General features: G+C 70.4%; 54 protein-coding genes and 1 tRNA gene (1 of these 55 only partly in view). 21 read left to right on the top strand and 34 right to left on the bottom strand.

Features of this window, described 5'->3' with window-relative positions:
* Positions 1 to 513 carry the 3' end of a septation protein SepH gene (sepH, locus tag MA875_RS10150; protein WP_248242179.1) on the top strand. The gene continues 531 nt to the left of window position 1, outside the view, so 513 of the gene's 1,044 nt are visible here — the last part of the coding sequence; its start codon lies beyond the left edge, outside the window; it ends in the stop codon at positions 511 to 513.
* Positions 514 to 527: 14 nt separating this feature from the next.
* Here sepH and MA875_RS10145 read toward each other — a convergent pair whose 3' ends face one another.
* Complete coding sequence (locus MA875_RS10145) at positions 528 to 1,652, bottom strand: alkaline phosphatase family protein (protein WP_248242178.1); 1,125 nt, start codon at positions 1,650 to 1,652, stop codon at positions 528 to 530.
* Positions 1,653 to 1,713: 61 nt separating this feature from the next.
* Between MA875_RS10145 and MA875_RS10140 the strand changes: the two genes are divergently transcribed.
* Positions 1,714 to 4,170, top strand: a complete 2,457-nt coding sequence (locus tag MA875_RS10140) for a DNA gyrase/topoisomerase IV subunit A (RefSeq protein WP_248242177.1) — start codon at positions 1,714 to 1,716, stop codon at positions 4,168 to 4,170.
* A gap of 65 nt (positions 4,171 to 4,235) precedes the next feature.
* On the opposite strand, the gene MA875_RS10135 is transcribed toward MA875_RS10140, so the two are convergent.
* The gene (locus tag MA875_RS10135) at positions 4,236 to 6,308 is read right to left on the bottom strand and encodes a DNA gyrase/topoisomerase IV subunit B (RefSeq protein WP_248242176.1); all 2,073 of its coding nucleotides are present in this window, start codon (positions 6,306 to 6,308) and stop codon (positions 4,236 to 4,238) included.
* Between the two features lie 168 nt (positions 6,309 to 6,476).
* Between MA875_RS10135 and MA875_RS10130 the strand changes: the two genes are divergently transcribed.
* On the top strand, positions 6,477 to 6,695 hold the full coding sequence (locus MA875_RS10130; RefSeq protein WP_141938350.1) for a DUF7455 domain-containing protein: 219 nt from the start codon (positions 6,477 to 6,479) through the stop codon (positions 6,693 to 6,695).
* A 2-nt stretch (positions 6,696 to 6,697) separates the two neighbouring features.
* Here MA875_RS10130 and MA875_RS10125 read toward each other — a convergent pair whose 3' ends face one another.
* Together MA875_RS10125 and MA875_RS10120 are read right to left on the bottom strand one after the other, a co-directional pair.
* Positions 6,698 to 7,750 (bottom strand): alanine racemase, encoded by a 1,053-nt coding sequence (locus MA875_RS10125; RefSeq protein ID WP_248242175.1) that lies wholly within the window; start codon positions 7,748 to 7,750, stop codon positions 6,698 to 6,700.
* Positions 7,747 to 8,469, bottom strand: coding sequence for an alanine racemase C-terminal domain-containing protein (locus MA875_RS10120; protein ID WP_248242174.1), 723 nt, complete (start codon positions 8,467 to 8,469; stop codon positions 7,747 to 7,749). Before MA875_RS10120 ends, MA875_RS10125 begins: the two co-directional genes overlap by 4 nt.
* 48 nt (positions 8,470 to 8,517) lie before the next feature.
* On the opposite strand from MA875_RS10120, the gene MA875_RS10115 reads away from it, so the two are divergent.
* Positions 8,518 to 9,543, top strand: a complete 1,026-nt coding sequence (locus MA875_RS10115; RefSeq protein ID WP_248242173.1) for a sugar-transfer associated ATP-grasp domain-containing protein — start codon at positions 8,518 to 8,520, stop codon at positions 9,541 to 9,543.
* A 91-nt stretch (positions 9,544 to 9,634) separates the two neighbouring features.
* Positions 9,635 to 10,186 carry an HdeD family acid-resistance protein gene (locus MA875_RS10110; protein WP_248242172.1) on the top strand — a complete coding sequence of 184 codons (552 nt, stop codon included), beginning with the start codon at positions 9,635 to 9,637 and terminating at the stop codon, positions 10,184 to 10,186.
* Positions 10,187 to 10,214: 28 nt separating this feature from the next.
* On the opposite strand, the gene MA875_RS10105 is transcribed toward MA875_RS10110, so the two are convergent.
* Both MA875_RS10105 and MA875_RS10100 read right to left on the bottom strand, forming a co-directional pair.
* On the bottom strand, positions 10,215 to 12,194 hold the full coding sequence (locus MA875_RS10105) for a S9 family peptidase (protein ID WP_248242171.1): 1,980 nt from the start codon (positions 12,192 to 12,194) through the stop codon (positions 10,215 to 10,217).
* A gap of 3 nt (positions 12,195 to 12,197) precedes the next feature.
* Entirely contained in the window at positions 12,198 to 12,962 is a 765-nt protein-coding gene (locus MA875_RS10100) for an SDR family oxidoreductase (protein WP_248242170.1), read from the bottom strand.
* Between the two features lie 128 nt (positions 12,963 to 13,090).
* Here MA875_RS10100 and MA875_RS10095 point away from each other — a divergent pair, with 128 nt between their 5' ends.
* The 4 genes from MA875_RS10095 (at position 13,091) to MA875_RS10080 (ending at position 15,984) form a co-directional block, all read left to right on the top strand.
* Positions 13,091 to 13,585 (top strand): NfeD family protein, encoded by a 495-nt coding sequence (locus MA875_RS10095; protein ID WP_248242169.1) that lies wholly within the window; start codon positions 13,091 to 13,093, stop codon positions 13,583 to 13,585.
* Complete coding sequence (locus MA875_RS10090; RefSeq protein WP_372492564.1) at positions 13,582 to 14,691, top strand: SPFH domain-containing protein; 1,110 nt, start codon at positions 13,582 to 13,584, stop codon at positions 14,689 to 14,691. Before MA875_RS10095 ends, MA875_RS10090 begins: the two co-directional genes overlap by 4 nt.
* Positions 14,684 to 15,475 (top strand): glycerophosphodiester phosphodiesterase family protein, encoded by a 792-nt coding sequence (locus tag MA875_RS10085; RefSeq protein WP_248242360.1) that lies wholly within the window; start codon positions 14,684 to 14,686, stop codon positions 15,473 to 15,475. Before MA875_RS10090 ends, MA875_RS10085 begins: the two co-directional genes overlap by 8 nt.
* A 125-nt stretch (positions 15,476 to 15,600) precedes the next feature.
* Positions 15,601 to 15,984 carry an RNA polymerase-binding protein RbpA gene (locus MA875_RS10080; RefSeq protein WP_248242168.1) on the top strand — a complete coding sequence of 128 codons (384 nt, stop codon included), beginning with the start codon at positions 15,601 to 15,603 and terminating at the stop codon, positions 15,982 to 15,984.
* Here MA875_RS10080 and lnt read toward each other — a convergent pair whose 3' ends face one another.
* The 9 genes from lnt to MA875_RS10035 form a co-directional block, all read right to left on the bottom strand.
* Entirely contained in the window at positions 15,985 to 17,586 is a 1,602-nt protein-coding gene (gene lnt, locus MA875_RS10075) for an apolipoprotein N-acyltransferase (RefSeq protein ID WP_248242167.1), read from the bottom strand.
* Positions 17,583 to 20,057 (bottom strand): DEAD/DEAH box helicase, encoded by a 2,475-nt coding sequence (locus MA875_RS10070; RefSeq protein WP_248242166.1) that lies wholly within the window; start codon positions 20,055 to 20,057, stop codon positions 17,583 to 17,585. The genes lnt and MA875_RS10070 overlap by 4 nt, the downstream gene beginning before the upstream one ends.
* A gap of 22 nt (positions 20,058 to 20,079) precedes the next feature.
* Positions 20,080 to 20,838: a twin-arginine translocase subunit TatC gene (gene tatC, locus MA875_RS10065; RefSeq protein WP_248242359.1), complete on the bottom strand. Its 759-nt coding sequence runs from the start codon at positions 20,836 to 20,838 to the stop codon at positions 20,080 to 20,082.
* A 63-nt stretch (positions 20,839 to 20,901) separates the two neighbouring features.
* Entirely contained in the window at positions 20,902 to 21,153 is a 252-nt protein-coding gene (gene tatA, locus MA875_RS10060) for a twin-arginine translocase TatA/TatE family subunit (protein ID WP_248242165.1), read from the bottom strand.
* 49 nt (positions 21,154 to 21,202) lie between these two features.
* Positions 21,203 to 22,201 carry a helix-turn-helix transcriptional regulator gene (locus MA875_RS10055; protein ID WP_248242164.1) on the bottom strand — a complete coding sequence of 333 codons (999 nt, stop codon included), beginning with the start codon at positions 22,199 to 22,201 and terminating at the stop codon, positions 21,203 to 21,205.
* Positions 22,198 to 23,205: a helix-turn-helix transcriptional regulator gene (locus tag MA875_RS10050; RefSeq protein ID WP_248242163.1), complete on the bottom strand. Its 1,008-nt coding sequence runs from the start codon at positions 23,203 to 23,205 to the stop codon at positions 22,198 to 22,200. The genes MA875_RS10055 and MA875_RS10050 overlap by 4 nt, the downstream gene beginning before the upstream one ends.
* Before the next feature lie 47 nt (positions 23,206 to 23,252).
* Entirely contained in the window at positions 23,253 to 24,209 is a 957-nt protein-coding gene (locus tag MA875_RS10045) for an FKBP-type peptidyl-prolyl cis-trans isomerase (protein WP_248242162.1), read from the bottom strand.
* A gap of 9 nt (positions 24,210 to 24,218) precedes the next feature.
* Complete coding sequence (locus tag MA875_RS10040; RefSeq protein WP_248242161.1) at positions 24,219 to 25,208, bottom strand: tRNA (adenine-N1)-methyltransferase; 990 nt, start codon at positions 25,206 to 25,208, stop codon at positions 24,219 to 24,221.
* The gene (locus MA875_RS10035; RefSeq protein ID WP_248242160.1) at positions 25,205 to 25,891 is read right to left on the bottom strand and encodes an HAD family hydrolase; all 687 of its coding nucleotides are present in this window, start codon (positions 25,889 to 25,891) and stop codon (positions 25,205 to 25,207) included. The genes MA875_RS10040 and MA875_RS10035 overlap by 4 nt, the downstream gene beginning before the upstream one ends.
* Before the next feature lie 86 nt (positions 25,892 to 25,977).
* Here MA875_RS10035 and MA875_RS10030 point away from each other — a divergent pair, with 86 nt between their 5' ends.
* Positions 25,978 to 26,844, top strand: coding sequence for a PAC2 family protein (locus MA875_RS10030; RefSeq protein ID WP_248242159.1), 867 nt, complete (start codon positions 25,978 to 25,980; stop codon positions 26,842 to 26,844).
* Between the two features lie 18 nt (positions 26,845 to 26,862).
* Here MA875_RS10030 and MA875_RS10025 read toward each other — a convergent pair whose 3' ends face one another.
* On the bottom strand, positions 26,863 to 27,693 hold the full coding sequence (locus tag MA875_RS10025) for an undecaprenyl-diphosphate phosphatase (RefSeq protein WP_248242158.1): 831 nt from the start codon (positions 27,691 to 27,693) through the stop codon (positions 26,863 to 26,865).
* A gap of 36 nt (positions 27,694 to 27,729) precedes the next feature.
* Entirely contained in the window at positions 27,730 to 29,031 is a 1,302-nt protein-coding gene (locus MA875_RS10020) for a M20/M25/M40 family metallo-hydrolase (protein WP_248242157.1), read from the bottom strand.
* A gap of 128 nt (positions 29,032 to 29,159) precedes the next feature.
* On the opposite strand from MA875_RS10020, the gene MA875_RS10015 reads away from it, so the two are divergent.
* Positions 29,160 to 29,244: transfer RNA gene (locus MA875_RS10015), tRNA-Leu, on the top strand.
* A gap of 47 nt (positions 29,245 to 29,291) precedes the next feature.
* On the opposite strand, the gene MA875_RS10010 is transcribed toward MA875_RS10015, so the two are convergent.
* Together MA875_RS10010 and MA875_RS10005 are read right to left on the bottom strand one after the other, a co-directional pair.
* Positions 29,292 to 30,392 (bottom strand): VIT1/CCC1 transporter family protein, encoded by a 1,101-nt coding sequence (locus MA875_RS10010; protein WP_248242156.1) that lies wholly within the window; start codon positions 30,390 to 30,392, stop codon positions 29,292 to 29,294.
* A gap of 118 nt (positions 30,393 to 30,510) precedes the next feature.
* Complete coding sequence (locus MA875_RS10005) at positions 30,511 to 32,319, bottom strand: DEAD/DEAH box helicase (RefSeq protein WP_248242358.1); 1,809 nt, start codon at positions 32,317 to 32,319, stop codon at positions 30,511 to 30,513.
* A 131-nt stretch (positions 32,320 to 32,450) separates the two neighbouring features.
* Between MA875_RS10005 and MA875_RS10000 the strand changes: the two genes are divergently transcribed.
* On the top strand, positions 32,451 to 33,278 hold the full coding sequence (locus tag MA875_RS10000; protein WP_248242155.1) for an SGNH/GDSL hydrolase family protein: 828 nt from the start codon (positions 32,451 to 32,453) through the stop codon (positions 33,276 to 33,278).
* A 6-nt stretch (positions 33,279 to 33,284) separates the two neighbouring features.
* On the opposite strand, the gene MA875_RS09995 is transcribed toward MA875_RS10000, so the two are convergent.
* Positions 33,285 to 34,097 carry a TrmH family RNA methyltransferase gene (locus MA875_RS09995; RefSeq protein WP_248242154.1) on the bottom strand — a complete coding sequence of 271 codons (813 nt, stop codon included), beginning with the start codon at positions 34,095 to 34,097 and terminating at the stop codon, positions 33,285 to 33,287.
* 122 nt (positions 34,098 to 34,219) lie between these two features.
* Between MA875_RS09995 and MA875_RS09990 the strand changes: the two genes are divergently transcribed.
* Both MA875_RS09990 and MA875_RS09985 read left to right on the top strand, forming a co-directional pair.
* Complete coding sequence (locus tag MA875_RS09990) at positions 34,220 to 35,074, top strand: Sir2 family NAD-dependent protein deacetylase (RefSeq protein WP_248242153.1); 855 nt, start codon at positions 34,220 to 34,222, stop codon at positions 35,072 to 35,074.
* Positions 35,075 to 35,111: 37 nt separating this feature from the next.
* Positions 35,112 to 35,726 (top strand): histidine phosphatase family protein, encoded by a 615-nt coding sequence (locus MA875_RS09985; protein ID WP_248242152.1) that lies wholly within the window; start codon positions 35,112 to 35,114, stop codon positions 35,724 to 35,726.
* On the opposite strand, the gene MA875_RS09980 is transcribed toward MA875_RS09985, so the two are convergent.
* From MA875_RS09980 to MA875_RS09960, 5 genes are all read right to left on the bottom strand, one after another.
* The gene (locus tag MA875_RS09980; protein ID WP_248242151.1) at positions 35,716 to 36,525 is read right to left on the bottom strand and encodes an HpcH/HpaI aldolase/citrate lyase family protein; all 810 of its coding nucleotides are present in this window, start codon (positions 36,523 to 36,525) and stop codon (positions 35,716 to 35,718) included. The two genes, MA875_RS09985 and MA875_RS09980, sit on opposite strands and share 11 nt — an antisense overlap.
* Positions 36,526 to 36,527: 2 nt before the next feature.
* A complete protein-coding gene (locus tag MA875_RS09975) occupies positions 36,528 to 37,001 on the bottom strand; it encodes a MaoC family dehydratase (protein WP_248242357.1) in 474 nt (157 codons plus the stop codon).
* A 103-nt stretch (positions 37,002 to 37,104) separates the two neighbouring features.
* Positions 37,105 to 38,271, bottom strand: a complete 1,167-nt coding sequence (locus tag MA875_RS09970; protein ID WP_248242150.1) for an acyl-CoA dehydrogenase family protein — start codon at positions 38,269 to 38,271, stop codon at positions 37,105 to 37,107.
* Positions 38,252 to 40,213 (bottom strand): acetyl/propionyl/methylcrotonyl-CoA carboxylase subunit alpha, encoded by a 1,962-nt coding sequence (locus MA875_RS09965; RefSeq protein WP_248242149.1) that lies wholly within the window; start codon positions 40,211 to 40,213, stop codon positions 38,252 to 38,254. The genes MA875_RS09970 and MA875_RS09965 overlap by 20 nt, the downstream gene beginning before the upstream one ends.
* A 5-nt stretch (positions 40,214 to 40,218) precedes the next feature.
* On the bottom strand, positions 40,219 to 41,823 hold the full coding sequence (locus MA875_RS09960; RefSeq protein WP_248242148.1) for a carboxyl transferase domain-containing protein: 1,605 nt from the start codon (positions 41,821 to 41,823) through the stop codon (positions 40,219 to 40,221).
* A gap of 105 nt (positions 41,824 to 41,928) precedes the next feature.
* On the opposite strand from MA875_RS09960, the gene MA875_RS09955 reads away from it, so the two are divergent.
* Together MA875_RS09955 and MA875_RS09950 are read left to right on the top strand one after the other, a co-directional pair.
* Positions 41,929 to 42,522 carry an SACE_7040 family transcriptional regulator gene (locus tag MA875_RS09955; RefSeq protein WP_248242147.1) on the top strand — a complete coding sequence of 198 codons (594 nt, stop codon included), beginning with the start codon at positions 41,929 to 41,931 and terminating at the stop codon, positions 42,520 to 42,522.
* A 19-nt stretch (positions 42,523 to 42,541) separates the two neighbouring features.
* Positions 42,542 to 44,287 carry an alkaline phosphatase family protein gene (locus MA875_RS09950; RefSeq protein WP_248242146.1) on the top strand — a complete coding sequence of 582 codons (1,746 nt, stop codon included), beginning with the start codon at positions 42,542 to 42,544 and terminating at the stop codon, positions 44,285 to 44,287.
* A 32-nt stretch (positions 44,288 to 44,319) separates the two neighbouring features.
* On the opposite strand, the gene MA875_RS09945 is transcribed toward MA875_RS09950, so the two are convergent.
* From MA875_RS09945 to pdhA, 3 genes are read right to left on the bottom strand one after another with little or no spacing between them, the layout of a single operon-like run.
* A complete protein-coding gene (locus tag MA875_RS09945; RefSeq protein ID WP_248242145.1) occupies positions 44,320 to 45,717 on the bottom strand; it encodes a dihydrolipoamide acetyltransferase family protein in 1,398 nt (465 codons plus the stop codon).
* Positions 45,714 to 46,724 (bottom strand): alpha-ketoacid dehydrogenase subunit beta, encoded by a 1,011-nt coding sequence (locus tag MA875_RS09940; RefSeq protein ID WP_248242144.1) that lies wholly within the window; start codon positions 46,722 to 46,724, stop codon positions 45,714 to 45,716. The genes MA875_RS09945 and MA875_RS09940 overlap by 4 nt, the downstream gene beginning before the upstream one ends.
* Positions 46,725 to 46,726: 2 nt before the next feature.
* Complete coding sequence (gene pdhA, locus MA875_RS09935; protein ID WP_248242143.1) at positions 46,727 to 47,854, bottom strand: pyruvate dehydrogenase (acetyl-transferring) E1 component subunit alpha; 1,128 nt, start codon at positions 47,852 to 47,854, stop codon at positions 46,727 to 46,729.
* 162 nt (positions 47,855 to 48,016) lie between these two features.
* On the opposite strand from pdhA, the gene MA875_RS09930 reads away from it, so the two are divergent.
* On the top strand, positions 48,017 to 48,490 hold the full coding sequence (locus tag MA875_RS09930) for an Lrp/AsnC family transcriptional regulator (protein WP_248242142.1): 474 nt from the start codon (positions 48,017 to 48,019) through the stop codon (positions 48,488 to 48,490).
* On the opposite strand, the gene MA875_RS09925 is transcribed toward MA875_RS09930, so the two are convergent.
* The gene (locus tag MA875_RS09925) at positions 48,462 to 49,466 is read right to left on the bottom strand and encodes an EamA family transporter (protein WP_248242141.1); all 1,005 of its coding nucleotides are present in this window, start codon (positions 49,464 to 49,466) and stop codon (positions 48,462 to 48,464) included. The two genes, MA875_RS09930 and MA875_RS09925, sit on opposite strands and share 29 nt — an antisense overlap.
* Before the next feature lie 74 nt (positions 49,467 to 49,540).
* Between MA875_RS09925 and MA875_RS09920 the strand changes: the two genes are divergently transcribed.
* Entirely contained in the window at positions 49,541 to 50,104 is a 564-nt protein-coding gene (locus MA875_RS09920) for a CGNR zinc finger domain-containing protein (protein ID WP_248242140.1), read from the top strand.
* Here the strand turns inward: MA875_RS09920 and MA875_RS09915 are convergent.
* Entirely contained in the window at positions 50,064 to 50,963 is a 900-nt protein-coding gene (locus MA875_RS09915) for an alpha/beta fold hydrolase (RefSeq protein ID WP_372492563.1), read from the bottom strand. The two genes, MA875_RS09920 and MA875_RS09915, sit on opposite strands and share 41 nt — an antisense overlap.
* A gap of 53 nt (positions 50,964 to 51,016) precedes the next feature.
* On the opposite strand from MA875_RS09915, the gene MA875_RS09910 reads away from it, so the two are divergent.
* Positions 51,017 to 51,772 (top strand): exonuclease domain-containing protein, encoded by a 756-nt coding sequence (locus MA875_RS09910; protein WP_248242139.1) that lies wholly within the window; start codon positions 51,017 to 51,019, stop codon positions 51,770 to 51,772.
* 45 nt (positions 51,773 to 51,817) lie between these two features.
* Here MA875_RS09910 and MA875_RS09905 read toward each other — a convergent pair whose 3' ends face one another.
* The 3 genes from MA875_RS09905 to glgA all read right to left on the bottom strand — a co-directional run bounded on the left by MA875_RS09905 (position 51,818) and on the right by glgA (position 54,201).
* Positions 51,818 to 52,069 carry a type B 50S ribosomal protein L31 gene (locus MA875_RS09905; protein ID WP_124293105.1) on the bottom strand — a complete coding sequence of 84 codons (252 nt, stop codon included), beginning with the start codon at positions 52,067 to 52,069 and terminating at the stop codon, positions 51,818 to 51,820.
* A gap of 110 nt (positions 52,070 to 52,179) precedes the next feature.
* Entirely contained in the window at positions 52,180 to 52,965 is a 786-nt protein-coding gene (locus tag MA875_RS09900; RefSeq protein ID WP_248242138.1) for an ABC transporter ATP-binding protein, read from the bottom strand.
* Positions 52,966 to 52,995: 30 nt separating this feature from the next.
* Positions 52,996 to 54,201 carry a glycogen synthase gene (gene glgA / locus MA875_RS09895; protein WP_248242137.1) on the bottom strand — a complete coding sequence of 402 codons (1,206 nt, stop codon included), beginning with the start codon at positions 54,199 to 54,201 and terminating at the stop codon, positions 52,996 to 52,998.
* Between the two features lie 77 nt (positions 54,202 to 54,278).
* Between glgA and MA875_RS09890 the strand changes: the two genes are divergently transcribed.
* Both MA875_RS09890 and serB read left to right on the top strand, forming a co-directional pair.
* Complete coding sequence (locus tag MA875_RS09890; RefSeq protein WP_248242136.1) at positions 54,279 to 55,523, top strand: glucose-1-phosphate adenylyltransferase; 1,245 nt, start codon at positions 54,279 to 54,281, stop codon at positions 55,521 to 55,523.
* Between the two features lie 28 nt (positions 55,524 to 55,551).
* The gene (serB, locus tag MA875_RS09885; protein ID WP_248242135.1) at positions 55,552 to 56,190 is read left to right on the top strand and encodes a phosphoserine phosphatase SerB; all 639 of its coding nucleotides are present in this window, start codon (positions 55,552 to 55,554) and stop codon (positions 56,188 to 56,190) included.
* Between the two features lie 10 nt (positions 56,191 to 56,200).
* On the opposite strand, the gene MA875_RS09880 is transcribed toward serB, so the two are convergent.
* Positions 56,201 to 56,310, bottom strand: a 110-nt coding sequence (locus tag MA875_RS09880; RefSeq protein WP_248242355.1) for an integrase core domain-containing protein, incomplete at its 5' end; no start/stop codon positions are given.

Here is a 56,310-nt window from a genome sequence, read left to right as displayed (position 1 = left end):
GCGATCCAGCTGTCACGACAGGGCTCTCTGCCCGAGGGACTGATCCCGCGGCTGCGCGCGCTGGACACCGCCCCGGCCAAGGACGACTCCCGCTTCGACAGCGGCGCATTCGGGCCGCGCCGTCCCCCCGAGGCCGATCTCGAGCAGCCGGAGATCCCGGCGCCCGTCGCCCCCGCCGTCCAGCAGGCCGCGATCAAGCGCGCGACCGAACCGGCTGTGACCTCTGCCGAGACCGCCGACCTGCTCGAGGCATTGCGGCGCCGCCGCGGTCAGCGCGAACCGCTCCCCGGCGCCGACGAGGCGCGGGAACGCGTCGCCGCTTCGCAGCCGGTCGCGCTCTTCGATGCTCTCGAGCCGGGGTACGCCGAGACGCCCGAGCCGTCCGACGACGATGCGCCTACCGACAGGGGTGCGTCATCGCCCCATCTGGCCGAGGCGGCGGGCCGCCGAAAGGGGCGGACCTCCATGCCCTCCTGGGACGAGATCGTCTTCGGCGCACGCGGCGAGGACTGAGCTCACCGCACCGCTCACGCGAAGGCGCCCAGTCGGATCAGGGGAACGATCCGCTCGGCGTCGGTGAGAGAGCCGTGCTGTCCGACCATCTGCTGTCCCGTGCGTTCGGGGTCGCGGTCGTCGTAGTAGGCGGTGGCTCCGCGCGCGGCGATGAGGACGTCACCGATCCGCGGCAGCACCGCGCGATCGACCTCGCCGAACAGGCCGCTCGCGACGGCCTCGTCTCTCGTGAGGATCCACGCGTGGGAGGACTCGGCCGCTCGCCACGCCTCGGCGACGACGCCGGCTGCCCCCGGATCGGTGTACAGATGCAGCATCCGCGGCTCACCGCCGATCTGCGCCACGCGCTCGATCAGCGGGCTCCCCTCCCCCAGCAGGCGATGCCGGTGCCGGGGGACGTCGACCATCCCGTGGTCGGCGGTGACGACCGCCCCCACACCGACCGGCAGCGCCCCGCCCAGCCGGGCGAGGGCGGCGTCGACGTCCTCCAGCCCGACCGTCCACTCGTCGGACTCCCAGCCACGACGATGCCCGATCCCGTCGAGTTCGGGCGTGTAGAGGTAGATGAGGGCGCCTGCGTGCCGGGTCGCAAGGTCGACGGCGAGGTCGACCCGGTCGACGAAGTCCTCGGCCGGCACCGCCGCGGCACCGCGCATCGTCGCCTCGGTGAAGCCCGTGCCGGTGTACTCGGGCTTGGAGACGAAGAACGTCGGCCGGCCGGCGTCGGCTTCGCGCCCGAACAGAGGCGCCGCGCGCTGCCAGCTCACCGGCAGTCCGTGGGTGTCCCATCCCCGCAGCTGGTTGAGCACCTCGCCGGTGTCGGGCACCAGCGCCCGGTAGCCGACGATGCCGTGGATGCCGGGCTCGGTCCCGGTCAGGAGGCTCGTCAGCGCCGCGGCGGTGGTGGAGGGGAACACGGTGCGCGCGACATCCCGCTTCGACATCGCCGCCGTGAGGTATCTGGCGTGACCGGCACGGGCTCGTAGGTTGTGCGCACCGAGTCCGTCGACCACGCAAATGATCGCGCTCCGCGCGGGAGCGAACCGGTCGGAGGAACCTGCGAGCGCCGCGATCAACTCGGGCACGACCCCGGTGAGGCGCAGGGCTCCGGGCGGGTCCGGCGGTAGGCTGACGGTCACCCGGGCCAGTCTGGCACACGCCGCCGGCGGCTCCCCCGCTCCGTCTTGGAACCCCATCGCCATGCCCGCATCACCTGCTGACACCACGCCCGCCGAACGCATCGAGGACGTCGACGTCTCCGTCGAGATGCAGGGCTCCTTCCTCGAATACGCCTACTCCGTCATCTACTCGCGCGCGCTCCCCGACGCGCGGGACGGATTGAAGCCGGTGCAGCGACGCATCCTCTATCAGATGGCCGACATGGGGCTGCGCCCCGACCGCGGGCACGTCAAGAGCGCCCGGGTGGTCGGCGAGGTGATGGGGAAGCTCCATCCGCACGGTGACGCTCCCATCTACGACGCGCTCGTGCGTCTGGCCCAGCCGTTCTCCCTGCGCGTTCCCCTCGTCGACGGACACGGCAACTTCGGATCGCTCGACGACGGTCCGGCCGCGCCGCGGTACACCGAGGCGCGCTTGGCTCCCCCGGCGCTGGCGATGACCGCCGACCTCGACGAAGACGTCGTCGATTTCATCCCGAACTACGACGGCCAGTTCCAGCAGCCCGAGGTGCTGCCCGCCGCGTTCCCCAACCTGCTCGTCAACGGCGCGTCGGGCATCGCGGTCGGAATGGCCACGAACATGGCGCCGCACAACCTCATCGAGGTGGTCGCCGCGGCCGTGCACCTGCTCGAGAACCCCGAGGCGACCCTCGAGGAGCTGATGGAGTTCGTACCGGGTCCCGACCTGCCCTCGGGCGGGATCATCGTCGGACTGGACGGCATCCGCGACGCCTACGCCGCGGGGCGGGGTTCGTTCCGCACCCGGGCGAAGGTCTCGATCGAGAGCCTCGGTCCGCGCCGGACGGGCCTGGTCGTCACCGAGCTGCCGTATCTGGTGGGTCCGGAGCGGGTCATCGAGAAGATCAAGGACGCCGTCACCAGCAAGAAGCTCACCGGCATCTCCGACGTCACCGACCTCAGCGACCGCACCAAGGGACTGCGCCTGGTCATCGGTGTGAAGACGGGGTTCGATCCGAACGCCGTCCTCGAGCAGCTCTACCGCCTGACGCCGCTGGAGGACTCCTTCGGGATCAACAACGTCGCCCTCGTCGACGGCCAACCCAAGACCCTCGGGCTCCGGGAGATGCTGCGGGTGTATCTCGACCACCGCATCAGGGTCATCACCCGGCGGAGCGAGTACCGCCTCGCGCGTCGGCGCGAGCGCCTCCACCTCGTCGAGGGCCTCCTCATCGCCATCCTCGACATCGACGAGGTCATCCAGGTGATCCGCACTTCCGATGACGGTGAGCAGGCGCGGGGGCGCCTCATGGACGTCTTCGATCTCACCCAGGTGCAGGCCGAATACATCCTCGAACTGCGCCTGCGCCGCCTGACGAAGTTCTCCCGCATCGAGTTGGAGGCCGAGCGCGACGCGCTGAAGGCCGAGATCGACGCCCTCGTGGAACTGCTCGGCGACCCCGCCCTGCTCCGTGCCCAGGTGGCGGCGGAGCTGGAGGCGACGGCCGAGGCCCTCGGCACTCCTCGGCGGACCCTTCTCCTCAACGGCGGACCGGTCGCACCACGGTCGTCGAAGTCGGCCGGTCCGGTCGACCTCCAGATTGCCGATGCACCCTGCCGCGTGTTCCTCTCCGCGACGGGACGGATGGTCCGGGCCGAGCGGAGCCCGGATGCACCGGGCGGCGGCATCGTCCCCCCGTCGCGACGCGCGAAGCACGACGCGGTGCGTTCCGCCGTCGACACCACCACACGCGGCGACGTGGGCGCGATCACGTCGGCGGGGCGTCTCATCCGGTTCTCCCCTGTCGACCTTCCCTCCGTTCCCGGCAACTCGGTTCAGCTCGCCGCGGGCAGTCGCGCCGATCAGTACCTGGGCCTCACCGGCGGCGAACACGTCGTGGCGCTCGTGCCCCTGGCCGCCGACCCGCCGATCGCCCTCGGCACCGCGCAGGGCGTGGTCAAGCGCGTCGCCGCCTCCGAGCTCGCTGCGGGCAAGCACGACGTCGCGATCATCGCCTTGAAGGAGGGCGACAGGGTGATCGGGGCCGCTCCCGCGCCCGACGGCGCGGAGCTGGTGTTCATTGCGGCAGACGCGCAGCTCCTGCGCTTCGACGCCGCATCGGTCCGGCCTCAGGGTCGCGCCGCCGGCGGGATGGCCGGCATCAGACTGACGCCGGGCGTGGAGGCGATCGGCTTCTTCGTCGTCGGCGGTTCGGCCTTCGACGCGGTCGTGGTGACGGTCGCGGGTGCCTCCACCGCACTTGCCGGCACCGACGCCGGGTCGGCGAAGGTGTCGGCATTCACCGAGTACCCCGCAAAGGGTCGCGGCACCGGAGGGGTGCGCGCGCACCGCTTCCTCAAGGGCGAAGACACCGTGACCCTGGCCTGGGTCGGGTCGGATCCCCGCGCCGTGGGGACCGACGGCGCCGTCCGCCCGCTTCCGGCCTCGGGCGCGCGGCGTGACGCGTCGGGGACGCCGCTGGACGGGGTCGTCGGAGCGCTCGGCACCGTCGTGCGCTGACCCGCGGTTGAGAACGCGGGTGACGGCGGGAACGCAGGTGACGGCGGATGCCGCGCAGCGGCGTATCAGGCGTCGATGCGCTCGCGCGACAGCCGGTCGCTGGAGTCGACGATGAACTCGCGCCGGGGCCCGACGTCAGTGCCCATCAGCAGCTCGAACACGCTCGAGGCCGCCTCGGCGTCCTGCACGCGCACACGGCGGAGGGTGCGTCCGCCGCGGTCCATCGTCGTGGTCGCGAGCTGGTCGGCGTCCATCTCGCCGAGACCCTTGTAGCGCTGCACCGGCTCCTGCCAGCGTTTGCCCGCCTTCGTGAGCTTGGTCAGCAGCGTGTGCAGCTCCTGCTCGCTGAAGGTGTAGATGGTCTCGTTCGGCTTGGTCCCCGGGTTCATCACGATCACGCGATGAAGCGGGGGAACCGCGGCGAACACCCGGCCCGCTTCGACGAGGGGACGCATGTAGCGGAAGAAGAGCGTCAGCAGCAGGGTGCGGATGTGTGCGCCGTCGACATCCGCATCGCTCATGAGGATGACCTTGCCGTAGCGCGCCGCGTCGAGATCGAACGAGCGTCCGGAGCCCGCACCGATGACCTGGATGATCGACGCGCACTCGGCATTGGACAGCATGTCGCTGATGGATGCCTTCTGCACGTTGAGGATCTTCCCCCGGATCGGCAGCAGCGCCTGGTACTCGCTGTTGCGTGCCAGCTTCGCCGTCCCCAGTGCCGAGTCGCCCTCGACGATGAACAGCTCCGATTCAGCGACATCGTTCGTGCGGCAGTCGGCCAGCTTCGCCGGCAGGGACGAGGACTCGAGGGCGTTCTTCCGGCGCTGCGTCTCCTTGTGCGTCCGGGCTGAGATGCGCGCCTTCATCTCCGAGACGACCTTGTCCAGCAGCAGCGAGGTCTGCGCCTTGTCGTCGCGCTTGGGAGAGGCGAATCGCGCCGTCAGCTCGCGCGTCACCACCTGGGCCACGATCTGCCGGACCGCCGGGGTACCGAGGACCTCCTTCGTCTGCCCCTCGAACTGCGGCTCGGGCAGCCGGACGGTCATGACGGTGGTGAGGCCCGCGAGGATGTCATCCTTCTCGAGCTTGTCGTTGCCGACCTTCAGCCGACGGGCGTTCTGCTCCACCTGTGCGCGCAGCACCTTCATCAGGCCCTGTTCGAACCCCTGCTGATGCGTGCCGCCCTTGGGGGTCGCGATGATGTTGACGAAGGAGCGCGCGACGGTGTCGTAGCCGGTTCCCCACCGCAGCGCGATGTCCACCTCGCAGGTGCGTTCGACCTCGGTCGGGATCATGGCGCCGGTGGGCTGCAGCACGGGAACGGTCTCGGTGAACACACCCGTGCCGGTCAGGCGCCACACATCCGTGACTGCCGCGTCGGGGGCCAGGAACTCCACGAACTCCGAGATGCCGCCCTCGAACCGATAGGACGTCTCGACCGGCTCCGCTGTGCGCTCGTCCCGGACGACGATCTGCAGACCGGGCACGAGGAACGCCGTCTGACGCACCCGCTGCTCCAGCTCGTCGAAGGAGAACGCCGCATCGCGGGTGAAGATCTGCCGGTCGGCCCAGTAGCGGATGCGCGTGCCCGTCGCGCCGCGCGGCGCCTTACCGATCACCCTCAGCTCGCTGCTGTCCTCAAAGGGCGTGAACGGCGAGTCTGGCCCGGGACCGGCGAAGACGCCGGGCTCCCCGCGGTGGAAGGACATGGCATAGGTCTTGCCGCCGCGGTCGACCTCGACGTCCAGTCGCTCGGACAGCGCGTTGACGACGGACGCACCGACGCCGTGAAGACCTCCGGATGCCGCGTAGGAGCCGCCGCCGAACTTGCCGCCCGCATGGAGCTTCGTGAAGACGACCTCGACGCCCGTCAGACCGGTGCGGGGCTCGACGTCGACGGGGATACCCCGGGCGCGGTCGCGCACCTCGACGCTGCCGTCGCTGTGGAGGACGACCTCGATGCGATCACCGTGACCGCCCAGCGCCTCGTCGACGGCGTTGTCGATGATCTCCCACAGGCAGTGCATGAGACCGCGCGCATCGGTCGACCCGATGTACATGCCCGGACGTTTGCGGACGGCCTCGAGCCCCTCGAGCACCTGCAGGTGGTGGGCGGAATACTCAGCGGCGGTCACAATCTCCAAGGCTAACCGGGGGCACCGACCCGACCTTGCACAGACACGACCCCCGGGCGCCGCCGTACGCGCTCAGCGAACGGTCACCGGATCGCGGCATGACCGTAACAATGCCGTGGTTGTATGTGTGGACCACGCCGAGAGTCACATCCCCGAGGAGGCACCGCGATGACACTTTCGACACCCTCTGAGACGGCCGTCCTCGAATACCGCTTGACGGCGGTGGACCGCTGCGATTCCTGCGGAGCTCAGGCCTACATCGCCGCCGAGGTGAACGGCAGCGAGCTGCTGTTCTGCGCACACCACGGTCGGAAGTACGAAGAGAAGCTGCGCGCCGTCGCCACGTCCTGGCACGACGAGACCGCGCGCCTCAGCAGCGACGACTGACATCACCGCCCGCCCCGGTACCGCCGGGGCACCAGCGGCGACACCCGGACCGCGACCTCTTCGCCGATCGTCCCGATCGATTCGGCGAGGGAGGTCGCGGTCTCCTCGTCATTCCGGGCATCCCCGAAGATGACGACCCGGTCTCCCGCGGCGGCCCCGGGCCAGGCGCGGATTTCCGACGTCGACCCGTGCACCGCGAGAAGTCCACGGCGCCCTCCCGGTGTGGCCACCTCGACGCGTGAAGCGAGCGTCCGGAAGAGCCCGTCTCGGGCTCCGACCGCGATGCGCGCCACATCGCCCGCCACCGCGACGACGGGGGCCTCCCAGCGAGCGATCGGCCGGATCCCGAGCGCCTCCTCGTCAGGCCCACCGGCCGGTCGGATGCCGTAGCAGAACGCGCCGACCCGAGCGAGGTCGTAGCGGAACTCCGGGCGCGCGAACGAGGCCGCGCTCGCGGCGAGGTGGCGGAGGCGGGGACGAAGCCCCGCGGCCTCGGCGACGCGCACCGCGTCGTCGAACCGGGCCCGGGCGAGGTCGTCCTCCTCGTCGGAGGCCTCGGCGATGTGACTCCAGATGCCCTCGACCACGAGCGCTCCGGCACGTTCGCCGGCGGCCGCGGTCGCGACGAAATCCGGCCACTCCTCGGGGCGGACCCCGTTGCGGCGAAGCCCCGTGTCGATCTTGAGGTGCACCCGCGCGGGATGCCCGGTGCCGCCTCGCGCGACGATGTCCTCCAGGAGGCGGCGGTCGCCCACCCCGATGTCGAGATCCGACGCCAACGCCGCGCTCACCTGCGCGGGGGTGTCGGCGATCCAGACGAAGATGCGCGCCCCGTCGCCCGCGAGCCGGCGCACGCGCGCGCCCGTCAGGACGTCGAACGCTCCGAACCACCGGACGCCCTCGCGCTCGGCACGCTCGACAACCGGGTCCAGTCCGTGCCCGTAGGCGTCGTTCTTGACCACGAGCATGAGCTCGGCGGGCGCGACCGCCGCGCGGACGCGGTCGAGGTTGGCCGCCAGCAGATCGAGGTCGACCTCGAGCACCGACCCGGTCACGTCGTCTCCCGGCGGGCCCGGACACCCACGATCGAGACGATCTCGTCGGCGCCGAGATCCGTCGCCGAGGTCCATGCGGCCAGCGACGGCTCCCCACGATCGGGATCGCCGAAGAACGCCACCGGGGTGCCCGGCGCGACGACGCCGTCCGCTCCGAGGTCGATGACGCAGACATCCATCGCCACACGCCCGATGACGAGCGCGTCGCGCCCCGCGACGCGCACCGTGACGCGACTGCCGAGCTCCCTGATCACCCCCTGCCCGTACCCGCCGGTGACCAGGGCCGCCGTGGTGTCGGTCGCCGCGCGGAACGTGTAGCCGTAGGAGACGCCCTCCCCCGCCCGGAGGGACTTGGTCGCGATCACCCGGCCGACGAGCGACATGACGGGGCGAGCGGATGACCCGGGGAGGCCGAACACACCGCTTCCGCCCAGCACGCCGCGCTCCTCCTTCTCGCCGACCGGTGCCCAGCCGAGCCCCGAGGACGCCACGGCACCGGCGACGAGATCGGTCCCGTGCCCCCACCCGTCGGCGTTCAGAACCTCGCGGTCCACGGCGAGGAAGCCGGCCTCTCGAGCCCTGCGAAGGTTGTGCTCGATCGCCGCGATCGCGATCCGCGCCACGGGGCGATGGTCGACATCGCGCTCTGCGGCGACATCGCGAACCCCGGAAGCCCCCGCCGGCCGGCCGGTGGACGGACGCAGAGGATCCACCGACATCACCCCTCTAGACTATCCGGGTCCGTCGTCCCCGACTCGAAAGTCCCCATGCCCTCGACCGGTCTCGGCTTCTCCACCCGCCTCCGCTACCTCGCCCATCGCGCACGTCGGATCAACGTCGGCTCGGTGTGGGAGCGGGCGAAGGACGCGGCGGCGCAGCACGGCAAGTGGACGCCGGCCGTCGTGGTGGACATGCTCTACTCCGCCGGATTCCGTCAGGTCGGCTTCCAGGACTACGTCGACTACGACTTCGCGATCCTCACTCGCCGGGAACGGGCGACGTTCATGACCCACCCGTTCTCCAATCAGCTGTCGCAGCGCTTCGACCACCCCGACTTCCGTCACCTCTTCCAGGACAAGATCGAGTTCGATCGGGCGTTCTCCGAACATCTGCAGCGCGAGTGGATGGTCGTCGAGTCCGACAACGCCGACGCCGTCCGCGCGTTCGCGGAGCGGCACGGCACGATCGTCACGAAGGAGCCGATCGGGCAGGCAGGCACGGGCGTCCACCGCTACCACGCCGCCGATGTCGATGACTGGGCGGCGTTCCACCGCGGGCTGCGCGACCGCGGCGAACTGCTCATCGAAGAGGTCATCCAGCAGCATCCCGACCTCGCCGCGGTGTGTCCGGGAACGGTGAACACCACGCGTGTGACGGCGTTCTTCGACGGTGAGCGCACCCACATCCTCGCGATCGCCCAGAAGTTCGGTCGCGGAGCGGTGAGCGACCAGATGTCGTTCGGCGGCTTCTACACGATGCTCGACGACGACGGTCGCGCCGTGGGCCCGGGGTACGACTCCCACGGCCATGTGCACGTCACGCACCCCGACTCGGGTTTCCGCATCGCCGACTTCCAGCTGCCGATGATGGCCGAGGTCGTCGCGTTCGTGGACCGCGTCGCGCGCGTCGTTCCCCAGGTGCAGTACGTCGGGTGGGACATCGTGGTGACTCCTGGCGGTCCGGTGCTCGTCGAGGGGAACTGGGGCGCCGGCGTCTACGAGAACAAGCCGAGCGTGACCGGCATCCGCACCGGCCACAAGGCCCGGTATCTGGCCGCGACCGGACTGGCCTGACGCGCGACGGCCTGTCGCCGTTCCCTCGAACCCGGCCCGGGGTTACAGTGAGAGCGCAGTCTCTCAGGAAACGCTCAGAAAGGGTTCGGTCATGTCCACCGGTACCGGGGAGAAGTCCCTCACCAACACCGTCCGGGTCGCCCTCGGCGTCGTCGGCGCGATCGCGCTCATCTTCGGTCTGCTCATCCTCATCTGGCCCGAGAAGACCTTCAGCGTCATCACTTGGATCCTCGCCGTCTACGCGATCATCGCCGGGCTGGTCTACATCGGCCTCGGTGCGTTCTCGCGGGAGCGGGGCGGGTGGTCGCGGATCGGCTACATCGTGCTCGGCGTGCTGTTCGTCATCGCCGGCATCGTCGCCATCGCCAACATCGCCAGCGCCGCGAGCGTCCTGCTTCTCCTCGTCGGACTGATGATCGGCATCACCTGGGTGGTCGAAGGCATCGTCTCGCTGTCCACGCTCTCGGACACGTCGTCGAAGGGCTGGACGATCTTCTTCGCGATCATCAGCATCGTCGCCGGCGTCGTGGTGATGTTCGCCCCGATCTGGGGCGCCCTCATCGTGTGGCTCTTCTTCGGCGTCTCGCTGGTGATCCTGGGGATCATCCAGATCGTCCGAGCCCTGCGGTTCGGACGCATCTGAGACACCCCGCCGGGGCTGTCCGGTCGGTTCAGCCGGCCGGCAGATGGCGCGCCCACCACTGCGTCACCGCATCGAAGCGCTCGATGCGGTGACGAGGCTGCCCGCTTCTGGTCAGCTCGTGGTTCTCACCGGGGAAGATCAGCATCTCGCTCGGAACTCCCGCGCGGGTGAGCGCTGAGTAGTACCGCGTCGCCTGCTCCAGCGGGCACCGATGATCGGCTTCGGCGTGCATCACCAGGGTCGGCGTCCGCACCTGCCCGACGACCTCCATCGGGCTCTGCGAAGCGATCTGCTCGGGGTCCACGCCGACGTACTCGTCACCGAAGAACGATCCGATGTCGCTCGTCCCCTGGAAGGACGTGGGCTCGAGGAACCCGCGCTCGACGATCGCGCCGCGGAACCGGTGGTCGTGCGCGATGATCCACGCGGTGAGGTACCCGCCGTAGGAGCCGCCCATGATGCCCAGTCGTCCCGCATCGAGAGCGGTGTCGGACTCCAGCACGCCGTCGAGGAAATCGATCACGTCGTGGTGGTCGACGGTGCCCATGGCCTGCCGGATCGCCCGACCGTGCGCGCGACCGTAGCCGGCAGATCCCCGCGGGTTGCAGTACACCACGGCGTAGCCCGCATCGACGAGGACCTGGGTCTCGTCGAACAGGTGGATGCCGTAGCTGGCATAGGGCCCGCCGTGGATCTGCAGGATGACGGGAAAAGGACCGTCGCCCGGCGGCCGGGCGACCCAGCCGTGCACCGGATACCCGTCGCGACCGCGGATGGTGATCTCCTCCGGTGCCACGACGCCCGAGGCTGCCGCCGCCGCGCCGAACGCCGTGAGCGCGCGCACCTCGCCGCCTTCGGCGAGCACCAGCTCGCCGAACGATTCCGGCGTCGCCACCGCGGCGACGACGACGGATCCGGATGCCGCGTGACCGAGCACCTCGCGGTCGCCTCCGATGACCGTCTCGGCCGAACCGTCGCGCGCGACCCGCAGGAGACGGACGCGTCCGCGGCGCCGGTCCTGCACGAGGAAGTCGTCGCCGATCGGGGTGATGTGGCTTCCGACCTCGCCGAGGTCGATGGTCTCGGGATCGGTGAGGACGCGGGCCTCCCCCTCGGCGATCACATACAGCGCCGTACCAGGGGCCACGAAGTCGGTTCCCGTACTCCCGACGTCTGCGGCCAGGGCGGCCACCGCGCCGTCGTCTGCGACGGCGAGGCCCGTCACCCACAGGTTCGCACCGGTTCCGAGGACCTCGCGGTGCCCGGAGCCGTCGAGGTGGTGCGCGATGACCGGGGTGCGCAGGTCTCGTCTGTCGTCTTCGATCCGGTCGGGAACGGCCAGTACCTCCTCGCCGGACACGGCGAGGGTCGACCAGCTGAGGTCGCCCTCGGTGAGCGCGCGCGGGGTCGCGCCGATCACGGTCCGGCGCGGTGCCTCATCATCGTCGCGCACGGCGGGTGCGGGCTCGTAGAACGGCTCGCTGTCGACCTCGGGCGCCGCGATCACGAAGATCTGCGCCGGGCGATCGGCGAGGTAGCCGAGACCATTGGCATGCCACCGGATGCCGGTGATCCGGCGGGGCGCCTCGGCCGCGGCATCCAGTCCTTCGACCGTGCCGTAGCGTCCGTGCTCCGGTATCCGGGCGGTGTAGACCAGCGAGCGTCCGTCGGAAGTCCAGACGACCTCTCCCACCCCGAGCGGAGCGTCGGTCGCCTGCACCGGCTCTCCGCCGTCGACGCCGACGACGAAGACCTGCCCGCGGCCCTTCGCATCGGGGCGGAGGAAGGCGAGCCGGGTGTCATCGGGGGAGAGCCTCGGAGCGGTGTCGAGGACTCCGCGGGTGAGGCGGCGCGGAGCGCCACTCGGAAGGTCGATCCGCCAGAGCTGGCCGACCATCCTGTTGGCCGGAAGATCGGGGCGAGTGACCGAGAAGACGGCGAAGCCGCCGTGCGATGCGAGCGAGGGCCGGCCGACCCCGAGGAGCTTCTGGATGTCGGTGGGACCCACGTCTCACTCCCCCGCGAACGATCCGGTGTCGCCGACCAGCCGGGTGTTGTCGCCGGGGATCGGGTCGACCGCGGCCCGGGCCACCTCGGCGGCGAACTCCGAGACGTTGTAGAGGCGCCCCGCCGACTCGCGGCGCGAGGCGATCGCGCCGGGATTGGCACGCTCGAGGAGCGTCGCGGTGATCGTGCCTTCGATCATGTCGCCGGAGACGACGACGAAGCCCACACTGCGCTCGGCGAGCATCGGGATGCGCTCGCGCAGCGCGTCCTCGCCCGCGCGCTTGGACAGCGCGACCGGCTCGTACTCGGGCATCGTCGGCGTCGTGCGGATGAAATGGGCCTGGTGACTGGTGACGAAGACCACACGGGATCCCGGGCCCAGCAGCGGCAGCGCGGTCTCGAGGACCGACACCTGCGCGTCCCGGTTCAGGCGCAGCGCGTAGTCCTCCGCCATTCCGGCCTCCATCCCGCCGGAGGCGTTGAGGACGAGGATGTCGAGCCGGCCGAACTCGCGTTCCACCTCGGCGAACATGGCCTGCACCGACGCCGGATCGGTCAGATCGGCCCCGACGACCAGGACGCGGACGCCCCGCTCACGCAGCTGCCCGGCGAGCTTCTCCGCCCGGGGAGCCTTGTTGCGGTAGTTGATGACGACGTCGGCACCCGCTTCGGCGAGGAAGCGGACGGTGTCGGCACCGATACCGCGGGAGGATCCGGTCACGAGGGCGATCTTGCCGGCGAGCGATCCGGGAGCAAGGGTCTGAGACATGTGTGGCGACTCCTGTGATGACGCGCCGCGGATGCCGCGGCAAGGCCGTCCGGCCCCCTGAACCCTATCAACGCCGACGTGTCCGACTCCGGTGTTAGGGTGGCCGTCAAGGCCGAGGAGGAGCCGCGATGCTGCCGGATCTCACGCAATATCTCTGGATCGTGTGGCTGGTGCTGGCGGGGATCTTCATCATCATCGAGCTGCTCACGCTCGAGTTCACCTTCCTCATGATCGGCGCCGGAAGCCTCATCGGTGGTCTCGGCGTCAACCTCCTCGGCGGCCCGTGGTGGCTGCAGATCGCGGCAGCCGCGGCCATCTCTGCGCTCCTTCTCTTCACGATCCGCCCGCTGCTGCTGAAACTGCTCCATCGCGGGGAACCGGCGCGCACCAACGTGGATGCCCTCTACGGCATGGGTGGGCGCGTGGTGGCGGCGTTCGTCGACGGCGAGGGCGGCTCGGTGCGCCTGGACAACGGCGAGACCTGGACCGCCCGTCTGGCCGACGGCGCCGTGACCGCCGGTGTCGGCGTGCGCGTCACCGTCGACCGCGTTCTGGGTGCCACCGTCGAAGTGTCCCCCACCGCACCCGCTTCCCCCGCCCCAACGGAAGGAAACACCCCGTGATCGATCCCGGTGCCTTCATCGGCCAGATCTTCGTGATCGTCCTCCTCGTCGTCCTGGCGATCTTCGTGGTGGTGGTGCTCTTCCGTTCCATCCGCATCATCCCCCAGGCTTACGCGGGCATCGTCGAGCGACTCGGCCGCTACCAACGGACCCTCTCTCCCGGCCTGAACATCCTCGTCCCGTTCGTCGATCGGCTCCGCCCCCTTGTCGACATGCGCGAACAGGTGGTGTCCTTTCCGCCGCAGCCGGTCATCACCGAGGACAATCTCGTGGTGTCGATAGACACCGTCGTCTATTTCCAGGTGAACGACGCCCGTGCGGCGACCTACGAGATCGCCAACTACCTCAGCGCGGTCGAGCAGCTGACCACCACGACGCTGCGCAACGTCGTCGGTGGGCTCAACCTCGAAGAGGCGCTCACCAGCCGCGACAACATCAACGGTCAGCTTCGCGTGGTGCTCGACGAAGCCACCGGCAAGTGGGGCCTTCGGGTCTCGCGCGTCGAACTGAAGGCGATCGACCCGCCGACCTCGATCCAGGACTCGATGGAGAAGCAGATGCGCGCCGAGCGGGATCGCCGCGCCGCGATCCTGACCGCCGAGGGCACGAAGCAGTCTCAGATCCTCGAGGCGGAGGGCCGGCGTCAAGCCGAGATCCTTCGGGCCGAGGGCGACAAGCAGGCCGCGGTGCTTCGCGCGCAGGGTGAGGCCGAAGCCATCGAGATGGTGTTCGGCGCCATCCACGCCGGCGAACCCGACGACAAACTGTTGGCCTACCAGTACCTGCAGACGCTTCCGAAGATCAGCGAGAGCCCGTCGAACAAACTCTGGATCATCCCGAGTGAGCTGACCGAAGCGCTCAAGGGCATCGGCAACGCGCTCGGCGGGCGCGAGGACGGCGGATCCTCGTCCGCCTCGGGCGCGCGTCGGCCCTCCACCGCAGCGCGCCGCGCCGAGTACTCGGCGGCGTCCGATGCAGCGGTGGCCGCCGCGCGCGAAGCCGCGTCCGACGCAGACGCCATCGCCAACGAGGCCCGGTCCACGACACCCGGCGCGGTCCGCGCCGACAGCCCCGCCCCGACCGAGGCCGGGGGCGACGCTGCCTGAACCGACGCATCCCTGGTTCCAGGCGTCGGATGCGCCGCGCATCCTCGCCCACCGCGGTCTCGTTCCGGAGGGATCCGCAGATCTCGTGGAGAACTCCTTCGCCGCCGTGGCGGCCGCGCACGCCGCGGGCGCGACCTACGTCGAGTCGGACTGCCACCTCACCCGCGACGGAGAGGTGGTGCTGTTCCACGACGACGATCTGCAGCGCGTGGCGGGCGACCCCCGCGCGGTCGCCGACGTGACCCTCGCTGAGCTGGCGGAGCTCGTGGCCGGGCGCGGCGGGCTGCTCACCCTCGCGCAGGCGCTGGAGTCGTTCCCCACCGTGCGCTTCAACCTCGATGTCAAGGCCGCGGCTGCGGCGGAGGCCGTGGGCCGAGGCATCGCCCCCTACGCCGACCGGGTGCTCGTGACGAGCTTCTCCGACGAGCGTCGGCGCATCGCCCTGCAGGCGGCGGCCGACGCGGGAGCGCCCCTCCGGCCGGCGACCTCGGCGGGCACCCGGACCATCACCCGGCTCCTCCTGGCCTCGGGGGTCCGCGCTCACCGAGCGGTCACGCGCCTGCTCTCCGACGTCGATGCCGTCCAGGTGCCCGAGCGGCACGGCCGTGTCCGGGTCCTCACCCCCCGCCTCATCGACAGCGCCCACCGCCACGGAGTCGAGGTGCACGTGTGGACGGTCAACGACCCCGCCGACATGCAGCGACTCCTCGACGCCGGCGTGGACGGACTCGTCACCGATCGCGCCGACATCGCCCTTCCGCTCGCCGCGCGCCACGCGTCCTGAGTCCCCGCGAGAACAACGGGGCCGAGGCCTGAGCATCGGCTGTGAAAGCCCGCTCCGGGCCAGGCCTTCGGATGATCCGCCCAGCCGAGGGCGTTATACCTGATCAGCGACGGAAGGACCACACAATGGCAGACCGCAGTCTTCGCGGCATCCGACTCGGCGCCCAGAGCCTACAGAGCGAAGAGGGCGTCGTGTTCCATGAACGCGTACAGCACATCTATTCCTGCACGTCCTGCGGACGTGACACCACGTTGACCTTCGCGGCCGACGCCGAGACTCCCCAGGCCTGGGAATGCCGCACCTGCGGCGCCGAGGCGCTGCTGCGGATCGGCGAGGGAACCGCGACCGTCGACCACAGCGACGAGAAGGCACCCCGCACGCACTGGGACATGCTCCTGGAGCGTCGCACGATCCCCGAGCTCGAAGAGCTGCTGGAGGAGCGTCTGGCCTTCGTCCGTGCGCGCCGCGGTGCCGCTGAGAACACCTCGAAGGGGAAGCTCAGCGCCTGATCAGGCAGGGACGTCTCTGTCGACGCCGGTCTCCTCGGAGGCCGGCGTCGTCGTCTGTCCGCGGCGCCCGCGCACACAAAGGGCGATCCCCACGGCGACCAGGCCCAGGAGGCTCCCCCATCCCAGGATCACCTGCACGGCAGGCCCGACGATGACCGCGGGCGTGAGACCGGTGCGCAGGGGGACCTCAGCGAGCATGTGGCCCGCCGTCCCCGCCGGGAGGCTCTCCAGCGTCGCACCGTCCGGGCCGATCACCTGGCTGGTCCCCACGGTGGAGAGGTTCACCACGGAGCGACCGGTTTCGATCGCCCTCATCCGTGCGAAAGCCAGCTGCTGCAGGTTCTCGTCGGTGTCGCGGAAGTCGGCATTGTTGGTCTGGAAGACGTAGAGCTCCGCCCCGTCGCGCGCCCCCTCCCAGATGACGGCGTCGTAGATGACGTCGAAGCAGATCGCCAGGCCGACGCCGACACCGTCGACATCGATGAAGGGCCGGTTCTCGCCGGGGGTGTACTCCCGCTGGATGAGCCCCACGAGGTCGGGCACGATGCGCTCGAAGAACCAGCGGTCGGGGACGTACTCCCCCATCGGCACCGGGTTGCGCTTGTCGTGAAACGCCACGGGGTTCTCCGCCCCCTCCTCCCACAGCATCGAGGTGTTGAAGGTCCGTTCCCCCCGGTCGGTGGCGGCGTTGACGAGGAGCGGCGCCCCGAACTCCGCGGCCAACGCGTCGAGGGCGGCAGCGGTGGTGGGATCCTGGAGCGGGTCGTAGTCGATCCCCCCCTCCGGCCAGACAAGGAGATCGAGGTCTTCGCCCGCGAGCGGGGCCGTCGCTTCGAGCTGCGCGTTGAGGATCGCGTACGGGGTGCGTTGGTCGAAGTAGGCCGAGGGCCCGTTGCCCTGCACCGCGCCGACTCGGAGTTCACCGGAAGGGGTGGTGGGGAAGGCGGGGACGGCCACCAGGAGCAGCGCGGCCACGGCAGCGGGCAGCGCGGTGCGGAGATCACGGACGCGACCGGCCCGCAGCCACTCGATGACGGCGGCCACCGCCGTCACCATCAGGAAGGTCAGCCCCGCCACGCCCGTCCACGACGCGATGTCGGCCAGCGGGCTCTCGGACTGACTCATGCCGATCCGCGCCCAGGGGAAGCCGGTGTACGGCCACGAGCCCATGAACAGTTCCCGCCCGGTCCAGAGCCCCCCGATGAGGACGGGCAGCGCGATGAGCCGGGTCGCCCGCGCGGGTGAGAGCGCGGGCAGCCAGCGGTAGGCGAGCACGATCGGCACGGCGCCCGCGGCCATGAGGATCGCCTCCAGGCCCGAGAGCGCCAGCCAGGGAATCGGGCCGAGGTAGCGGGTGATCCAGATGATGTGGATGAGGTAGAACGAGGCGCCGAAGACGAATCCGACCAGGAGCGCGCCGCCGATGCTCCGGCCGATGAGCGACACGAGGGCGAAAGCGACGCCGACGAACGCGAACGGCCACCACCCGACGTCGGGGAATGCGAGGTCGAGGGTCGGCCCCGCGACGGCGGCGGCGAGCACCGCGGCCCACAGCGGCAGGAGCGGGCGTCGCGACGCGCTCGCCGTCGAGTCGGTGCTCATACCGACGAGTGCGCGACGATGCCGCGCCGAACCGCATCCAGCGCCGAGCGCGCGGTCCGCCCCACGTCGCCGTCGGCGACGAGCGAGAGCTGGTCCAGCAGATCGATCGTCTGCTTCGCCCAGCGCACGAAGTCGCCGGCGGCCATATCGGCCTCGTCGAGCACGCGGTCGAGCATCCCGCCGCGCGCCCAGGTGTGCATCGCCAGCGCGAGTCCGCCGGACGGGGGCTCCGACCCCGGCAGATGATGCTCGCGCTCGAGGTCGTCGAGCCGCTGCCAGAGGGTCAGCGTCTCGGCGAACACGGGCCGGAACGCACCCCGGGGGAGGGCGTTCTCCCGGCCGTCCTCCCGCCGCGGCTCGAAGACGAGACAGCACGCCAGCGCGGCCAGCGATGCCGCATCCAGCCGGTCCCACAGGCGCAGACGCAGCGACTCCGCGACAAGCAGGTCCCGCTCGCCGTAGATCCGCCGCATGCGACGTCCCTCCGCCGTGAGGCGGGTGTCGCCCGCCTCGTCGACCTCGACGTAGTCCAGCGCGGTGAGCACGTCCACGACACGGTCGAAGACCCGGGCGACGGTGCCGGTGCGCCCCTCGATCTGTCGGCGCATCCGCTGCACCTCGCGATCGAGGCGGTGGTACCGCTCCCCCCACCGGGCATGGTGCTCGCGATCGGGGCAGGAGTGACAGGGATGCCGCTGCATGCGCTTGCGCAGGGAGGCGAGCTGTCGTTGGCGGCTCTCGCGGATGCCGCGCGGGGCCGTGGCATCCCTCCGATTGATCTTCTCCAGGTCGCTGAGCTCGCGTCGGATGCCCGCGTACTCCACGAAGTCGCCGCGATCGCAGGCCATCGCCGTCGCATATCCGGCCAGCGAGTCCTCGGCCTCCTTCACCTGCCGCGCGAGCCCCACGACCGACCGGTCGGCCTGGAACTGCGCGAACGACGACTCCAGCACCTCGCGGGCCCGGGGCCGGCCGAACTGGTCGATGAGGTTGACGGCCATGTTGTAGGTGGGGCGGAAGCTGGAGTTCAGCGGATAGGTCCGCCGCGACGCCAGTGCGGCGACCTGCTGAGGGTCCATCTGCTCGGTCCACTGGATGACCGCGTGACCCTCCACGTCGATGCCCCGCCGCCCGGCACGACCGGTCAGCTGCGTGTACTCCCCCGCCGTGATCGCCACGCGCGCCTCGCCGTTGAACTTCTCCAGCTTCTCGAGTACGACGGTGCGGGCGGGCATGTTGATCCCGAGGGCCAGGGTCTCGGTGGCGAAGACCGCCTTGACGAGCTTCCGCTGGAACAGCTCCTCGACGACCTCTTTGAAGGCGGGAAGGAGGCCGGCGTGGTGGGCTGCCACGCCCCGCTCGAGGTTCTCGCGCCACTCCCAGAACCCGAGGACCGCCAGATCCTCGTCGCCAAGGGTGCGGGTGCGCTCCTCGACCACCTCGCGGATGGTGTCCCGCTCTTCGCGAGTGGTCAGACGCAGCCCTGCGCGGCGCACCTGCTGCACCGCCGCGTCGCAGCCGGCGCGGCTGAAGATGAAGAAGATCGCCGGCAGCAGGTTGCTCCGCTCCAGAAGTCGCACCACATCGGGGCGATCGATCCGCTCGATGGTGCGGATGTTCGAGGGCCGAACCGGTCGCACCCCGCCCCGCGGTGGCCGACGCCGGCCCGGGTCGCTGCGGACCTGCTGGGCGCGGCGGTTGTTCTCGAAGCTCGCGCCCTTGAACGAGCGCAGCCGCATCAGCTCCTGATTCACCTGCGCGGTCGCGACCCCGGCTCGATCGTCGAAGAGCGGCAGGAGGTCGCCGCGGACGAGGACGTGCTGCTCGAGGGGAACGGGCCGGGTCTCGGAGACGATGACTTCGGTGTCGCCACGCACCGTGTCGAGCCAGTCGCCGAACTCCTCGGCGTTGGAGACCGTCGCCGAGAGGGAGACCAGCCGGACACTCCGCGGGAGGTGGATGATGACCTCCTCCCAGACCGCGCCCCGGAAGCGGTCGGCGAGGTAGTGCACCTCGTCCATGACGACGTAGCGCAGGCTCCGCAGCGCCGGGGAGTCGGCGTAGAGCATGTTGCGGAGCACCTCGGTGGTCATCACCACCACCCGGGCGTTGCCGTTGATGTTCGTGTCGCCGGTGAGGAGGCCGACCTCGTCGGGACCGTACTCGGCGACGAGCTCGCGGTACTTCTGGTTCGACAGCGCCTTCATCGGCGTGGTGTAGAACGCCTTGTCGTCGGGTTCGCGCATCGCGAGATGGATCGCGAACTCGCCGACGATCGTCTTTCCGGCGCCGGTGGGGGCTGCGACGAGGACGCTGCGCCCCTCCTCCAGGGCTCGGCAGCTCTCGATCTGGAACGGGTCGAGCTCGAAAGGCCGCGACGCGGCGAAGGACGTGGTGATTGGGTGCCCGCGCTGCTCGCGCGAGGCCGCGGCCGCGCGGGCGTACCGCTCGGCCGGCGACGGCTGCGTCATCGGCCGGCCCCGGGCGGTGTCATCAGGCGGCCCCGGGCGGAAGAAGCGCGGCGTCGCGACGGGAGCGACGGCGGTCGAAGAGGAGGGACAGCCCCGCGGCGGCGAAGAAGAGGACGACGAGGATGCCCGCCAGCAGCAGCATGCTGACCACGTCGGCGGCGGGGGTCGCCAGCGCGGCGAAGATCGTCGCGACGAGCACCGCGACGCGCCAGCCCTTCAGGATCGCACGTCCGCTCATGACGCCCGCGAGGTTCAGCGCCACGAGGAAGACCGGGAGGACGAAGGAGATGCCCACGATGATGAGGAGCTTGAAGACGAAGTCGTAATAGTAGGTCGCGTCGAAGAACGATGCCGCCCCCTCGGGCACGAAGGTCGCCATCAGCTCGACGATGTGCGGCATGATCAGCAGGCCGACGTAGGTTCCGGCGAAGAACAGCGGAACGGCGGCGGCGACGAAGCCGATGGTGTAACGGACTTCCTTGCGCGTGAGCCCGGGCATGATGAACGCCCAGATCTGCCACAGCCAGATCGGTGCGGAGATCAGAAGTCCGATCGCGAAGGACATCCGGAGACGGAGATCGAAGGCGGAGGTCACCGTGGTGAACATCAGCTCGACTGCCGCTTCCTCCCCCCGGGACTCGGCGACCTGCTGGATCGGGAGGGTGATGAGACGGATGACCGGGTCGGTGATGAAGAAGGCCACCACCATCCCGACGATGAGGGCGAGAACCGCGATCATGAGCCGCTTGCGCAACTCCAAGATGTGCGCGCCGAGCGACATGCGGCGGTCGCGCCGGGGTTCGCTGTCGTCGATGCGTGCGCGTTCGGCCGTGGCCACGGCCGATCAGGTCGTTTCGGACGACCTGCCCGGAGACGCGTCGCGCGACGCGGCGGGCGGCGTGGTGGACGAGGCCGTCGACGACGTGGTGTCGCCCGAAGGGGCATCCTCTTCCTTCATCGCCTTCATCTCGCCCTTGAAGACGCGGGCGGACTGACCGACGCTCTTGGCGAGGGCCGGGAGCTTGGCCGCCCCGAACAGCAGGAGGATGACCAGGAGCACGACGAGGAAGTGCCAGCCGGTGAGGTTTTGGAACACGATGGGCTCCGTCGCTAGGGGTCAGGAATCCCAGTCTAACCCGCGGTCTCTACGAACCGGCCGGTGCCTCATCGGCGCGTTCGGTGTACTGAGCGAGTCCCGCGCGGGCCCATTCGGCGGCAGCACGGCGGGCCCCGTCGGGTGAGACGATCTCGACGAGGCCGCCGCGACGGGCCGCGAGGCGGCGCAGTGTGGTCTCGTCCGCGACGCGCAGAGTGGCGACCGCGTCGTCTCCGTCGCGCACGACGCTCGCGCGATCGAGGTAGTCGCCCAGCAGCGGCGCCAGCGAGGCGCGGTAGCGCACGTCGACGATGACCTCTCCCCCGCCGTCCGACGGATCGAACCAGCCGGGCGCGGCGTCTTCGCTGTGGGTGCTGGGGATCTCGGTGACCCGCAGATCGCTGACGCGGTCGAGGTGGAACGTGCGCATCGCCTGGCGCAGGTGGCACCACCCCTGCAGATACCACTGGCCGTCGGCGATGTGGACCTTGACGGGGTCCACCGTGCGTGCGGTGGGCTCGGCTTCCGGCGCCTTGTAGGTGAAGGTGACGGCGACGCGCTCGCGCAGCGCGATCGCGACGGCTTCGCGCACATCGTCCACCGGGCTCGGTGCGACGATGACATCGGCGGGCTTGGCCGACGCGCCCTGGGAGAGTTTGGCGAGCAGGCCGCTGTAGATCGCGCTGTCACCGACCCCCGGGATGGTGCGCGCCAGCTGGAGCCCCGCGAGAAGGGCAGCGACCTCGCGGGCGGTCAGTCGTGGAGACCGTTCGAGGCCGACCGAGTGGGTGATGGCGATGAGGTCCTGCGTGTCCAGAAGGTCCCAGTCGATGTCGAACAGGTCGTTGGCCATCTGCCAGTACCCGCGCTCACCGGGAAGACCGATGACCGTGAGCTTCTGCACCATCTCGCGCATCTCGTCAGGCGTGACCTCGAACTCCCTCGCCGCCTCGGCGATCGACACCTCGCCCTTGCTGATGAGGTACGGCACGAGCTGCAGGATGAGGGCGGCCCGATCGGTGGCGACCAGGGGACGTCGCGCGCTCACGACGAGCCCCCCGACGCGCCGTCGTGACGGGCGAGGGCCGCGCGGAGCCGGGTGATGACGAGGGCGCGAAGCGTCTCGGGGGCGACCACCCGCACCTCGGGCCCGTAGGAGGCCAGTTCGTCGGCGAACACGTGCGCGTCGACGTAGGGCACGTGGATGCCCTGGTCGGCCGCGCGGCCACGACGCGCCAGACGCAGCGCCGCCTCGGTTCCGGGGTCCACCTCGAGATGGGCGAGTTGACGTTCGGCGAGATCCTCGAGCTCGGAGAGCGCCCGCTCCCCCGCACCGTCGCGCAGCGCCGGGTCGAAGGTGTCACGGGTGACGGAGACGTTGCCGACGATGCGGCTGAGCAGGAACGTGCGATCGGCGTCGAGATTGAGGTCGTGACCGAAGACGTGCCAGCGGGCCTCGTACTCGATGAGGGCCAGGGGCCGGATCCGTCGCAGACGCTCGCTGTCGTCGCCCGGACGCAGGTAGGGGAAGGTGACGACACGGCTCTGCTCGACGGCGCGCTGGAGCACGGGGAAGGAGGGCTCGCGGGCGCTGATGCGCGGCGAGTATCCGATGATCGGTTCGTCGACGTCGATCCCGAGAGCGCGGATCTTGCGCAGACCGCTCCGCGCCTCGGCCGACAGGGATCCCTCGCTCCACACCTCGCCCGCCAGGTTCAGCAGCGCCAGCTCGGCGGGGGTGAAGACGATGTCCTCGGGCAGCGCGTACTCCGACTTCGGCACGCGGTAGCGCGCGTCGCGCAGATCGTCGGGATCGGCGAAGTCGCCGATGGTCTCGATCGGGACGCCGAGACCCCGCAGATTCTCCTTGTCGCGTTCGAACATCTTCTCCAGCGCATCCTTGGATGCACCGGACTCGGTGTGCTCGCGATAACCCGAAACGGACCGGAGGATGGTGTCCTTCGTCAGTCCCTGCTCGGTGGCCATGAGGGCGACCACGAGGTTCACCAGGCGCTCCTCCGGCGGATTCTTCGTAGGGGTGTTCGCCGGCACCCCCTCATCCTAGGCCGGGGAGGGCGATGGTCCGGAAGACGTGTCGGTCAGGAGACCTCGTCCAGGCCCAGGATGTCGACGACGAAGACCAGCGTCGCTCCGCCGGGGATGCTGCCCTGCCCTTCGTCCCCGTAGCCCTGGTCCGGCGGCACGACGATCATCACCTGAGACCCGACCGTCTGGCCCTCCAGGCCCGCGGCGAAGCCGGGGACGACCGCCTCGAGGTCGAACGAGACGGGAGCCTCACCCCAGGACGAGTCGAACACCGTCTTGTCGTCCCAGAGCACACCCGTGTACGCCACGCGCACCGGGACGTCGCCGGTCACCTCGGGCCCGTCGCCGCGGATGAGCGTCTCGACGACGAGGTCGCGGGGCGGGGCGGCGTCGGGAACGATCACGCCGGGCGTGCCGTCGGCGGCGCGCACGACGGAGGGGAGGTTGAAGCCGGCGTTGAACTGCAGCGCGCCTGCGGCCCGGGGAAGATACGCCTTGCGGACGTCGATGACGGCCACGGCCGACTCGTCCTCGGCCAGGCCGATGCTGGCCGCCGCCTCCGGCAGGATGTCGCCGGGCGCGAGGCCGACGACCACGCGCGACCCCTCCGTCGCGCACTCCAGCGCGCCCTCCAGGGCCGGGATGGGGGTGTACCACTGTGACATCGGCGCCACGCGGGCGATGTCGTCGTCGTACGGGGTCTGGATGAGCACTTCGCCGGTCTCGCCGCTGACGATCGTGACATCCAGCAGGGCAGCCTGCTCGGTGGTGGTCAGCGCCGTTCCGTCGCCGGCCTCGAGGTCGGTGTGGGAGGTGGAGCGGACCTGGAAGGGCGTGTACAGCTCCACGTCGGGGGCGCTTCCCACGCCGCCGTCGACGGTGACGAGGTCGTCGAGAGAAGATCCGGAGGACGCGGGTCGGTCGCATCCCGCGGCCGGGGCGGTGGTGCACCCGACCAGGGTCAGTGCGGACAGGCCGACGACGGCGAGCAGAGCGGGGAGTTTTCGCACCCGGCTAGTTTAGGCGGATCCCTGGGCGCCCCCTGTGCGGGCATCGGCCGCACGCTGTGCCTCGCGGACGCGTTTGCGCAGATTCTTGTCGGTGATCTCCCGGTCGCCCACCGCGCCCGGCGTCCACAGCTCGACGTCTTCGTCGCCGTAGCTCGACTTCGACGCGCGACGCTTGCGCTCGGGGAGGATGGCGCCCGGTGCGAGGCGGCGGGCGGTGAGGAGGAAGCCGGTGTGCGCGACCATCCGATGATCGGGACGCACGGCGAGCCCTTCGACATGCCAGCCGCGCACCATCGTCTCGTTGGCCTCGGGGTCGGTGAACAGGCCCGTGCCGCGGATGTACTCCGCGACGCGGCTCAGCTGGGTGGCGGTGGCGACGTAGCAGATGACGACGCCGCCGGGGACGAGCGCGTCGGCGACCGCGTCGATGCAGTCCCAGGGCGCGAGCATGTCGAGGACGACGCGGTCCACGGTGCCGTCCGCCAGGTTCTGTGGAAGCTCGTCGACGAGGTCGCCGACGACCACGCGCCACGTGGACGGCTCCTCACCGAGGAAGGTGGCGACGTTCGCGCGCGCGACCTCGGCGAAATCCTCGCGTCGTTCGAAGGAGACCAGGCGCCCTTCCGGCCCGATCGCGCGCAGGAGCCACAGCGCCAGCGCGCCCGAGCCGACGCCGGCTTCGACGACGGTCGCACCGGGGAAGATGTCGGCGTCGGCGACGATCTGCGCGGCGTCCTTCGGGTAAACGATGGCCGCACCCCGGGGCATGGACATGACGAAGTCGCGCAGCAACGGCCGCAGGGCGAGGTATTCGTGCCCGCCGCTGCCGACGACCACGGATCCGTCGGGGATGCCGATGATGTCGCGGTGGGCGAGGACGCCGTGGTGGGTGTGCAGCTCTCCGTCCTCGCGGAGGGTGACGGTGTGCAGACGCCCTTTGGGGCCCGTCAGCTGCACCCGCTCCCCGACGCGGAACGGTCCGCTCCACCGGCCGCTCATGCGCGAGACCCCTCACGGGCGATGCGGGAGGCGTGGAACTGCTCCAGATCCGACGTGGTGCGTCCCTCCAGACTGTCCCAGGTGGTGTGCGCGCCGGCACCGGCGAGCGAGACCATCAGCGGCACGCCGATCACCGAGGCCCCGGATGCGACGGCCGAGCGCAGCCCGTTGGGGGAATCCTCGATCGCGACGGTCTGGCTCGGAGCGACGCCGAGAAGCTCGCAGGCCTGGAGGTACGGGTCGGGGAAGGGCTTGGGCCGGGTCGCGTCGTCGCCGGCGATGACGACGTCGAACGCGTCGAAGTCGATGAGGTCGACCACGGTGGTCGCCATCCGACGCATCGACATGGTGACCAGCGCGGTCTTGATGCCGCTCTGCTTGAGGTCGTGGAGCAGTTCTCGCGCGCCGGGACGGAAGGGCACACCCGTGACGGCCAGCTGTCGCATCACCTCGTCGGTGAGGTGATCGATGATCTCGCGGATTCCCATCCGCACACCGGCCTCCTGGAAGATGCGGGCCGAATCCTCCAGCCCCAGCCCCACGAGACTCAGCGCCTGCTCATGCGACCACGTCCCGCCGAATCGTTCGACGAGCGGGGTCTCGGCCGCCATCCAGTAGGGCTCGGTGTCGACCAGTGTGCCGTCCATGTCCCAGAGGACCGCGGCGAGGGAGGGGGAATGCACCGGTCAAGGCTACCCGGCGCCCCCGCGCGCGCCGCACGGCGCCTATCCTGGGTAGCAACCCGCGCCGGCGGGCCGAGGGAGGTCCTGTGGAGGGTCTGGGACGCAGGGTGATCGTCGCGGCGTTCGACGGCTGGAACGACGCGGGAGAGGCCGCGTCGTCGGCGCTGGCGCAGATCCGCGGCGCCGACGGTTACGAACCCGTCTTCTCCGTCGACCCCGAGCTGTACTTCGACTACCAGTACACCCGACCTCAGGTCTCGATCGACGGCGAGGGGCGGCGGAAGCTCTCCTGGCCCGACACGGTTCTGCTTCGTCCGACCCGGCGCACCCGCGGCACGCAGCTGTGGCTCCTCACGGGGGTCGAACCGGCACGGGCGTGGCAGGCGTTCGCCTCGGAGATCATCGACGCCGCCCTCCGAGAGGACATCTCAGGATTCATCGCGCTCGGCTCGATGATGTCGGATGTCCCGCACACGCGTCCGATCTCGGTCTTCGCCGGCAGCGACAATGAGACGCTCCGCCAGAGCCTCGACCTGGAGAAGAGCACGTACGAGGGACCGGTGGGAATCCTCAGCGTCCTGGCTCACGCCGCCGAGACCGCCGGTATCCCGACGGCGAGCCTGTGGGCGAGTGTCCCCCACTACGTTGCGGGGCACACGCCCTCGCCGAAGGCGACTCTGGCGCTCCTGGACCGGCTGGAGGATCTCACCGGCGCCGAGGTCCCGAGAGGCGACCTGTCCACCGAGGCTGCGGCGTGGGAGGCGTCGATCGATGCGGCGGCGGCGGACGACGAGGAGATGACCGAGTACATCCGGCAGCTCGAGCGCACGCGCGACACATGGGACTCGCCGGAAGCCTCCGGCGACGCCATCGCGCAGGAGTTCGAGCGGTACCTGCGTCGTCGAGGCGACGGACCGACCAAGCCCGGACGGGATGATCCGCGTCGGTCGTGAGCCACGGAGCGTCGGAGGTCAGTAGGGCTGCAGCACGCCCACCGACAGCAGCACGATGAGCACGACGCCCAGCACCACGCGATAGACGACGAAGGGCAGGAAGCTGCCCCGCTTGAGGTAGCGCATCAGGAAGGCGATGACCGCGAGCCCCACGGCGAAGGCCACGATCGTCGCGACCGCCGTGTCGAGCTGGCTGTAGGGGCCGCCGGGCTCCTCGAAGCTCTGCAGGAGCTCGTAGAAGCCGCTGCCGAACACCGCGGGCACGGCGAGGAGGAACGCGTACTCCGCCGCAGCGGGGCGGGTGTACCCGAGGGCGAGCCCGAGCGTGGTGGTTGCCCCGGAGCGCGACACCCCCGGCACGAGGGCGAGTGCCTGGGCGAAGCCGAGGGCGAGGCCGTGCGAATAGGTCAGATCCGACAGCTCCCGCCGCCGCGCGCCCCAGCGATCGGCGGCTCCGAGCAGGAGACCGAAGACGATGAGCACGATCGCCACGAGCCACAGGTTGCGGAAGGTGTCGCGGATGACATCCTGCAGCAGGAAGCCGAGGACGCCGATCGGGATGGTTCCGAGGATGATCAGCCAGCCCATCCGGGCATCGGGGTCGTTGCGGGGTACCCGCCCCGCGAGGGACTGCGCCCATCGGGAGATGATCCGCACGATGGTCTTCCAGAAATAGAGCAGGACCGCCGCCTCGGTGCCGATCTGGGTGATGGCGGTGAAGGTCGCCCCCGGGTCCTCTGCGGAAGGCAGGAACTCCCCCACGATGCGCAGGTGCGCGCTGGAGGAGACCGGGAGGAATTCGGTGAGGCCTTGGACGATGCCGAGGAAGATCGCCTCGATGAGCTGCATGTGCGCCTTTCGGTGTGCGGGGAGGGAGCCGGCGGATCAGCAGGTGCGCAGGAGATCGGTGAGCACCCGCTGCCCGAACTCCAGCGCCGCGATCGGCACGCGCTCGTCGACGCCGTGGAACATCCCGGTGAAATCCAGGTCGGCGGGAAGGCGCAGCGGAGCGAATCCGTAGCCGGCGATCCCGAGCGCCGCGAGAGCCTTGTTGTCGGTGCCGCCGCCCATGAGGTACGGGATGACGGGGGTGCCCGGATCATGCTGGCCGAGGGCCCGCACCATCGCGTCGACGAGGTCGCCCGAGAACGGCACCTCGAGACCGATGTCGCGGTGGACGATCTCCACCTCGACGTCGTCGCCGATGATCCGGCGGATGTCGGCGATGGCCGCGTCCTCGGTGCCCGGAAGCACCCGGACGTCGATGAGCGCCTCGGCACGATCGGGGATCACGTTGTGCTTGTACCCGGCGGTCAGCCCCGTGGGATTGGTCGTCGTCCGCAGCGTCGCGCGAAGGAATCCCGCGGCCGGCCCCGCGTGACCGGCGAGCTCGTCGGGGTCGGCGCCCGCGCGACCGGAGAGCTCTCCGAGGGCGGCGACCAGCTGCGTCGTCGTGTCGGTCAGCGTCACCGGCCAGGCCGTCCGGCCGAGGGCCGCCACCGCCTCCGCGAGGCGCGTGACGGCGTTGTCGGGATGGAAGCTGCTGCCGTGGGCCGCGCGTCCGCGCGCCACCAGCCGGATCCAGACGAGTGCCTTCTCCCCCACCTGCAGCAGGTAGGCGCGACGGTCGTCGACGCTGATGGAGTATCCGCCGACCTCGCTGATCGCCTCGGTCGCACCGGCGAACCACTCGGGGCGGTCGCGCACCACGAGCTGCGAGCCTTCAATGCCGCCGTTCTCCTCGTCGGCGAAGAACACCAGGACGAGGTCACGCTCTGGTCGCTCTCCCGCGCGGAGCAGGTCGGCGACCGAGGCAAGGATCATCGCGTCCATGTCCTTCATGTCCACCGCTCCCCGTCCCCAGAGCATGCCGTCGCGCACCTCGCCGGCGAAGGGATCCACGCTCCAGTCCTCCGCCACCGCCGGGACGACGTCGAGGTGTCCGTGCAGCACGAGGGCCGGTCGATCGGGGTTTCGACCCGGCACCCGGGCCATCACGTTGGTGCGCCGGTCGATGGGTTCGTAGTACTCGGGCTCCAGGCCCAGCGACTCCAGGAATGCCCCGACGTACTCCGCCGCCTCGCGCTCGCCGCGGGATCGGCCGCCGCCGAAGTTGGTGGTGTCGAACCGGATGAGGTCTCGGGCGAGGCGGGCGACTTCGGGGAGATCGGATCCGGGCGTCGGCATGCGGACTAACCTACCCGTCCGCGGTGTCGGCGAATCGCGCGCGTCGTGGACGCCGCCCCACCCCTGCGCACGAGCGACCCCGTGAACGTGGTAATGTCGATCCTCGGTTGCACGACCGAAACACCCATGCGCGGGTGGCGGAATAGGTAGACGCGCTAGCTTGAGGTGCTAGTGCCCGTATAGGGCGTGGGGGTTCAAGTCCCCCCTCGCGCACAGAGAGAAAAACCCCCGGTCATCCGGGGGTTTTTCTTTGCCTGCGGTCAGCCCACCGCGACACCGAAGATCAGACCGAGCACGTAGGTGACGGCCGCGGCGGCGTAGCCGATGGCGAGCTGGCGCAGCGCGCGGCGCAGCGGCGGGCCGCCCGAGAGCAGGCCGACCATGGCGCCGGTCGCGAGGAGCGCGACGCCCACGAGGACCAGTGCGGTGACCATGGCCGCCGTCCCCGCGAGCCCGAACAGCCAGGGGAGAAGGGGGATGACAGCGCCCGAGGCGAAGAACAGGAAGCTCGACAGCGCGGCACCCCAGTCGCGACCGACCACGTCGTGCGCGTCGGAGAGCTCGTCGGCCAGCCGATAGGGAACACTCCGGTCGGCGTCACGGGCCGCGCCGACGACCGCTCGCGCCCGCGCCTCGGCGTCGGCCTCCGACATCCCTCGGGTGCGGTAGACCAGCGCCAGCTCATTGGCATCGAGGTCGAGGTCGGGAAGGACGTGGTCGGCGTCGTTGTTCGGCTCGGTCGCCGCGAGGAGCTCACGCTGCGACCGCACCGAGACGAACTCCCCCGCGCCCATCGACAGGGCACCGGCCAGCAGGCCCGCCACCCCGCTGAAGAGGACGAAGGACGGGGCGACGCCGGTGGCTCCGATTCCCATGACGAGGGCCATGTTGGACACCAGCCCGTCGTTGGCCCCGAACACCGCCGCCCGGAACGAGCCCGACAGCCGTCGACGCCCCCGCGCGGCAAGTCCGCGGACGACCTCCTGGTGGATGCGTTCGTCGGCGGCCATCGTGGCCGAGGCGAACGGTTCGGCGTCATAGGGCGATCGGGCCTCCGCGCGCTGCGCGAGCGCGAGGACGAAGATCGAGCCGAAGCGCCGAGCCAGGAGAGCGAGCACACGGGTGCGCACGTCCGGGCGGGGCAGTCGCTCGGGCTCGCCGCCGAGCATCTCGAGCCAATGCGCCTCGTGCCGCCCCTCCGCCTCGGCCAGCGCGAGGAGGATGGCACGCTCCTCCCCCTCGCGACGGGCGGCCAGCTCGCGATAGACCCGGGCCTCTGCGCGCTCGTCGACGAGGTACTGAGCCCACCGTCGACGGTCCCGGGCGGCGGGATGCGGGGTGGGGGCAGGATCGCTGGGCACGCGGGATCGACCTCTTCTCAGGCGCGAGGGAACGGCTCCACGCTAGTCATCGGCCTTGCTCCGATCGCTGTCGGAACGGCGATTGCCAGCATTTCGGAACGCCGAACGATCGCGGCCATCAGGACCGGACCCGCGCCCGCAGCACGTCGATCCGGGCCTGCAGCTGAGCTACGGTCGCGTGGGAGACGGCGGGTCCGCCGCAGATCCGCCGCAGCTCGGCGTGCACGGCCCCGTGCGGCTCGCCGCTCTGTCGTGCATACAGCCCCACCAGGCTGTTCAGGAGCTGCCGCTGCTCCTTCAGGGTGCGGTGCAGCGGCGCCGGCGGGGCCGGTGTCACAGGCTCGGACCCTGTGGCCGCGGCCGCCTCACGGACCTTCCGGTGCCGGCTCTGCCGCGCCTGACGCTGCAGCAGGAGCTCGTGGACGTGCTCGGGTTCGAGAAGGCCCGGAAGCCCCAGGAACTCCTCCTCCTCCGGCGTTCCGGGCACGGCGAGCTGACCGAATTCCCGGCCGTCGAACATGACGCGGTCGAAGTGGGCGGCCGACCCGAGCGCCTGGAAGGTGAACTCCTGCGTGAGCGCATCCGAGGCCTTCTCGTCCCGCTCGGCGGCATCCATGAGATCTTCTTCGGCGTTCCACTCGTCGTCACCGTCGCTGTCGCGATCGAGGGCGTGATCGCGCTGACGCTCCAGCTCGTGGGCGAGCGCCAGCAGCTGCGGCACGTTCGGGAGGAACACACTCGCGGTCTCGCCGCGCCGCCGAGCCCGCACGAAACGCCCGATCGCCTGGGCGAAGAACAGCGGTGTGGACGCGGAGGTGGCGTAGACGCCCACGGCCAGTCGAGGAACGTCGACGCCTTCGGACACCATCCGCACCGCGACCATCCACCGTGACGTCCCGGCCGAGAACGCCTCGATCCGCGACGACGCCTCCGCCTCGTCCGAGAGCACGACCGTGGGTCGCTCACCGCTGATCCCCTCCAGGATCGCGGCGTAGGCCCGTGCGGCGGTCTGATCGGTCGCGATCACGAGACCCCCGGCATCGTGCACCTGTTCGCGCACTTCGCTGAGCCGGCGATCGGCCGACCGCAGGACCGCGGGGATCCAGTCCCCCTCGGGGTCGAGCGCGGTGCGCCACGCCTGTGAGGTGATGTCCTTGGTGTTGTCCTGTCCGAGCTGGGCCTCCATCTCATCGCCGGTCTTGGTCCGCCACCGCATCTGGCCGGCGTAGACGAGGAAGATCACCGGACGGACGACCCCGTCCTCCAACGCGCGGCGATAGCCGTAGGCGTAGTCGGTCCGGGAGATCCTGATGCCCTTGTCGTTGGGGTGGTACTCCACGAAGGGAATGGGCGCCGTGTCGCTGCGGAAAGGGGTCCCCGACAGCAGCAGCCGGCGGCTGGCCCGACCGTAGGCCTCTCGGAGCGCATCGCCCCAGCTCAGAGCGTCACCCCCGTGGTGGACCTCGTCGAGGATGACGAGGGTGCGCGCCGAGTCGGTCAGATGCTGATGCACCGAGGGCTTCACCGCGACCTGCGCGTACGTCACGGCAACCCCGTGGTACTGCCGGGACGGTGCGACGAACCGGTTGCTGAAGGCCGGATCCAGGCGGAGCGAGACTCGTCCCGCCGCGTCGGCCCACTGCGACTTCAGGTGCTCGGTAGGGGCCACGACGACCACGCGGTCGACGACATGGCGCCGAAGCAGCTCGGTCGCCAGTCGCAGCGCGAAGGTCGTCTTGCCCGCGCCGGGGGTGGCCGCTGCAAGGAAGTCGCGCGGTCCCGCGCCCGGGCCGTCGGGGCCGTCGAGAGAGAAGTAGAGGTCCAGCGCCTCGGCCTGCCAGGCGCGCAGCCGCTGCGCGGTTCCCCATGGCGCCCGCTGCGGCCAGGTCGGCGACAGATGCTCGGCGGCGAAGCTGCCGAGATGGATGTCGGTCTCGCCGGCGGTGTCGGTCAGAGCGGCCTCGTCCACAGCTCCCCCTTCCCGAACACGACGAGTCACCACGATAGACGACGCCTCGGACGCTACCCTCGACACAAGCCACGAGCCGAGGAAGCGCCATGTCGACTACCCCCGACCACCCGAGCCCCTACGCCGCGAACCACGAATTGCACCCCTGGCGACGGTTCGTCGCTCTCGGCGACTCGTTCACCGAGGGCATCGGCGACCCCGAGCCCGGATCGCCGGGCGGGCACCGTGGCTGGGCCGACCGGGTGGCAGAGGTGCTCTCGCGTCAGGTACCTGATTTCTCCTACGCCAACCTCGCGATCCGCGGGCGGCTGATCCGTCAGATCGTCGACGAGCAGGTCGAACCGGCCCTCGAGCTCAAGCCCGATCTCGTCACCTTCTCCGCCGGCGGCAACGACGTGATCCGTCCGGGCTCGGACCCGGACGTGGTGGCCGACATCTTCCACGACGCCGTCGTGCGCCTGTCCACCTCCGGCGCCACGCTGGTGGTCTTCACCGGCATCGACACGAACTTCACCCCGGTGTTCCGCGGGATCCGTGGCAAGGTCGCCATCTACAACGAGAACATCCGAGCGATCGCCGAGCAGTACGACTGCATCGTCGCCGACCAGTGGGCCCTCAAGGAAGTGCAGGACATGCGCTTCTTCGACGACGATCGCCTCCACTACAACTCCCTCGGGCATCACGAGGTGGCCCGGATGGTGCTGCGCACCCTCGCCGTGCCCAACGACCTGCAGCCCATGGCCCCCGATCCCCTGCCGGTGCGCACCTGGCGTCAGGCACGCTCGAACGACCTCGTCTGGGCCCGCGAATACCTCGTGCCCTGGGTGCTCCGGCGACTGCGGCATCAGTCTTCGGGCGATAAGGTCGCGCCCAAGCGCCCCGAGCCGCTGCCGATCATCCGGTCGAGCGAGGACTGACCGGGCTCAGCGTCCGCCGCGCGCGAGTGCCCACAGCGCGACCGCGCTGGCCGCAGCCACGTTCAGCGAGTCGACACCGCCGGACATCGGGATGGTGACCACCGTGTGGGCATCGGTCAGACTCCCCAGCGACAGTCCGTGACCCTCGCCACCCAGGAGCAGAGCGACCCGTTCCGGCCGCCGGTCGGCGAAGTCGCCCAACTCGACGGCATCATCGTCCAGAGCGAGGGCGGCGACGTGGAATCCCGCCTCGGCGAGCTCGACCGCGCTGGAGCGGGGATCGACCAGGCGGGTCCACGGGACCTGGAACACCGTCCCCATCGAGACCCGGACGCTGCGGCGATAGAGCGGATCCGCGCAGCGGGGCGAGACCAGGACGGCATCGGCGCCGAGCCCTGCGGCATTGCGGAACACGGCCCCGACGTTGGTGTGGTCGACGATGTCCTCCAGAACCACGACGGTGCGTGCGCCCGACACGGTCTCGGCCACGCTGCGCAGCGCGGGCCGATGCATCGCCGCGAGCGCACCCCGGTGCACGGCGTAGCCGGTGAGCCGCTCCGCGACGCCGACCGGAACGACGAACACCTCGACGTCGGGCGTCCGGGTCAGGAGGGGTGCGACGTCATCGATCCATTTCGACTGCACCAGCACCGACCGCGGTCGATGCCCGGCGGCCAGGGCTCGAGCGATCACCTTCGCCGACTCCGCGATGTACAGCCCCTCGTCCGGCTCGAGCACGCGACGCAGCGCCACGTCGGTGAGGTCGCGGTAGTCGGCCAGTCGGGGGTCGTCCGGGTCGTCGATCTCGTGAAGCCGCATCCGACCACTCTCCCACCCGGCCCTGCGTAACATGAGCGAAAAGCGCCGGGCCTAGACTCGGCGATCCGCACGCGGCGTGACTCTGCGATGCAGGCGGCGTTGACTCGGCGAAGGGGGTGCCCGTGACCGTCACGACCGATCTGGGTGCGCAGACGCCGGCCGTCGCCGAGGCGTTGGAGGTGCTGCGGGGCCGGCGGCTCGCCATCCTCACCGGCGCCGGTGTGTCGACCGACTCGGGCATCCCCGACTACCGCGGCGAGGGTGCTCCGGTGCGCACGCCCATGACGGCGCAGGAGTTCCTGGGCGACGCGGCCGCCCGTCGCCGCTACTGGGTCGGTTCGCATCTGGGGTGGCAGGCGTTCGCCGCGGCGAGCCCGAATGCCGGTCACGGCGCGATCGCCGACCTCGAGCACCGCGGCATCGCCGCCGGCGTGATCACCCAGAACGTCGATGGTCTCCACGTGCGCGCGGGCAGCCGCCGGGTCGTCGAACTGCACGGCACGATGCGCCGGGTCTTCTGCACCCACTGCGGTCAGGTGTTCGACCGTCGCGACCTCGCCGTCCGGGTCGAACGCGACAACCCTTGGCTGAAGGTCCCCGACGCCGTCCCCCTCGGTCCGGACGGCGACGTCGTGCCCTCGGCCACCGACGGGTTCATCCTCCCCGACTGCACGGTGTGCGGCGGGATGCTCAAGCCCGACGTGGTGTTCTTCGGCGAGTACGTCCCTGCGGAGAAGTTCCGCGAGGCGGAGCAGATCGTCCGCGGTGCCGACGCGCTCGTGATCGCCGGCTCATCGCTCGTCGTCAACTCCGGCATCCGCCTGCTGGAGCGTGCGCGACGGCGGAAGCTCCCTGTCGTCATCGTCAATCGCGGCCAGACACGCGGCGACGCGCGCGCCACGGTGAAGATCGATGCCGGAACCTCACCGGTCCTGCGATTCCTCGCCGACAATCTCCCGACGCCCACCGGCCGCTGAGAGCGAATCGTCAGCCGGGCCCGGATACGCTCGAGCGGTGTGTTCCCTGATCCTCATCCGCCACGGCGAAACCGACTGGAACCGGGTCGGACGCATTCAGGGACTCACCGACATCCCGCTCAACGATGCCGGTCGGGAGCAGGCGCGACGCGCAGCCGAGGAGCTGCGCAGTGAGCTCGCGATCAGCCCGTCGGATGCTGCGGATGCCGCCGTCATCGTCTCCAGCGACCTGCAGCGGGCCGCCGAGACCGCCGACATCATCGCCGGCGCGCTCGGGCTCGACGCGCCGCGCCGATACCCGGAACTGCGCGAGCGCGCCTACGGCGACGCCGAAGGCCTCCTCACCGCGGAGTTCCAGCGGCGGTGGGGCCCGTGGCACGTCGCCGACGTGCCGGGAGCCGAGACGCGCGCCGACCTCCGCCGGCGAGCGCTGGCCGCGCTCGCCCGTGCCCAGCACGATGCCGCGCCCATGGGCACCACCCTGCCCCTCATCGTTGTCGCGCACGGCGCACTGATCCGCGAGGTGATCGGACACGCCACCGACGACAGGCTCCCCGAGCCGGGAGTGCGACTGCCCAACGGCTCGCTCCACCGCTTCGAGGTCGAGACCGGCAGGCTCCGACTCGTCCTCCCGGTCGAGATCACCCGCTGAGGTCTGCGCGGTCCCTCACCGAGCGGGCATGACGGAGCACGGGCTCATCGATCATGCGTCCCTCGTGGGTGAACACCCCGGGTCGGTCCTCCGCCGCCGCGAGGACGCTCCGGGCCCACGCGATCGTCGCCTCGTCGGGACGGTACGCCTGTCGGATCACCGGCACCTGAGAGGGGTGGATGCACGCGGTCGCCGCGAACCCCGAGGCCGCCGCGTCCGCCGCCTCGCGCCGAAGACCCTTCACGTCTCCGATGTCGAGGTGCACCGCGTCGATGGCGTCCTTGCCCTGCGCCCCCGCCGCCAGCAGCACGCGCGCCCGCGCGTATCGGGCGATGTCACGGTAGCGACCGTTGGGCTTGCGGCTGGACGTGCCGCCGAGGCTCGCGACCAAGTCCTCCGCTCCCCACATCAGGCCCGTCACCTGATCGTGGGCGGCGAGCTTGTCGGCAGCGGCGACGCCACGGGCGGTCTCGCACAGCGCGATGATCGAGAATCGCCGATCGACCGCGCGGAGGGCTTTGGCGCTCTCTGCCTTGGCGATCATCACGGTGCGATAGTCGGTCTGCGACAGCGTCGCCATATCCGCGGCGAAGGCCTCGGTTCCGATCGGGTTGACCCGCACGATGACGCGGGACGGATCGAGGTCGGAATCGATGACGGCGCCGCGGGCGGCGGTCTTGCGGTCGGGACCGACCGCATCCTCGAGATCCAGGATGACGGCATCGGCGCGCTCGAGAGCCTTGGCGAACCGCTCGGGACGGTCGGCCGGGCAGAACAGCAGGGCCGGAGCGGGGAGCATCCTCACTCCTCCGCCGCCGGAGCCGGGACCGCCGCCTGCCGCGCGGGGTCGGCGTCCTCGCACCACATCAGCGCGACCCGTGTGGCCGTGGCGACCACCACCCCGTCCTGATTGCGCCCGATGTGGCGCATGGTGACGACGCCCTGCCCCGGGCGGGAGGCCGAGCGACGCGCATCCAGGATCTCCGTCTCCGTGTACAGCGTGTCACCGTGGCGCAGCGGAGCCGGGAAGCTGATGTCGCTCATACCCAACTGCGCGACGAGGGTTCCGAGCGTCAGCTGCGACACCGACGCTCCGACCATCGTCGACAGGGTCCACATCGAGTTGACCAGCCGTTCGCCGAACGGGCTGCCCCCAGCCCAGGCCGCATCCAGGTGAAGCGGCTGGGTGTTCATCGTCAGTGCCGAGAACAGCACGTTGTCGGTCTCCGTCGCCGTGCGTCCGGGCCGGTGCAGAAAGCGGGCACCGATCTCCATCTGGTCGAAGTACAGTCCGCGCTGGACGACCGGCGGCGCCGAGGCTTCGCCCGCAGCGTCGGTCGTGGTGTCGTTCGTCGTGTGGTTCACCGTGCCGCTCACGCTACCCGCCCAGACCCAGCGCCCGCGAGATGACCAGCAGCTGCACCTCGGTCGTGCCCTCGCCCACCTCGAGGATCTTCGAGTCGCGATAGTGGCGCGCCACCGGGTACTCGTTCATGAAGCCGTTGCCGCCGAAGATCTGCGTGGCGTCGCGGGCATTGTCCATCGCCGCGTCGCTCGCGGTGATCTTCGCGATGGCCGCCGCGGTCTTGAACGGCTTCCCGGCGTCGCGCAGTCGCGCCGCGTGCAGCCAGGCGAGGCGGGCGTTGTGGACCCGCGCCTGCATCCGCGCGAGCATGAACTGGATCCCCTGGCGACTCGACAGCGGCGCGGCGAACACCGTGCGCGTCGAGGCGTACTCCACGGCCGCTTCCAGGCACCCTTCCGCGGCGCCGGTGGAGAGCGCGGCGATGGCGATGCGCCCCTCGTCGAGGATGTGCAGGAAGTTCGCGAAGCCCCGCCCTTCCTCGCCGAGGAGATGCGAGACGGGGACACGCACGTCGGTGAAGCTGAGCGGGTGCGTGTCCGACGCACGCCAGCCGACCTTGTCGTATCCGGGCTCGACGGTGAAGCCCGGCGTGCCGTTCGGGACGATGATCGTGGAGATCTGCTTGCGCCCCCCGCTCTCGCCCGTGACCGCGGTGACGGTGACGAAGCGGGTGATGTCGGTTCCGGAGTTGGTGATGAACTGCTTCGATCCGTTGATCACCCACTCCTCCCCGTCACGGCGCGCCGTCGTGCGCGTGGCACCGGCGTCCGAGCCCGCCTCTGGCTCGGTCAGCCCGAATCCGGCGAGGGCGCGGCCGGCGAGGAGGTCGGGGAGGTACTCCGCACGCTGGGCGTCGGTGCCGAAGCGGTGGATCGGCATGGCCCCGAGGCTCACGCCTGCTTCCAGCGTGATCGCGATCGACTGGTCGACACGCGCGAGCGCCTCGATCGCGAGGCACAGGGCGACGTAATCCCCTCCCTGCCCCCCGACCTCCTCGGGGAAGGGAAGCCCGAACAGCCCCATCTCCCCCATCCGGGCCACCACGTCCAGCGGCAGCGTGTGCGTGCGGTCGGCCTCGTACGAGACCGGGGCCACCACCTCGTCGGCGAACTCGCGCACCAGCTGCGCCAGTTCGAGCTCGGTCTCCTCGAGCGCGTAGTCACTGAGTGGAATGGTCATCCTGGTCCTCCTCGACCTCCGCGACGATCTGGTCGCGGTTCACCTGGTCGCCGATCGCGACGTGAATGCGGACCACGCCGTCGTGGGGCGCGGTCGCGATGTGCTCCATCTTCATCGCCTCGATGCTGACGAGCCGGTCGCCCGCGGCGACTCGGGTGCCGTCCGCGACGTGCACGGCGACCACCGTCCCGGTCATCGGGGCGCGCACCTGGGGAGCTGCGGCGGAGACGTGCCGGGATCGTGCGGCCAGGCGGTGCGTCATCGCCTCGCGGCGATCCACCGGCGTCAACCGATGCACGATGCCGTTCCGCCAGGTCCACACGGCTCCATCCCGTGCGCACACGGCGACGACATCGCTCCCGGGCGTCGCGTCGGTGAGTGGTGCGGAGACGACGCCGACGCCGTCCACGAGGAACGACACGGTCTCGCGCGCCGGCGGCCGGCCGGCACGCCACCCGCGGAGGCTCCGCCACACGAGCCCCGCCCCGCGATCGTCTCCGGGAACAGACTCTGCGCGCATCCCGCCGCTCACCGCCGCCGCGGCGATGAGGTCGACCTCCTCCGGAGGCGAGGGCTCGAGTCCCGGCATCCGATCGATGATGCCGGTGTCGAGATCGCCCGCCCTCACATCCTCTCGGGCGAGGAGCGTCCGAAGGAACGCCACGTTCGTCTCGACGCCGGCGATCACGGTGTCGGCCAGTGCCGCGTCGAGAGCCTGCAGCGCCGCAGACCGGTCGGCGGCGTGGGCGATCACCTTCGCGATCATCGGGTCGTAGTCGGCGGTCACGACCGAACCGACCTCGATGGCCGCGTCGGTGCGGACGCCCGGAGCGGGCCGCCACGCCAGGATCTCCCCCACCGACGGCACGAACCCGCGTTCGGGGCTCTCGGCGTAGACGCGCGCCTCGACGGCGTGCCCGCTGAGGCGCACCTCGTGCTGCGCGACCGAGAGAGCACGTCCGGCGGCGATGCGCAGCTGCTCGGCGACGAGGTCGATGCCGGTGACCTCCTCGGTGACGGGGTGCTCGACCTGCAGGCGGGTGTTCATCTCGATGAAGAAGAACTCGTCGGGGCGGGCCGCGGCGACGAGGAACTCGACGGTCCCGGCACCCCGGTAGTCCACGCTCGCCGCGGCGGCGCAGGCGGCCTGACCCAGCCGCTCCCGTGTGGCCGCGTCCACGGCCGGGGACGGGGCTTCCTCGATGACCTTCTGGTGGCGGCGCTGAAGCGTGCATTCACGCTCGCCCAGGTGCACCACGGTGCCGTGGTCGTCGGCGAGCACCTGCACTTCGATGTGCCGGGGGTTCTCCACAAGGCGCTCCAGCAGCAGCGTGTCATCGCCGAACGCCGCGCGCGCCACCCGCCGGGCGCTGTCGACCGCCGCGGGCAGGTCCTCGGGGGTGCGCACGATCTGCATGCCTTTGCCGCCGCCGCCGGCCGACGGTTTCACCAGGAGCGGGAACCCGGTGTCCTGAGCGGCACGGGCGATCTCGGCGGCATCCATCCCCGCCGCGGAGAATCCCGGGACGGTGGGAACGCCGAAGCCGGCGACGTGCTCCTTCGCGCGGATCTTGTCGCCCATGATCTCCAGGGCCCGCTCGCCGGGTCCGATGAAGACGATGCCCGCGTCGGCGCAGGCTCGCGCGAAGGCGACGTTCTCGGAGAGAAATCCGTAGCCCGGGTGGATCGCCTCGGCACCGGTCTGCCGGGCGGCGCCGATGACGGCGTCGATGTCGAGGTAGGACGCCGACGCGGCCGCCGGACCGATCCGGACGGCGGCGTCGGCTTCGCGCACATGGGGCGCCTGGGCATCGGCGTCGCTGTAGACGGCGACGGCGCGGATCCCGAGGGCACGGAGCGTGCGGATGACGCGGCGCGCGATCTCACCGCGGTTGGCCACCAGGACGGTGCCGAAGACGGGGGCGGGGTGGTCGAGGGTCATGCCGATCACATCCGGAAGACGCCGAACTGCGGCGTCGGCAGCGGCGTGCGGCTGATGACATCGAGGGCCAGACCCAGGATGTCGCGGGTGTCGGCGGGATCGATGACGCCGTCGTCCCACAGTCGGGCGGTGGCGTAGTAGGGGCTCCCCTGCTCGTCGTAGCGCTCGCGGATGGGCGCTTCGAAGGCCTCCCGATCGGCGGGCGTCCAGTCCTCGCCGCGCGCGTCGAGCTGGTCGCGCTTGACCGTGCCGAGCACGGCGGCGGCCTGGGGCCCGCCCATGACCGAGATCCGACTGGCCGGCCAGCTCCACAGGAAACGCGGCGAGTAGGCCCGCCCGCACATCGAGTAGTTGCCCGCCCCGAACGATCCGCCGATGATGACGGTCAGCTTGGGGACGCGGGTGGTCGCCACGGCGGTGACCATCTTCGCGCCGTCCTTGGCGATCCCGCCGGCTTCGGCCTCGCGCCCCACCATGAAGCCGGTGATGTTCTGCAGGAAGAGCAGGGGCGTTCCCCGCTGGTCGCACAGCTCGATGAAGTGCGCGCCCTTCCGGGCGGACTCGGAGAAGAGGACGCCGTTGTTCGCGACGATGCCCACCGGATGACCGTGGATCCGCGCGAATCCGGTGACGAGCGTGTCGCCGTACTCCCGCTTGAACTCGTGGAGATCGCTCCCGTCCACGAGGCGCGCAATGACCTCTCTGACGTCGTAGGGCTGGTTCACGTCGACGGGAACCACGCCGTAGAGCTCTTCGGTGTCGATCGCGGGAGCCCTGCTCGGCGCGACCTGCCAGACCGGATCGGCTTCGGCGGGGAGCGTCGCGACGATGTCGCGGACGATCTCCAGGGCGTGCTCGTCGTCGTCGGCGAGGTGGTCGACGACCCCGGAGCGGCGGGCGTGCAGCTCGCCGCCCCCGAGTTCCTCCGGGGTGACGATCTCGCCGATCGCCGCCTGGACCAGCGGCGGACCGCCGAGGAAGATCGTCCCCTGCCCCCGCACGATGACGGTCTCGTCGCTCATGGCGGGCACATATGCACCCCCGGCGGTGCACGAGCCCAGAACGGCTGCGATCTGGGAGATGCCCGCCGCCGACAGGCGGGCCTGGTTGTAGAAGATGCGCCCGAAGTGGTCGCGGTCCGGGAAGACCTCATCCTGCATCGGGAGGAACGCGCCACCCGAGTCCACCAGGTAGATGCACGGGAGCCGGTTCTCCAGGGCGATCTCCTGGGCGCGCAGGTGCTTCTTCACCGTGAGGGGGAAGTACGTGCCGCCCTTGACCGTCGCGTCGTTGCTGACCACCATGACGTGGCGTCCGTGGACGAGTCCGATGCCGGCGACGACGCCCGCCGCCGGTGCCTCGCCGCCGTACAGTCCGTCCGCGGCGAGCGGGGCGACCTCGAGGAACGGGCTCCCGGGATCCAGGAGCCGGTCGACGCGGTCGCGAGGGAGGAGCTTGCCCCGTGCGACGTGACGCTCTCGCGAGGCCTCGGAACCACCGAGGGCGGCCTCGGCCAGCCGGCGCCGCAGGTCGTCGGCGAGGTCGCGCTGAGCCGCGTCGGTGCGACGGAAGCCGTCATCCCGACGGACGGCGGTGGTGAGCCTGGTCATGTCATCTCCGTCGACGTCACGATCCGGTCACGCCCGTTGTCGCGGCGTGGCGGGGGCGGTTAGTGTGCGTTAACCGAGCTTCCACGTTAGCGAGGATTAACTGAAATGGCAAGCACCACGGGTCGCGAACGCGCCAAGGCGGACAGACACTCCGCACTCCTCGCCGAGGCGGCGCGTCTGTTCGCCGAGCGGGGATTCACCGGCGTCAGCCTCGAAGACCTGGGTGCCGCCGTCGGCGTGAGCGGGCCGGCGATCTACCGCCACTTCGCCAACAAGCAGGCCCTGCTCGGGGCCATTCTCATCGGGGTGAGCGAGAGACTGCGCGACGGCGGGCGATCGGTGATCGAGCAGTCGGATGACGCGGCTGAGCGACTGAGGAGGCTGGTGGCCTTCCACGTCGATTTCGCTCTCACCGACGCCGACGTCATCCGCGTCCACGACCGCGACCTGGCAAGTCTCAGCGAGGAGGATCGTCGTACCGTGCGGCGCTTGCAGCGCGAGTACGTCGAGATGTGGATAGAGGTCCTCGCCGCCGTGCACCCCGGGCGCGCCGAGCCGGACCTCCGGGTGCGCGCGCACGCCTGCTTCGGCCTCATCAACTCCACACCGCACAGCATCCGCACGGGTCCGGATGCCCCCGACCAGTCGAGCGTCCGGGACATCCTCACCGCGATGGCCGAAGCCGCACTGGCCGTCTGAGCGATATCCTCGCTCAAAGATGCGCGAGAACCCCGAAGAAGAGGCCCTGAGCTCCCGCCGCGACTTCCTGAAGGTCGGCGGCCTGGCTGCCGCGGGCTTCGCCGTGGGGGGCGCCACCGGCGCGGCCGGCGGCGCCGCGATCGGTCACGCCGCGGGAGTGAGGGAGGGCACGCAGGACCTCCCCGCCCTCGCCGCACGGTCCGAGCCCGGGTTCGATCACATCGTGGTGCTGATGGGCGAGAACCGCTCGTTCGACAACATGCTCGGGTGGCTCTACACCCCCGACACACTGCCCGAGCGTGCCCAGTTCGACGGCCTGGCGTTCGGCGACTACGCCAACCTCTCCCCCCGCGGCGATCGGGTCGCCGCGCACGTCTACTCCGGGGCGACCGACGTCGTGATGGGTCTTCCCAACCCCGATCCGGGTGAGGAGTTCCCCCACGTCAACACGCAGTTGTTCGGGCTGGTGGATCCGGCGGACAACGCCACCGCGCAGGTCGGTCAGATGCGCGCACCGTTCAACGCTCCCCCGCCCGGCACCGCGCCGACGATGGACGGCTTCCTGAAGGACTACTGGAACAACTTCACGCGTCTGCGCCGAGGCACCGAGCCGACCCTCGAGGAGGCGTCGCAGATCATGGGGGGCTTCTCCCCCGAGCAGCTTCCCGTCCTGTCGGCGCTGGCGCGGGAGTTCGCCGTCTTCGACGCCTGGTTCGCCGGCGTCCCGTCCCAGACGTACTGCAACCGCTCGTTCTTCCACGCCTCGACCTCGCACGGCTTCGTGACGAACAAGCACGGCGGTGGATACGACAAGTGGCTGAACGCCCCGGCGGCGCCGACCATCTTCAACCGGCTCGAGGACGCCGGCCTGTCGTGGAAGATCTACTTCGACGAGATGCAGCTGGTCTCGCTCACCGGTGTCCTGCACGCCCCCGTTCTGGAGAAGTACTGGCGCAGCGAGCACTTCGCCTTCATGCCCCAGTTCTACAAGGACGCTAAGGAGGGGACCCTCCCCGCCTACGCCTTCATCGAACCGCGCCTGGCCTACAACCACAACGACTTCCATCCCCCCTTCGGCGTCTACCGTTCGAGTGAGGTGGACGGCCGCCTGGTCATCGACTCGGCCGTCTCAGACGTCCGGGCGGGAGAGAAGCTCGTGGCGAGCGTCTACGACGCCATCCGGACGAGTGCGAGCAGCGCCGGATCCAACGCGATGAACACCCTCCTCTTCATCACCTTCGACGAGCACGGCGGCACGTACGACCATGTGCCCCCGCCGCGAGCGGTACCGCCGGTGGAGGGTGCCGCACCCGGCGAGATGGGTTTCGCCTTCGACCGACTCGGGGGTCGGGTTCCGGCTATCGCGGTGTCCGCCTACACCCGGGCGGGGACCGTCATCAACGACGAGATGCATCACGGCTCCGTGATCGCGACGCTCGCGCGTCGCCACGGCCTGCAGCCGCTCAACCGCCGCGATGCGGGGGCGAACACGCTGTTCTCGGTGCTCAACCTCAGCCGGCCCCGTCACCCGGCCACCTGGCCCACCGTGCATCCGATGTACCACCCGCCGAACCCGCAGGCCGAGGAGCCGATCGATCCGACGTCGTCTCCGCACCGCGACAAACCGCTGAGCCCGCCCGGGCGCGGACTCCTCGGCCTTCTCCAGGCGCGGTACGGCGAGGGATCCCAGGGCGAGCCGCAGACCTACGCGGAGGCCTACGACTACCTGCGCCGCCGCGGGAGCGGTCTGTTCACGCAGGCGTGACGGTCAGATCCCGTCGCCGTCGGCATCGACCCTCACCCCAGCAGCATCGCCCGCCCGGGCTCTCGCAGGACGGCCCCCACCTCGGCCAGGAAGCGGGATCCTTGCTCACCGTCGACGAGGCGGTGGTCGAAGGACAGCGCGAGCGTGACGACGTCGCGCAGCGCGATCTGCCCCTGATGCTCCCAGGGCTGACGACGCACCGCACCGATGGCGAGGATCCCCGCTTCGCCGGGATTGAGGATCGGGGTGCCCGCGTCGACGCCGAAGACGCCGACGTTGGTGATCGAGAAGGTCCCGCCGCGCATCGCCTCGGGAGAGGTCTTCCCGGCCCGGGCCGTGGTGGCCAGCTCGCGGATGGCGTCGGCGAGGTCGGGGAGCGTCAGGCGGTCGGCATTGCGGATGTTCGGGACGACCAGACCCCGTTCGGTCGCGGCCGCGATCCCGAGGTGAACCCCGTGGTACTGGACGATCTCGCCGCCCTCCTCGTCCCATCGCGAATTGAGGGTCGGATGGTGACGCAGCGCGAGGCAGACGGCCTTGGCCGCGACGGCGAGGATGCCGATGCGATGCTCGGCCGTCGTCCGGTCCGCGCGGAGGGAGGAGACCAGCTCGGAGGTCGCCGTGACATCAACCGTGAGGAACACGGTCACGTGCGGCGCCGTGAAGGCGCTGCGCACCATCGCGTCGGCGGTGTGCTTGCGCACGCCGCGGATGGGCAGTCGCGTCTCCTCGAGGTCGGCCGACGCCGCTCGGACGGTGGCGGCGCCCGGGGCTGCGGCGACCGGAGCGGCCGACTCCGCGACGCGGCGGACGTCCTCGCGGGTGATGAGACCGCCCTCCCCGGTGCCGGTGATCAGCGCGAGGTCGACACCGAGGTCTTTGGCGAGCTTGCGGACCGGCGGCGTCGATCGTGGCCGCTCGTGCACGGTCTCGAGGGCCTCGAGGATCCGGATGTCGTCGTGCGGCGCCGCGGCGAGGACGGCCGTGTCGGCGGTCGACGTCCGCGCCGCGGGCGCAGCCACGCGCGGCCGACGCCGAGGCCGCGATCCGCTGCGCGGCGCGGCGCCGTAGCCCACCAGGTTGGGTCCGGCCGCGTCGTCGGTCGGCGAGGCGGTCATGGGAGCGGGGGCCTCCGGGCCGGGGAGGTCCGGGCCGGGTGTCTTCGAGCCGGGTGCGTTCGGGCCGACCTCCGCGCCCACGTCGAAGGAGATGAGTGGGGAACCGACCTCCACCACGTCGCCGGCCGCGGCGTGCAGCACATGGACGACCCCGGCGTGCGGCGAGGGAAGCTCCACGACGGCCTTGGCCGTCTCGACCTCGGCGATGGTCTGGTTCAGGGCCACGCGATCGCCCTCGGCGACGAGCCACTGCACGAGTTCGGCCTCGGGGAGACCCTCGCCGAGGTCGGGGAGCCGGAACTCCTGGATCACAGTTCCACCCCCGTGAGGCTGTTCGGTCGGTCGAGGACGCGGTCGACGGCGTCGAGGATGCGGTCGAGGTCGGGCACGTGATGCTTCTCGAGTTTCGCCGGGGGGTAGGGGATGTCGTGTCCGGTGACCCGGGCAGGCGGTGACTCGAGGTAGTGGAAGCACCGTTCGGTGACGCTCGCGACGAGTTCGGCACCGACCCCCGCCTCGCGGGCTGCCTCGTGGGTGACCACCACGCGACCGGTCTTGCGCACCGACGCCGCGACCGTGCGGTAGTCCACCGGCGAGAGCGAGCGCAGGTCGATGACCTCGAGCGAGATCCCCTCCTCCTCCGCAGCCGACGCAGCATCCAGCGCCGTGACCACCTGCGCACCGTAGGTCAGCACCGTCACATCGGTGCCCTCCCGGGCGACCCTCGCCAGCCCCATCGGGGGCGCATCGGCGGGATCGACGTCGAGTTCGACCTCGCCCTTGGCGTGGTACAGACGCTTGGGCTCGAAATACACGACGGGATCGTCCGAGGCGATCGCCTGACGGAGCATGACGTACGCATCCTGCGGATTGGACACCGCGACCACGCGCAGACCCGAGGTGTGGACGAAGTACGCCTCCGGTGATTCGGAGTGGTGCTCGGCCGCGCCGACGCCACCGGCCCACGGGATGCGGATCGTCAGCGGCATCCGGACATTCCCACGGGTCCGATAGTGCAGCTTGGCCACCTGGCACACGATCTGGTCGAAGGCGGGATAGACGAAGCCGTCGAACTGGATCTCGACCACGGGCCGGAAGCCGCGGAGGGCCAGGCCCACCGCGGTGCCGACGATGCCCGATTCCGCCAGCGGCGTGTCGATGACCCGCTGCGCGCCGAATTCCTCCTGCAGACGATCGGTGACGCGGAAGACTCCGCCGAGCTTGCCGATGTCCTCCCCCATCACCAGGACCTTGGGGTCATCCGCCATGGCGCGACGAAGACCCTCGTTGATCGCCTTCGCCATCGTCAACTGGACCATGATCAGCCCTCCCGTTCCGTGGCGAAGCCGTCGAGATACGCCGCGTAGGCGGCGCGCTGCTCGTCGATGCCGGTGTGCGGCTCGGCGTAGACGGCGTCGAAGATCGACAGCGCCGGACGCGTCACCGCTCCCATCGCGGCCTCGCGCACCTCCGCGGCGAGTGCGTCGGCGTCGGCGGCGACCTGAGCGGCGAAGTCCTCGTCGAACGCGCCCTCCGCACGCAGCAGCGCCTCGACCCGGTCGATCGGATCGCGCCGACGCCACGCGTCGACCTCATCCTTGTCGCGGTAGCGCGAGGGGTCGTCGGAGGTGGTGTGCGGACCCATCCGGTAGGTCACCGCCTCGAGGAAGGCCGGCCCCCGGCCCTGTCGCGCGTGGTCGACCGCCCAGCGCATCGCGGCGAGGCAGGCGAGGACGTCGTTGCCGTCCACGCGCATGCTCGGGATGCCGAACCCCGGCGCGCGGCCCGCAATGGGGAACCGAGCCTGAACGGTGACGGGCTCGGAGATGGCCCACTGGTTGTTCGTGCACACGAACACCACGGGGGCGCCGAACGACGAGGCGAATACCATCGCCTCGTTCACGTCGCCCTGGCTGGTCGCCCCGTCTCCGAAGTAGGCGGCGGCCACCTGATCGCCGCCGTCGCGCTGGACGCCCATGGCGTAGCCGACCGCGTGCAGCGACTGGGCGCCGATGATGATCTGCTGGGTCGCGGTGTGCAGCTCGAACGGGTCGTAGGTGGAGTGCCCCTCGCCCCGCCACGCGAGGACGTAGTCGGAGGGCTTTCCGCCCCGTGCGTAGACCACTCCGGTCTCGCGATAGCTCGGGAAGGCGAAATCGTCGGCGCGGAGGGCGCGGGCGGTGCCGATCTGCGTCGCCTCCTGCCCCTGGCACGGCGGCCACAGGCCGACCTGCCCCTGCCGCTGAAGGGCGACGCCCTCGGCGTCGATGCGGCGCAGGAGCACCATGTCGCGATAGAGCCGTTGGATGGCAGCGGTGTCGACGTCCTCGATCCACTGCTGCAGATCGGGATCGGCGACGCGTTCACCGGCGGGGGTCAGCAGACGAGCGACGTCGTCCACGTCGGTGACCGGATCGGCCGTGGGGTTCAGGGTGTGCACCATTGTCATCCCTCCTCGAGGCGACGCTCTCGTGAAGCGTCGCGCGTGAGTCGCCGGCAGCGTCGCCGACAAGCCCGAGGCTACTCGTTCTGTCACCTAGCTCAACCATCTTCTTGCTTGTTGAGCAACATGCGCAGGCGGTCGCGCATCGACCTGCTAATCTTTCGCACTATGAGCACTCTCGACCATGTCGACATCGAGCTCCTCGCCGCCCTCTCCGACGATCCCCGCGCCACGGTCGTCGCGCTCGCGGAGCGCCTGGGCCTGTCGCGCAACACCGTCCAGGCGCGGATGTCGCGACTGGAGCGCGCGGGCGTCTTCCTCTCCTACGAACGCGCCATCTCGCCCGAGGCGCTGGGATTCCCGATCGAGGCGTTCCTCAGCGTGACGGTGCGCCAGGCCGACCTCCCCCGCATCACCGCGGAGCTCGGACGAGTGCCGGAGATCGTGCAGGTCCACGGCCTCAGCGGTCAGGTCGACCTGCTCGTGCGTGTGGCCTGCCGCGACACCCAGCATCTGTTCGACACCGACGCCAGGATCCTCGCCATCGAGGGCGTCGAGCGCACCGAGACCTCCCTCGTCATGGGGGAGGTCATCGGTTACCGCGTGCGCCCGCTCATGGAGCTGGCACGACGGGAATCGTAGCCGGCGCTCCCCGGCCACCGACCGAGGATGTCGCGTCGAGACGGACGAGGATGACCCCAGCGAGGATGAGCGCTCCGCCGACGAACTGGATGGGAGCCGGCACCTCGGCGAGGAAGATCCAGGCGAAGGCCAGAGCGAACAGCACCTCCGAGAGTCCGACGAAAGACCCGACGCGAGAACCGATCCGCGGCACGGCCATCACTCCGAGCCCGTACCCCACCGAGGTCGCCACCGCCCCGACCCACAGCACCGGAATCCACCACGCGACCTCGGCTCCGGCGAGGGTCACCGTGACATCCACCGCCCGGAACGGCAGGATTCCGGTGACGGCCAGGACCGCCATCACCAGGGTGCCGAACAGCAGTCCGGCCGCGGCGAGGGCGAGGGGCGGGAGGTCATCGCCCGCGCGCTCGGCGATCACGAAGTACGCGCAGACGCAGACGGCGGCACCGAGCGCGAACAGCACGCCCCACAGGTCGAACGCCGCTCCCGAGACATCCACGACGAGAACGAGTCCCGACACCGCCACCACCGATCCCGCCAGCACCAGGCCCGAGGGTCGCCGGCGACTGCGGATCCAGACGGCGACGACCAGGATCACCGGTGCGAGGTATTGGATCAGCAGCGCCACCGCCACCGGCATCCGCTGCATCGCGGAGAAGAACAGCAGCTGACAGCCCACCACCGGCATGAGGCCGAAGCCGATGATCAGCGCCCAGTGATCTCGGACGAATCGCCGCTGACGAAGGAGGGTCGCCACGAGCGCGGGAGACAGGACGAGGGCCGCCAGTCCCATCCGCACCAGGAGCGCAGCCCCGAGGGACCACCCGGCCTCCAGCAGCGGCTTCATGAACGGCCCGCTCGAGGAGAACGCCAGCGCGGAGGCCAAGGCCATCACCAGGCCCGTCGTCGCCGCTCGCGGCGCGGGACGGGAAACGCCGTCGACGAGCACGGGAAGCGGCGCGGTCGCGGTCATCGGATCATCCATCTGTCAGGAGTGAACAATGGGTACACTGGTGACACTAGTGGCGCAGAATGTCAGGAGTCAACATGGTCTTCATCCATGACACGGAGAGCAATCTGCGCGCCGCCGCCTACCTGGTCAACACCCTGCCCGGCGTGGGCGGCGTCGAAGCCGTCGACACCCTGACGACCCCGGAGCAGTTCGACGAATACCTGCGGATCAATCCGTACACGGGTGTCATCCGCCGCGACGATGCCGAGCTCGCGGCGCTTCGCGCAGTGCGACGCCAGCTGCAGGGGCTGTGGGACGTCGACCGCGACGGGGCGGTGCCGCTCGTGAACGAGATGCTCCGGCGCGGTCAGGCCCTCCCTCGGCTGATGAAGCACGACGGGATGGACTGGCACATCCACGCCACGAGAGATGACGCACCCCTCGCGACGCGGGTGCTCGTCGACGCGGCGATGGCCTTCGTCGACGTCATCCGCGCCGGCGAGTACGACCGCGTGCGGCGCTGCGCAGCCGACGACTGCGACGGCGTCTACGTCGACTTCTCCAAGAACAAGTCCAAGCGGTACTGCGACACCGGCAACTGCGGCAATCGGATGAACGTCAACGCGTATCGGCAGCGGAAGGCGCGAGAAAACGGGTGATGGCCGCCGCGGCGGGACCCGGGGTCTCGTAGTGGATGAGATGCCCGACCTCGGGTATCTCCACCAGCTCCGCGCGAGGGAAGAGCTCCTGCAGTCGGCGCTGGGCCGCCAGGGGGGTGATGTCATCGCGCTCGGCGACGATCAGCAGCGTCGGCTGCTCGATCGCGGAGGCGTAGGCCCGCACGTCGTTGCCGACGGACGCCTCGAACGCCTCCCGGAGCACATCGCGGTCGGCGAAGCGCGAGAAGTAGCGGTCGTGCTGATCGTGGATGTAGCGACGGAGGTCGCGCCGCCGCGTCTTGGCCATCGCCACGCTCATCCCCCGCACGATCGTCCGCTGCCGGAGGATCCACTCGCCGATGCGTCGCGGGAGCCGCGCCCCCGCCCGGTAGTACAGGACGGCGAGACGGGTGAGGATGCCGCGCGGACCCTCGAGCGCCGGCGCGCCGATGGGGTTGATGAGGATGAGCCGCGTGGTGGGGAGCCCTCCCGCGACCGCCGCGGCAGCCACGATCGAGCCGAAGGAGTGTCCCAGCACCACCGCTTCCGGGGCCAGGACGGCGTGCACCTCGCGCAGCCACGTCCGATAGGTGTCGATGTCGTGGCGCCGCCCGGGAAGCGGGGTCGAATCGCCGAAACCCGGGAGGTCGGGAACGATCACGCGGATCTCCGGAAGGAGTCCGACGATGGCGGCCAGCCCGTGGTGGTCGCCGCGGAACCCGTGCACCGCCAGCACCGTGACGTCCGCATCGGCGGGCCCGTACGTCCAGTAGGCGGTCCGGCCGCCCAGGATCTCGACCCGCTCACCCTCGGAGACCACGGCGCGCGGGGCGGGCACCTCGGGGTGGGGAATCGACACGCTCGAGTCTAACCGGCCGTCGATGTCGGGACCGGCGCGTACGGTCCGGAGCCATGACGATCCCTCGCCCCGTACCCGACCCCGGCGCACCGGCACCGGTGCCCCTCCGCGCAGACTCTCCCCCCTGGCTGCGCGTCATCGGCGTCTTCGACCTCGAGACCACCGGCGTCGATGTGCGCGCCGACCGTGTGGTCACCGCGCACGTCGGGTTGCTGGATGCCTCGGGGGCGGCGATCTGCGGACGGTCATGGCGCGCAGACCCGGGCGTGGTGATCCCGGCGGCGGCGACCGCCGTGCACGGGATCTCCACCGCCGAGGCGCGCGCCACCGGCCGACCCGCCGGCGAGGTCGTCGCGGAGATCGTGGGGTGCCTTCGCGGCATCCTCGATGCCGGCATCCCGGTGGTGGCCTACAACGCCGCCTACGACTTCTCCCTGCTGCACCACGAGGCGCTGCGGCACGGCGTCGCTCCCCTGGACCAGCCGAACCCGGTGTTCGATCCCCTCGTGATCGACCGGCACTACGACCGCTTCAGACGGGGGAAACGGACGCTCGCGAAGGTGGCCGAGCACTACGCCGTTCCGCTCGAGGAGGCGCATGAGGCGGCGGCGGATGCGCGGGCGGCGGGACGCGTCGCTCACGCCCTCGCTCGGCGTTATCGCGACGCGCTCCCCTCGACGGCGCGTGCTGTCCACGTCGAGCAGATCGCCTGGGCGCGCGACCAGGCGGCGAGCCTCACCGAGTACTTCGTGAGGATCGGTCGGATCGATCCGGCCGAGCCGGTGGACGGCACGTGGCCGGTCAGATGACGCGCGAAAAAGCCCCCGACCGAGGTCGGGGGCTTTTCGGGCGGCTCAGCGGCCGCCGAAGTTCTTGAAGCGCTGGTTGAACTTCTCGACGCGACCGGCCGAGTCCAGGATGCGCTGCTTGCCCGTGTAGAACGGGTGCGAGGCCGACGAGATCTCGACGTCGATGACGGGGTACTCGACACCGTCGAGCTCGATCGTCTTGTCGCTGGTGACGGTGGAACGGGTGAGGAAGGTCTCGCCCGAGCCGAGGTCGCGGAACACGACAGCGCGGTAGTCGGGGTGGATGTCAGTCTTCATGGGAATCCTTGCGGGAGCGACGGAAAGTCTGTTGTGCGAGAGCACCAGCGAGTGAGTCTACCAGGCCTCGGCCCGGACCACCGAACCGCGTCCCCGCGGCGAGGGCCTCGTCACCGCGCCGCGCGCGCGGTGAAACGACCGTCCTCCTCGCGGAGCGTGATCGGCGTGCCGAAGGTCTCGGTCAGCGACTCCCCCGTCAGCGCCTCGGCGATCGGGCCGGAAGCGACGGCGCGCCCGTCCCGCAGCAGCAGCACGTGCGTGAAGCCGACCGGGATCTCCTCGACATGGTGCGTGACCATCACCATGGCCGGGGTCGTCGGCGCCTGGGCGTATCCGCCGAGCAGGGTCAGCAGATCCTCCCGGGCGCCGAGATCGAGGCTGGCGGTCGGTTCGTCCAGGAGCAGCAGCTCGGGGTCGGTCATGATCGAGCGGGCGATCTGCACCCGCTTCTGCTCGCCGTCCGACAGCGTTCCGAACGTCCGGTCGGCCAGATCGTCCAACCGCCATTCGGCCAGGACGCGCAGGGCGCGGCGTTCGTCGATGTCCTCGTAGTCCTCGCGCCAGCGCCCGACCACCGAGAACGCCGCCGTCAGGACCACGTCGAGGACGGTCTCCTCTGCGGGGATGCGCCGCGCCATGGCGCTGGAGGCGAAGCCGATGCGGGGACGCAGCTCGAAGACATCCGTTCGGCCCAGTCTCTCCCCGAGGATGGTCACGGCGCCCGACGTGGGATGGATCAGAGTGTCCGCGAGCTGCAGGATCGTGGTCTTGCCGGCACCGTTGGGCCCCAGCACCACCCACCGCTGATCGTCGCTGACCTCCCAGTCGAGGTGATCGACGATGTCACGGGCGTTCCTGCGGACGACGACGTCGGAGAACTCCAGCACCTGCGGCATGACCCCACCCTATCGGCCAGGTCCCGCCCGTCACGGCGCCGCGACGACCTCCCGATACAGCGCCGCGGTCTGGGCGGCGATGCTCTGCCAGCTGAAGTCGGTGATCGCCCGACGGCGTCCGGCTTCCCCCCAGGCGCGGGCGCGTGTGGGATCGCCGACGACGTCGATGAGGGCGGCGGCGAGGTCGTCGACGAACCGGTCGGGATCGAGCGGGGTCCCCGTGCCGTCATCCATCTGCTCGATCGGCACGAGCCGGCCGGTGACCCCGTCGACGACGACCTCGGGGATGCCACCGGTGGCGGTGCCGACGACGGCGGCGCCGCACGCCATCGCCTCCAGATTCACGATCCCGAGGGGCTCGTACACCGAGGGGCAGACGAAGGCGGTCGCGGCGGTGAGCACCGTGCACAGCTCGTGACGTGAGAGCAGTCGGTCGAGCCACACCACCCCGTCGCGCGTCTCCTGCAGGCCTCGGACGAGCTCTTCGACCTCGGCCATGATCTGCGGGGTGTCGGGGGCTCCGGCGCACAGCACCAGCTGCACCTCCGGAGGCAGCTGTGCCGCGGCGCGCAGGAGGTACGGCAGGCCCTTCTGACGGGTGATGCGCCCGACGAAGACGACCGAGGGCCGTGCCGGGTCGACGCCCAGCCGCGCCAGGAGCGGATCGTCGGTCACCGGATGCCAGGAGTCGGTGTCGATGCCGTTGTAGATCACCCGCACCTTCCCGGGGTCCACGGCGGGGTAGCTGCGGAGGATGTCCGCACGCATGCCTTCGCTGACCGCCACGATCGCGGCGGCGTGCTCGTAGGCCACCTTCTCCACCCAGCTCGACACCGCGTAGCCGCCGCCGAGCTGCTCCGCCTTCCATGGGCGGAGCGGCTCGAGGCTGTGCGCGGTCAGCACGTGCGGGATGCCGTGCAGGAGCGAGGAGAGGTGGCCGGCGAAGTTCGCGTACCAGGTGTGGCTGTGCACGACGTCGGCGCCGGCGACATCCGTCACGATCTCGAGGTCGGTGCCCAGGGTCTGCACGGCGGCATTGGCCGCGGCGAGCTCGGCGGGCACGCGATACGAGGTCGTGCCCGGCTCGTCGCGGTCCGCGCCGAAGGCGCGCACATTCACGTCGACGGGCGCCCCGGCCCCGCCCTCGCGCAGCGCCCGGACCAGTTCGGTCACATGCACGCCGGCGCCTCCGTAGATCTCCGGCGGGTATTCCTTGGTGATCATGTCCACGCGCATGGGTCGAAACCTAGTACACGCGGGCAACTGTGGACAGACGCTGGGTACCAGCGCGGAAGCGGGCCTAGGGTGGTGCCATGCCTGCAGCGCCGAAGGTCTTCGGAATCATCCTCGCCGGCGGCGAGGGGAAGCGACTCATGCCCCTGACCGCCGATCGCGCCAAGCCGGCCGTGCCGTTCGGCGGCCAGTACCGGCTGATCGACTTCGCGATATCGAACCTCATCAACTCGGGGCTGCGGCAGATCGTCGTGCTGACCCAGTACAAGTCGCACAGCCTCGACCGCCACGTGTCGCAGACCTGGCGGATGTCGGCGCTGCTGGACTCCTACGTCGCCTCGGTGCCGGCGCAGCAGCGGTTGGGGAAGCGGTGGTTCTCGGGGTCCGCCGACGCCATCTTGCAGAGCCTGAACCTCATCAACGACGAACAGCCCGACATCGTCATCGTCATCGGCGCCGATCACGTGTACCGCATGGATTTCCGGCAGATGCTCGCCGCCCACATCGAGTCCGGCGCCCGAGCCACCGTGGCGGGCATCCGGCAGCCGATCTCGCTGGCCGATCAGTTCGGGGTGATCGACGTCGACCCAGACGACCCCAGTCGCATCCGCGACTTCCTCGAGAAGCCGCAGCACCCCGAGGGGCTCGCCGATGCGCCCGACCAGGTGCTGGCCTCCATGGGCAACTACATCTTCGATGCCGACGCGCTGATCGAAGCGGTCGAGGCCGACGGGGAGATCCCCACCTCCAACCACGACATGGGCGGCGACATCGTCCCGTACTTCGTCGGTCGCGGTGAGGCCGGCGTCTACGACATGGTCCGCAACGACGTGCCGGGGTCGACCGATCGCGACCGGTCGTACTGGCGCGACGTCGGGACGATCGACTCGTTCTTCGAGGCCCACCAGGACCTCATCTCCACCCTGCCCGTTTTCAACCTGTACAACATGCAGTGGCCGATCCACTCGCAGGCTGTGAACTCGCCGCCAGCGAAGTTCGTCCGCGACTCGGTGGGCCGGATCGGCAACTCGATCGATTCGATCGTCTCGCTCGGTTCCGTCCTGTCCGGAACGCATCTCGAGCGCAGCGTCGTGGGCCCCTGGACACTCGCCGCGGGCGGCTCGACGATCACCGACGCCGTGCTGTTCGACCACGTGCAGGTCGGTGCCGGGGCCAGGATCCACCGCGCCATCCTCGACAAGAACGTCGTCATGGCCGACGGCGCCACGGTGGGGGTCGATCGCGAACGCGACATCGCCCGCGGGTTCACCGTCACCGACAGCGGGATCACCGTGGTCGGCAAGGGAGTCTTCGTCGATCGGTGACCCGTCGCGCCGCCGCTACGGTGAAGGGGTGAGTGATCCCACGCGATTCCTCGTCGTCCTCGACGCCGATTCGACCCTGATCCGCAACGAGGTGATCGAGCTCATCGCCGAGGAAGCCGGCCGGGGGCCGGAGGTCGCCGCCGCGACGGAGGCGGCGATGCGCGGCGAGGTCGACTTCGCCACGAGCCTGCGCGCCCGGGTCGAGACGCTCGCCGGGGTCCCCGTGGTGGCCCTCGAGCGCGTGCGCGGGCGCGTCGAGCCGACCCCGGGCGCCGCCGAACTCATTGCGGCGGTGCACGAACGCGGCGGAGTCGTGGGTGTCGTCTCCGGGGGCTTCCACGAGATCCTCGACGACATCGCACCGGCCCTCGGCGTGGATCTCTGGCGGGCCAACCGACTCGCCGTCTCCGGCGACGCCCTGACGGGCCAGGTCTCCGGTCCCATCGTCGACGCCGAGGGGAAGGCCGCCACCCTGGCGGCGTGGGCCGAGGACCACGGGATTCCCCGGGCGCGCACCGTCGCCATCGGCGACGGGGCGAACGACCTCGTGATGATGTCCCTCGCGGGTCTGGGCCTGGCGTTCAACGCCAAGCCCCTCGTCCGCGCCGAGGCGGACCTGGTGATCGGTCCGGTTGACCTCCGCGAGGTCATCCCCCTGCTGCCCTAGATGTACCGGGTCAGGACGTTGGTTGCAGGCGGCTGATCGGGGGCTTGCCTCCGAGTGCTGAGTGGCGACGTCCAGTGTTGTAGTGCTCCAGCCAGGGGTCAAGGGCCGCGGTGCGAGCGT

It is taken from the genome of Microbacterium kunmingense, from assembly GCF_023155745.1.
Taxonomy (GTDB): Bacteria; Actinomycetota; Actinomycetes; order Actinomycetales; family Microbacteriaceae; genus Microbacterium; species Microbacterium kunmingense.
This window is presented reverse-complemented; position numbering and strand designations above follow the sequence as displayed.

Coding starts and splice junctions, on each gene's coding strand:
- MA875_RS10070 (WP_248242166.1), bottom strand. CDS start 20,057: ATGACGCAGCCGTCGCCGGCCGAGCGGTACGCCCGCGCGGCCGCGGCC.
- MA875_RS09970 (WP_248242150.1), bottom strand. CDS start 38,271: ATGACCATTCCACTCAGTGACTACGCGCTCGAGGAGACCGAGCTCGAA.
- glgA (WP_248242137.1), bottom strand. CDS start 54,201: ATGCGCGTGGACATGATCACCAAGGAATACCCGCCGGAGATCTACGGA.
- MA875_RS09910 (WP_248242139.1), top strand. CDS start 51,017: ATGACGATCCCTCGCCCCGTACCCGACCCCGGCGCACCGGCACCGGTG.
- MA875_RS09940 (WP_248242144.1), bottom strand. CDS start 46,724: ATGGTCCAGTTGACGATGGCGAAGGCGATCAACGAGGGTCTTCGTCGC.
- MA875_RS09930 (WP_248242142.1), top strand. CDS start 48,017: ATGAGCACTCTCGACCATGTCGACATCGAGCTCCTCGCCGCCCTCTCC.
- MA875_RS10110 (WP_248242172.1), top strand. CDS start 9,635: ATGTCCACCGGTACCGGGGAGAAGTCCCTCACCAACACCGTCCGGGTC.
- MA875_RS09900 (WP_248242138.1), bottom strand. CDS start 52,965: ATGCCGCAGGTGCTGGAGTTCTCCGACGTCGTCGTCCGCAGGAACGCC.
- MA875_RS10120 (WP_248242174.1), bottom strand. CDS start 8,469: ATGTCGGTGGATCCTCTGCGTCCGTCCACCGGCCGGCCGGCGGGGGCT.
- MA875_RS09920 (WP_248242140.1), top strand. CDS start 49,541: ATGGTCTTCATCCATGACACGGAGAGCAATCTGCGCGCCGCCGCCTAC.
- MA875_RS10080 (WP_248242168.1), top strand. CDS start 15,601: ATGGCAGACCGCAGTCTTCGCGGCATCCGACTCGGCGCCCAGAGCCTA.
- MA875_RS09980 (WP_248242151.1), bottom strand. CDS start 36,525: ATGCTCCCCGCTCCGGCCCTGCTGTTCTGCCCGGCCGACCGTCCCGAG.
- MA875_RS10140 (WP_248242177.1), top strand. CDS start 1,714: ATGCCCGCATCACCTGCTGACACCACGCCCGCCGAACGCATCGAGGAC.
- MA875_RS09960 (WP_248242148.1), bottom strand. CDS start 41,823: ATGACCAGGCTCACCACCGCCGTCCGTCGGGATGACGGCTTCCGTCGC.
- MA875_RS10000 (WP_248242155.1), top strand. CDS start 32,451: ATGTCGACTACCCCCGACCACCCGAGCCCCTACGCCGCGAACCACGAA.
- MA875_RS09955 (WP_248242147.1), top strand. CDS start 41,929: ATGGCAAGCACCACGGGTCGCGAACGCGCCAAGGCGGACAGACACTCC.
- MA875_RS09965 (WP_248242149.1), bottom strand. CDS start 40,213: ATGACCCTCGACCACCCCGCCCCCGTCTTCGGCACCGTCCTGGTGGCC.
- MA875_RS10115 (WP_248242173.1), top strand. CDS start 8,518: ATGCCCTCGACCGGTCTCGGCTTCTCCACCCGCCTCCGCTACCTCGCC.
- MA875_RS09975 (WP_248242357.1), bottom strand. CDS start 37,001: ATGGAGATCGGTGCCCGCTTTCTGCACCGGCCCGGACGCACGGCGACG.
- tatC (WP_248242359.1), bottom strand. CDS start 20,838: ATGTCGCTCGGCGCGCACATCTTGGAGTTGCGCAAGCGGCTCATGATC.
- MA875_RS10100 (WP_248242170.1), bottom strand. CDS start 12,962: ATGTCTCAGACCCTTGCTCCCGGATCGCTCGCCGGCAAGATCGCCCTC.
- MA875_RS09995 (WP_248242154.1), bottom strand. CDS start 34,097: ATGCGGCTTCACGAGATCGACGACCCGGACGACCCCCGACTGGCCGAC.
- lnt (WP_248242167.1), bottom strand. CDS start 17,586: ATGAGCACCGACTCGACGGCGAGCGCGTCGCGACGCCCGCTCCTGCCG.
- MA875_RS09890 (WP_248242136.1), top strand. CDS start 54,279: ATGCCTGCAGCGCCGAAGGTCTTCGGAATCATCCTCGCCGGCGGCGAG.
- MA875_RS09925 (WP_248242141.1), bottom strand. CDS start 49,466: ATGACCGCGACCGCGCCGCTTCCCGTGCTCGTCGACGGCGTTTCCCGT.
- MA875_RS10040 (WP_248242161.1), bottom strand. CDS start 25,208: ATGAGCGGCCGGTGGAGCGGACCGTTCCGCGTCGGGGAGCGGGTGCAG.
- MA875_RS09950 (WP_248242146.1), top strand. CDS start 42,542: ATGCGCGAGAACCCCGAAGAAGAGGCCCTGAGCTCCCGCCGCGACTTC.
- MA875_RS10095 (WP_248242169.1), top strand. CDS start 13,091: ATGCTGCCGGATCTCACGCAATATCTCTGGATCGTGTGGCTGGTGCTG.
- MA875_RS10130 (WP_141938350.1), top strand. CDS start 6,477: ATGACACTTTCGACACCCTCTGAGACGGCCGTCCTCGAATACCGCTTG.
- MA875_RS10020 (WP_248242157.1), bottom strand. CDS start 29,031: ATGCCGACGCCCGGATCCGATCTCCCCGAAGTCGCCCGCCTCGCCCGA.
- MA875_RS09905 (WP_124293105.1), bottom strand. CDS start 52,069: ATGAAGACTGACATCCACCCCGACTACCGCGCTGTCGTGTTCCGCGAC.
- MA875_RS10025 (WP_248242158.1), bottom strand. CDS start 27,693: ATGCAGCTCATCGAGGCGATCTTCCTCGGCATCGTCCAAGGCCTCACC.
- pdhA (WP_248242143.1), bottom strand. CDS start 47,854: ATGACAATGGTGCACACCCTGAACCCCACGGCCGATCCGGTCACCGAC.